General features: G+C 71.9%; 56 protein-coding genes and 1 other RNA gene (2 of these 57 only partly in view). 37 read left to right on the plus strand and 20 right to left on the minus strand.

The features are described from left to right. Together FHR82_RS37680 and FHR82_RS37685 are read right to left on the minus strand one after the other, a co-directional pair. Positions 1-196: the beginning of an Rv3212 family protein gene (locus FHR82_RS37680; RefSeq protein ID WP_184815398.1), read on the minus strand. 1,184 nt of this gene lie to the left of the window's left edge; only the first 196 of its 1,380 coding nucleotides appear in the window; its start codon is at positions 194-196; its stop codon lies off the left edge, out of view. 155 nt (positions 197-351) lie between these two features. Continuing rightward, entirely contained in the window at positions 352-2,010 is a 1,659-nt protein-coding gene (locus tag FHR82_RS37685; protein ID WP_376706473.1) for a DEAD/DEAH box helicase, read from the minus strand. 237 nt (positions 2,011-2,247) lie between these two features. Between FHR82_RS37685 and FHR82_RS37690 the strand changes: the two genes are divergently transcribed. After that, positions 2,248-2,907: a ferritin-like fold-containing protein gene (locus FHR82_RS37690; protein ID WP_184815400.1), complete on the plus strand. Its 660-nt coding sequence runs from the start codon at positions 2,248-2,250 to the stop codon at positions 2,905-2,907. A 71-nt stretch (positions 2,908-2,978) separates the two neighbouring features. Next, the gene (locus tag FHR82_RS37695; RefSeq protein ID WP_184815401.1) at positions 2,979-3,206 is read left to right on the plus strand and encodes a DUF3107 domain-containing protein; all 228 of its coding nucleotides are present in this window, start codon (positions 2,979-2,981) and stop codon (positions 3,204-3,206) included. A gap of 64 nt (positions 3,207-3,270) precedes the next feature. Here FHR82_RS37695 and FHR82_RS37700 read toward each other — a convergent pair whose 3' ends face one another. Next, on the minus strand, positions 3,271-3,987 hold the full coding sequence (locus tag FHR82_RS37700; protein WP_184815402.1) for a TetR/AcrR family transcriptional regulator: 717 nt from the start codon (positions 3,985-3,987) through the stop codon (positions 3,271-3,273). Between the two features lie 25 nt (positions 3,988-4,012). Then, positions 4,013-4,654 (minus strand): TetR/AcrR family transcriptional regulator, encoded by a 642-nt coding sequence (locus FHR82_RS37705; protein ID WP_184815403.1) that lies wholly within the window; start codon positions 4,652-4,654, stop codon positions 4,013-4,015. Positions 4,655-4,738: 84 nt separating this feature from the next. Here FHR82_RS37705 and FHR82_RS37710 point away from each other — a divergent pair, with 84 nt between their 5' ends. The 4 genes from FHR82_RS37710 to FHR82_RS37725 all read left to right on the plus strand — a co-directional run bounded on the left by FHR82_RS37710 (position 4,739) and on the right by FHR82_RS37725 (position 9,013). After that, entirely contained in the window at positions 4,739-5,737 is a 999-nt protein-coding gene (locus tag FHR82_RS37710) for an alpha/beta fold hydrolase (RefSeq protein WP_184815404.1), read from the plus strand. An 82-nt stretch (positions 5,738-5,819) separates the two neighbouring features. Beyond that, the gene (locus FHR82_RS46855) at positions 5,820-6,818 is read left to right on the plus strand and encodes a DUF3152 domain-containing protein (RefSeq protein WP_311771463.1); all 999 of its coding nucleotides are present in this window, start codon (positions 5,820-5,822) and stop codon (positions 6,816-6,818) included. Between the two features lie 132 nt (positions 6,819-6,950). Then, positions 6,951-8,129 carry an adenylyltransferase/sulfurtransferase MoeZ gene (moeZ, locus tag FHR82_RS37720; RefSeq protein ID WP_184815405.1) on the plus strand — a complete coding sequence of 393 codons (1,179 nt, stop codon included), beginning with the start codon at positions 6,951-6,953 and terminating at the stop codon, positions 8,127-8,129. Between the two features lie 86 nt (positions 8,130-8,215). Then, positions 8,216-9,013 carry a TIGR02569 family protein gene (locus tag FHR82_RS37725; protein ID WP_311771464.1) on the plus strand — a complete coding sequence of 266 codons (798 nt, stop codon included), beginning with the start codon at positions 8,216-8,218 and terminating at the stop codon, positions 9,011-9,013. Here FHR82_RS37725 and FHR82_RS37730 read toward each other — a convergent pair. Beyond that, positions 9,000-9,527, minus strand: a complete 528-nt coding sequence (locus FHR82_RS37730) for a hypothetical protein (RefSeq protein WP_184815406.1) — start codon at positions 9,525-9,527, stop codon at positions 9,000-9,002. The two genes, FHR82_RS37725 and FHR82_RS37730, sit on opposite strands and share 14 nt — an antisense overlap. An 81-nt stretch (positions 9,528-9,608) precedes the next feature. On the opposite strand from FHR82_RS37730, the gene FHR82_RS37735 reads away from it, so the two are divergent. From FHR82_RS37735 to FHR82_RS37755, 5 genes are all read left to right on the plus strand, one after another. After that, positions 9,609-10,595 (plus strand): pirin family protein, encoded by a 987-nt coding sequence (locus tag FHR82_RS37735; protein ID WP_184815407.1) that lies wholly within the window; start codon positions 9,609-9,611, stop codon positions 10,593-10,595. Positions 10,596-11,111: 516 nt separating this feature from the next. Further along, positions 11,112-11,441: a YciI family protein gene (locus FHR82_RS37740; RefSeq protein WP_221464813.1), complete on the plus strand. Its 330-nt coding sequence runs from the start codon at positions 11,112-11,114 to the stop codon at positions 11,439-11,441. Positions 11,442-11,444: 3 nt separating this feature from the next. Beyond that, positions 11,445-11,753: a YciI family protein gene (locus tag FHR82_RS37745; RefSeq protein ID WP_184815409.1), complete on the plus strand. Its 309-nt coding sequence runs from the start codon at positions 11,445-11,447 to the stop codon at positions 11,751-11,753. Further along, the gene (locus FHR82_RS37750) at positions 11,744-12,940 is read left to right on the plus strand and encodes an RNA polymerase sigma factor (protein ID WP_184815410.1); all 1,197 of its coding nucleotides are present in this window, start codon (positions 11,744-11,746) and stop codon (positions 12,938-12,940) included. Before FHR82_RS37745 ends, FHR82_RS37750 begins: the two co-directional genes overlap by 10 nt. Positions 12,941-13,025: 85 nt before the next feature. Next, a complete protein-coding gene (locus FHR82_RS37755) occupies positions 13,026-13,628 on the plus strand; it encodes a class I SAM-dependent methyltransferase (RefSeq protein WP_184815411.1) in 603 nt (200 codons plus the stop codon). On the opposite strand, the gene FHR82_RS37760 is transcribed toward FHR82_RS37755, so the two are convergent. Continuing rightward, on the minus strand, positions 13,625-13,912 hold the full coding sequence (locus FHR82_RS37760) for an MGMT family protein (RefSeq protein WP_184815502.1): 288 nt from the start codon (positions 13,910-13,912) through the stop codon (positions 13,625-13,627). The two genes, FHR82_RS37755 and FHR82_RS37760, sit on opposite strands and share 4 nt — an antisense overlap. An 80-nt stretch (positions 13,913-13,992) precedes the next feature. Between FHR82_RS37760 and FHR82_RS37765 the strand changes: the two genes are divergently transcribed. Together FHR82_RS37765 and FHR82_RS37770 are read left to right on the plus strand one after the other, a co-directional pair. Next, positions 13,993-17,205 (plus strand): ATP-dependent helicase, encoded by a 3,213-nt coding sequence (locus tag FHR82_RS37765; protein WP_184815503.1) that lies wholly within the window; start codon positions 13,993-13,995, stop codon positions 17,203-17,205. After that, positions 17,202-20,435, plus strand: coding sequence for an ATP-dependent helicase (locus FHR82_RS37770; RefSeq protein WP_184815412.1), 3,234 nt, complete (start codon positions 17,202-17,204; stop codon positions 20,433-20,435). The genes FHR82_RS37765 and FHR82_RS37770 overlap by 4 nt, the downstream gene beginning before the upstream one ends. Positions 20,436-20,786: 351 nt before the next feature. On the opposite strand, the gene FHR82_RS37775 is transcribed toward FHR82_RS37770, so the two are convergent. Beyond that, complete coding sequence (locus FHR82_RS37775; protein WP_184815413.1) at positions 20,787-23,264, minus strand: RCC1 domain-containing protein; 2,478 nt, start codon at positions 23,262-23,264, stop codon at positions 20,787-20,789. Positions 23,265-23,438: 174 nt separating this feature from the next. Between FHR82_RS37775 and FHR82_RS37780 the strand changes: the two genes are divergently transcribed. The 4 genes from FHR82_RS37780 (at position 23,439) to FHR82_RS37795 (ending at position 26,487) form a co-directional block, all read left to right on the plus strand. Next, the gene (locus tag FHR82_RS37780; RefSeq protein ID WP_184815414.1) at positions 23,439-23,897 is read left to right on the plus strand and encodes a hypothetical protein; all 459 of its coding nucleotides are present in this window, start codon (positions 23,439-23,441) and stop codon (positions 23,895-23,897) included. A gap of 94 nt (positions 23,898-23,991) precedes the next feature. Further along, positions 23,992-25,059 carry a potassium channel family protein gene (locus FHR82_RS37785; RefSeq protein WP_184815504.1) on the plus strand — a complete coding sequence of 356 codons (1,068 nt, stop codon included), beginning with the start codon at positions 23,992-23,994 and terminating at the stop codon, positions 25,057-25,059. Positions 25,060-25,097: 38 nt separating this feature from the next. After that, complete coding sequence (locus FHR82_RS37790) at positions 25,098-25,577, plus strand: hypothetical protein (RefSeq protein WP_184815415.1); 480 nt, start codon at positions 25,098-25,100, stop codon at positions 25,575-25,577. Positions 25,578-25,620: 43 nt separating this feature from the next. Next, positions 25,621-26,487 carry a GNAT family N-acetyltransferase gene (locus FHR82_RS37795; RefSeq protein WP_184815416.1) on the plus strand — a complete coding sequence of 289 codons (867 nt, stop codon included), beginning with the start codon at positions 25,621-25,623 and terminating at the stop codon, positions 26,485-26,487. Here FHR82_RS37795 and FHR82_RS37800 read toward each other — a convergent pair. Beyond that, entirely contained in the window at positions 26,484-27,791 is a 1,308-nt protein-coding gene (locus tag FHR82_RS37800; RefSeq protein ID WP_184815417.1) for a neutral zinc metallopeptidase, read from the minus strand. The genes FHR82_RS37795 and FHR82_RS37800 overlap by 4 nt on opposite strands. A 68-nt stretch (positions 27,792-27,859) precedes the next feature. On the opposite strand from FHR82_RS37800, the gene FHR82_RS37805 reads away from it, so the two are divergent. The 7 genes from FHR82_RS37805 to nudC are packed head-to-tail and all read left to right on the plus strand — an operon-like array spanning position 27,860 to position 35,695. Beyond that, positions 27,860-29,620: a DUF2207 domain-containing protein gene (locus tag FHR82_RS37805; protein ID WP_184815418.1), complete on the plus strand. Its 1,761-nt coding sequence runs from the start codon at positions 27,860-27,862 to the stop codon at positions 29,618-29,620. Positions 29,621-29,660: 40 nt separating this feature from the next. Beyond that, positions 29,661-30,071, plus strand: coding sequence for a YbaB/EbfC family nucleoid-associated protein (locus FHR82_RS37810; protein WP_184815419.1), 411 nt, complete (start codon positions 29,661-29,663; stop codon positions 30,069-30,071). Next, positions 30,068-31,393, plus strand: a complete 1,326-nt coding sequence (locus tag FHR82_RS37815; protein ID WP_184815420.1) for a WXG100 family type VII secretion target — start codon at positions 30,068-30,070, stop codon at positions 31,391-31,393. The genes FHR82_RS37810 and FHR82_RS37815 overlap by 4 nt, the downstream gene beginning before the upstream one ends. After that, the gene (locus tag FHR82_RS37820) at positions 31,380-32,048 is read left to right on the plus strand and encodes a hypothetical protein (protein ID WP_184815421.1); all 669 of its coding nucleotides are present in this window, start codon (positions 31,380-31,382) and stop codon (positions 32,046-32,048) included. The genes FHR82_RS37815 and FHR82_RS37820 overlap by 14 nt, the downstream gene beginning before the upstream one ends. Before the next feature lie 55 nt (positions 32,049-32,103). Continuing rightward, positions 32,104-33,387: a M16 family metallopeptidase gene (locus tag FHR82_RS37825; RefSeq protein ID WP_184815422.1), complete on the plus strand. Its 1,284-nt coding sequence runs from the start codon at positions 32,104-32,106 to the stop codon at positions 33,385-33,387. Further along, positions 33,384-34,739 (plus strand): M16 family metallopeptidase, encoded by a 1,356-nt coding sequence (locus FHR82_RS37830; protein WP_184815424.1) that lies wholly within the window; start codon positions 33,384-33,386, stop codon positions 34,737-34,739. Before FHR82_RS37825 ends, FHR82_RS37830 begins: the two co-directional genes overlap by 4 nt. Further along, the gene (nudC, locus tag FHR82_RS37835) at positions 34,736-35,695 is read left to right on the plus strand and encodes an NAD(+) diphosphatase (protein WP_184815425.1); all 960 of its coding nucleotides are present in this window, start codon (positions 34,736-34,738) and stop codon (positions 35,693-35,695) included. The genes FHR82_RS37830 and nudC overlap by 4 nt, the downstream gene beginning before the upstream one ends. On the opposite strand, the gene FHR82_RS37840 is transcribed toward nudC, so the two are convergent. Then, positions 35,692-36,123, minus strand: a complete 432-nt coding sequence (locus FHR82_RS37840) for a hypothetical protein (RefSeq protein WP_184815426.1) — start codon at positions 36,121-36,123, stop codon at positions 35,692-35,694. The two genes, nudC and FHR82_RS37840, sit on opposite strands and share 4 nt — an antisense overlap. 17 nt (positions 36,124-36,140) lie before the next feature. Beyond that, positions 36,141-36,593, minus strand: coding sequence for a hypothetical protein (locus tag FHR82_RS37845; protein ID WP_184815427.1), 453 nt, complete (start codon positions 36,591-36,593; stop codon positions 36,141-36,143). Here FHR82_RS37845 and FHR82_RS37850 point away from each other — a divergent pair. Continuing rightward, the gene (locus FHR82_RS37850) at positions 36,592-37,599 is read left to right on the plus strand and encodes a cobalamin biosynthesis protein (protein ID WP_184815428.1); all 1,008 of its coding nucleotides are present in this window, start codon (positions 36,592-36,594) and stop codon (positions 37,597-37,599) included. The two genes, FHR82_RS37845 and FHR82_RS37850, sit on opposite strands and share 2 nt — an antisense overlap. Before the next feature lie 226 nt (positions 37,600-37,825). Here the strand turns inward: FHR82_RS37850 and FHR82_RS37855 are convergent, their stop codons facing one another. From FHR82_RS37855 to FHR82_RS37895, 9 genes are read right to left on the minus strand one after another with little or no spacing between them, the layout of a single operon-like run. Continuing rightward, on the minus strand, positions 37,826-38,209 hold the full coding sequence (locus FHR82_RS37855) for a TIGR03618 family F420-dependent PPOX class oxidoreductase (protein WP_184815430.1): 384 nt from the start codon (positions 38,207-38,209) through the stop codon (positions 37,826-37,828). A gap of 10 nt (positions 38,210-38,219) precedes the next feature. Further along, complete coding sequence (locus tag FHR82_RS37860; RefSeq protein ID WP_184815431.1) at positions 38,220-39,110, minus strand: NAD-dependent epimerase/dehydratase family protein; 891 nt, start codon at positions 39,108-39,110, stop codon at positions 38,220-38,222. Beyond that, positions 39,107-39,256, minus strand: a complete 150-nt coding sequence (locus tag FHR82_RS37865; RefSeq protein WP_184815432.1) for a hypothetical protein — start codon at positions 39,254-39,256, stop codon at positions 39,107-39,109. The genes FHR82_RS37860 and FHR82_RS37865 overlap by 4 nt, the downstream gene beginning before the upstream one ends. 9 nt (positions 39,257-39,265) lie before the next feature. Beyond that, positions 39,266-40,549, minus strand: a complete 1,284-nt coding sequence (locus FHR82_RS37870) for an FAD-binding oxidoreductase (protein ID WP_184815433.1) — start codon at positions 40,547-40,549, stop codon at positions 39,266-39,268. 54 nt (positions 40,550-40,603) lie between these two features. Next, complete coding sequence (locus FHR82_RS37875; protein ID WP_184815435.1) at positions 40,604-41,437, minus strand: helix-turn-helix domain-containing protein; 834 nt, start codon at positions 41,435-41,437, stop codon at positions 40,604-40,606. Positions 41,438-41,447: 10 nt separating this feature from the next. Then, positions 41,448-42,278 carry an SURF1 family cytochrome oxidase biogenesis protein gene (locus FHR82_RS37880; protein WP_184815436.1) on the minus strand — a complete coding sequence of 277 codons (831 nt, stop codon included), beginning with the start codon at positions 42,276-42,278 and terminating at the stop codon, positions 41,448-41,450. A gap of 9 nt (positions 42,279-42,287) precedes the next feature. Beyond that, on the minus strand, positions 42,288-43,154 hold the full coding sequence (locus FHR82_RS37885; protein ID WP_311771465.1) for a fructosamine kinase family protein: 867 nt from the start codon (positions 43,152-43,154) through the stop codon (positions 42,288-42,290). Then, positions 43,130-43,600 carry a low molecular weight protein-tyrosine-phosphatase gene (locus FHR82_RS37890; protein WP_184815437.1) on the minus strand — a complete coding sequence of 157 codons (471 nt, stop codon included), beginning with the start codon at positions 43,598-43,600 and terminating at the stop codon, positions 43,130-43,132. The genes FHR82_RS37885 and FHR82_RS37890 overlap by 25 nt, the downstream gene beginning before the upstream one ends. Positions 43,601-43,618: 18 nt before the next feature. Beyond that, positions 43,619-44,179 (minus strand): TetR/AcrR family transcriptional regulator, encoded by a 561-nt coding sequence (locus FHR82_RS37895; RefSeq protein WP_184815438.1) that lies wholly within the window; start codon positions 44,177-44,179, stop codon positions 43,619-43,621. A 54-nt stretch (positions 44,180-44,233) separates the two neighbouring features. Here FHR82_RS37895 and FHR82_RS37900 point away from each other — a divergent pair, with 54 nt between their 5' ends. Together FHR82_RS37900 and FHR82_RS37905 are read left to right on the plus strand one after the other, a co-directional pair. Further along, on the plus strand, positions 44,234-44,956 hold the full coding sequence (locus tag FHR82_RS37900) for an SDR family NAD(P)-dependent oxidoreductase (RefSeq protein WP_184815439.1): 723 nt from the start codon (positions 44,234-44,236) through the stop codon (positions 44,954-44,956). 79 nt (positions 44,957-45,035) lie between these two features. Further along, on the plus strand, positions 45,036-45,773 hold the full coding sequence (locus FHR82_RS37905; protein ID WP_184815440.1) for a carbonic anhydrase: 738 nt from the start codon (positions 45,036-45,038) through the stop codon (positions 45,771-45,773). On the opposite strand, the gene FHR82_RS37910 is transcribed toward FHR82_RS37905, so the two are convergent. Continuing rightward, positions 45,770-46,180 (minus strand): DUF2000 domain-containing protein, encoded by a 411-nt coding sequence (locus tag FHR82_RS37910; RefSeq protein ID WP_184815441.1) that lies wholly within the window; start codon positions 46,178-46,180, stop codon positions 45,770-45,772. The two genes, FHR82_RS37905 and FHR82_RS37910, sit on opposite strands and share 4 nt — an antisense overlap. A 50-nt stretch (positions 46,181-46,230) precedes the next feature. On the opposite strand from FHR82_RS37910, the gene FHR82_RS37915 reads away from it, so the two are divergent. The 10 genes from FHR82_RS37915 to FHR82_RS37960 all read left to right on the plus strand — a co-directional run. Then, on the plus strand, positions 46,231-47,040 hold the full coding sequence (locus tag FHR82_RS37915; RefSeq protein WP_184815442.1) for a helix-turn-helix transcriptional regulator: 810 nt from the start codon (positions 46,231-46,233) through the stop codon (positions 47,038-47,040). Between the two features lie 100 nt (positions 47,041-47,140). After that, the gene (gene cobC / locus FHR82_RS37920) at positions 47,141-48,190 is read left to right on the plus strand and encodes an Rv2231c family histidinol phosphate aminotransferase CobC (RefSeq protein WP_184815443.1); all 1,050 of its coding nucleotides are present in this window, start codon (positions 47,141-47,143) and stop codon (positions 48,188-48,190) included. Further along, complete coding sequence (locus FHR82_RS37925; RefSeq protein ID WP_184815444.1) at positions 48,187-48,996, plus strand: Nif3-like dinuclear metal center hexameric protein; 810 nt, start codon at positions 48,187-48,189, stop codon at positions 48,994-48,996. Before cobC ends, FHR82_RS37925 begins: the two co-directional genes overlap by 4 nt. A gap of 18 nt (positions 48,997-49,014) precedes the next feature. Beyond that, entirely contained in the window at positions 49,015-49,752 is a 738-nt protein-coding gene (locus FHR82_RS37930; RefSeq protein WP_184815445.1) for a zinc ribbon domain-containing protein, read from the plus strand. Positions 49,753-49,759: 7 nt separating this feature from the next. Continuing rightward, positions 49,760-50,824, plus strand: coding sequence for a bifunctional RNase H/acid phosphatase (locus tag FHR82_RS37935; RefSeq protein ID WP_184815446.1), 1,065 nt, complete (start codon positions 49,760-49,762; stop codon positions 50,822-50,824). Between the two features lie 58 nt (positions 50,825-50,882). Beyond that, an RNA gene (gene rnpB, locus FHR82_RS37940) (RNase P RNA component class A) lies at positions 50,883-51,296 on the plus strand. Between the two features lie 474 nt (positions 51,297-51,770). Further along, entirely contained in the window at positions 51,771-52,043 is a 273-nt protein-coding gene (locus FHR82_RS37945; protein WP_184815447.1) for a hypothetical protein, read from the plus strand. Between the two features lie 13 nt (positions 52,044-52,056). Beyond that, the gene (locus FHR82_RS37950) at positions 52,057-52,629 is read left to right on the plus strand and encodes a hypothetical protein (RefSeq protein ID WP_184815448.1); all 573 of its coding nucleotides are present in this window, start codon (positions 52,057-52,059) and stop codon (positions 52,627-52,629) included. Positions 52,630-52,783: 154 nt separating this feature from the next. Next, the gene (locus tag FHR82_RS37955; protein ID WP_311771467.1) at positions 52,784-55,657 is read left to right on the plus strand and encodes an ATP-binding protein; all 2,874 of its coding nucleotides are present in this window, start codon (positions 52,784-52,786) and stop codon (positions 55,655-55,657) included. A 70-nt stretch (positions 55,658-55,727) separates the two neighbouring features. Further along, a protein-coding gene (locus FHR82_RS37960) for a magnesium transporter (protein WP_225944063.1) crosses the window boundary here: on the plus strand, positions 55,728-56,855 show its 5' portion. It continues 954 nt past the right edge of the window; only the first 1,128 of its 2,082 coding nucleotides appear in the window; its start codon is at positions 55,728-55,730; its stop codon lies off the right edge, out of view.

The following is a 56,855-nucleotide window of genomic DNA, read 5'->3' on the forward strand; positions in this document are numbered from 1 at the left end:
AGGTCATCGGCGAGCCGGCAGTCTCGGACGTGGTCGCGCGGATGTCGCTGGACTGCCACAGGAGCAGCCCGCCGACCAGTGCGGCCACCGCGATGACCGCCGCGACGAGGACGTCGCGCTTGCGGTGGAACCTGGTCCGTTCCCAGCGCTCGACGGGATTGTCCGTCCCGTCGAGCACGTCCTCGTCGCCAATCATGGTGACCTAGTGTTCCACGCCTTGATGGCAGGAAGGAGCTAGGTAGCGTGTGGAGTAGTCCTCACGCTCGTCAGCAGAGCCTCAGGGGAACGTGGCGGTACTTGGCCACCAACCGCCTGCGGTCCGCGAGTGACGCTGGGTCGGGACCAACACTTCTAATCGCGGGGAGGCGGGTTGGCACCGCCTGTTTCGCTGGTGTTCGGCGTCTCGCCCGTGGACACCCCGGCCCGGCTGCGGCGCCGCCGCGTGCGGGCCGGACGCTCCGACTTCGGCGACGACGTGGCGGCCGTGGCCTCCTGCGTCTCCGCGGGCTGCTCACCGCCCTCGCCACCACCGCGGCGGCGCCGACGGCGCTGCCGCGGCTCGCCACTGGTCTCGGTCGACTCGGTCTTGCGCGGCGAGTCGGCGGCCGGACCGGCCGGGCGGCGCGAACGACGCCGGTTGCGGCCCTTCTTCGTGCCGCCCAGGTCCTCCTCCGGCTCCGCGTCCAGCCCAACGCGGGTCCGCTTGGCCAGCGGCAGCCTGCCGGTCGAACCCTCGGGGATGCCCAGGTCGGAGAACAGGTGCTCGGACGTCGAGTACGTCTCCACCGGCACCGGCATGTCCAGGCCGAGTGTGTCGCTGATCAGCTTCCAGCGCGGTTCGTCGTCCCAGTCGACGAGCGTGATCGCCACACCTTCGCGGCCCGCGCGGCCGGTGCGGCCGATGCGGTGCACGTAGGTGCCGTCGTCCTCGGGGCACTGGAAGTTGATGACGTGCGTGACGTCGTCGATGTCGATGCCGCGGGCCGCCACGTCCGTGGAGATCAGGACGTCGACCTTGCCGGAGCGGAACGCGCGCAGCGCCTGCTCGCGGGCGCCCTGGCCCAGGTCCCCGTGCACCGCGGCGACCGCGAAGCCGCGCTCCTCGAGGTCGTCGGCGACCTTCTGGGCGGTCCGCTTGGTGCGGCTGAAGATCATCGTCAGACCGCGGCTGTCCGCCTGCAGCGCACGCGCGACGACCTCGATCTTGTCCAGCGAGTGCGCCCGGTAGACGAACTGGCGGGTGCGCTCGTGGATGGCGCCCGCGTCGTTCTCCTCGGCCCGGATGTGCGTCGGCTGGTGCAGGAACGTGCGGGCCAGCGTGATGATCGGGCCCGGCATGGTCGCGGAGAACAGCATGGTCTGCCGCTCGTCGGGCACCATGCGCAGGATCCGCTCGATGTCGGGCAGGAAGCCGAGGTCGAGCATGCGGTCGGCCTCGTCGAGCACCAGCGCGCGGACCTTGCCCAGCACCAGGTGGCGCTGTTCGGCGAGATCCAGCAGGCGGCCCGGCGTGCCGACGACGACGTCGACGCCCTTGCGCAGCGCCGCGATCTGCGGCTCGTACGGGCGGCCGCCGTAGATGGCCTCGACGCGGATGCCGAGGTGCTTGCCCGCGTCGGACAGGTCGTGGTTGACCTGCAGGCACAGCTCGCGGGTCGGCACCACGATCAGCACCTGCGGGGTGCCGTCACCCGGCAGGTCGATGCGGTTCAGCAGCGGCACACCGAAGCCCAGCGTCTTGCCGGTGCCGGTGCGGGCCTGACCGATGACGTCCTCGCCGGCGAGTGCCAGCGGCAGCGTCAGTTCCTGGATGGCGAAGGTCCGCTCGATGCCGGCCTCGGAGAGGGCCTTGACGATCTCCGCCTTCACGCCGAACTCGGCGAACGTGGGGGAGTCGGAGCGGACGGGCGCATCGGCCTTCAGCGGATGCGACGTGTCGGTGTCGGGGACCCCTGCCTCGCTGTGTTCCAGCGTGACCGGGTCCAGGTCCTGTGTGTTCTGTTCAGTGATGTGATCTCTCCCTTGTCCAGCGCGCTCGCCCTGGACGGGCCGCTCGACCACGCCTTCTGACGAGGCGCGGGAGGGCCGGCGAGGCGCGCACACCCTCTTTACGCAGCTCATTTGACAAGGCCGCGTCAGTGTCAGTCTACCTGCGAGGGTCGACGGATAGGCTGCACCCCGTGAGCGGAGCTTGCGGAGCGAACCATCGGACACGGACAGGCCGCTCGGAGCCTGCGAGGAGCGGCTGTGAGTGAGCCGCGCGACGCTGTCATCGATCCCGGTGTTGTTGACCTGCTCGGAGTGCTCGCGTACGGCGAGCTGTCGGCTTTCGACCGGCTCGCCGAGGACGCGCGCACGGCGCCGTCGATCGCGGGCCGGGCGGCGCTGTCGGCCATGGCCTCGGCCGAGATGGGCCACTACCAGCGGATCGAGCGGTACCTCGCCGAGCACGACATCGACGTGCAGGACGCGATGCGCCCGTTCATCGGGCACTTCGACACCTGGCACGCGTCCACCGCGCCGCGCTCGTGGCTGGAGTCGCTGGTCAAGGCGTACGTCGGCGACGGGCTCGCGGCCGACCTGTACCGCGAGATCGCGTCCTGGCTGGACGAGGAGACCTCGTCGCTGGTGCTCGAGGTGCTGGGTGACACGGGTCACTCGGCGTTCGCCCAGCGCGAAGTGAAGGCGGCCATCGAACGGGACCGCACGGTGCGCGACCGGCTCACGCTGTGGGGGCGCCGCCTGCTGGGTGAGGCACTCACGCAGGCCCAGTACGTGGTGGCCGAGCGGGACGGGCTCGCCGAGCTGATCGTCACCGGCACCGGAGACCTCGCCGGAATCGCCGCGCTCTTCCGGCGGTTGCAACAGCAACATGGCAAGCGGATGACCGCGCTCGGTCTCGGCTAGCCTTGCAGGGTCGCGAAGCTCGTAGCTCGCCGAGCGACGATTGATTCAGCCGGGGTTTATGGAGGTTCAGCGTGGAGGTCAAGATCGGAGTCGCGGACACCGCGCGGGAGCTGCTGATCAACAGCTCGCAGACTCCGGAAGAGGTGGAGTCGCTGGTGACCGACGCGTTGAAGGACTCGTCGGGAACCTTGGCGCTCACCGACGACAAGGGCCGCCTATACCTGGTGCCGTCCGTGCGCGTCGCGTACGTGGAGATCGGCACGGCCGACTCTCGGAAGGTCGGTTTCGTCACCAACTGAGTGAGCTTCGACGAAGGGCAGGGCCGTCCGGTCCTGCCCTTCTGCGTCTCGTCCCCGGCAGTGCTCAGCCCGCGTTCGGGTGCGCCTCGGAGAGCTTCACGACCCGGTTCAGCTCCAGCGGCTTGTTCGGGTCGAGCGTGACGCCGTTCGCCCTGGTGAAGCCGTCGATCGCGGCCCAGATGATCTGGGTCAGGTACTCGACCACCGCGTCGCGGCTCATGGTGCGGCGCTCCAGCCACCACTCGCTGACGTTCTGGACCATCCCGACGATGCCGTGCGCCCACGGCTCCGCCGCGCCGGAGTCCATGTTCATCGCACGCAGGTAGTCGCCGAGCAGGGCGGACAGGGCCTGCGCGATCAGCTCCTTGTCCTCCGCGACGATGTCCTGCTCGACCGGCCGGTTCGCGAGCGAGCGGCGGACCAGCAGGCGGTACAGGTGCGGGTACTCCTCGACGGTGGAGAAGAACGCGTCGAGGCTCTTGCGGATGCGCGGGACCGGGGCTTCCTCGTTGTTGAGCGCCGGGATGAGCCGGTCGAAGAGGATCTCGGTGCCGCGGTGCCCCAGTGCGACGAACAGGTCGGCCTTGTCGGCGAAGTGGCGGTACAGGACGGGTTTCGTGACACCCGCCTCGGCGGCGATGTGGTCCATGCCGACGTCCGGGCCGTGTTCCGCCAGCGCCCGCATGGCCGCCTCGACGAACTCCGCTCGCCGTGCTGCCCGGTGGGAGCGCCAGCGGTCCCGTCTCGCGTCACCTGTCGCGTTGCCGGTTGCTTCTGGCATTTGGCCGAATCTACTCCTCAGAGCACTAAGGCTGCTGCAGCGGGAAGCCGCCGCCGATGCCCTTCCAGGCCAGGGTGCTGATCAGCGCCACGGCTTCTTCCTTGGCCATCGTCCTGCCGTCGGCGAGCCACGAACGGGCCGCCACCTGGCTGATGCCGACGAGTCCGACCGCGAGCAGCCGCGCGGGCTCCTCGTCCAGGCCGGCGTCGGCGGTGATGGTCCTCGTGATGGCCTGCACGCACGCGTCGGTGCCGCGGTCGATCGCGGCCTGCACCACCGGCTCGCCGCGCAGGTCGGACTCGAAGACCAGCCGGTACGCCTGGCTCTCGCCGTCCACGAAGTCGAAGTACGCGGTCACCGCGTTCTGCACCCGGACCTTGTTGTCCGTGGTCGACTCCATCGCGTCGGTCACCCGCATGATCAGCTCGTCGACGTGGATCTCGAGCAGCGCGAGGTACAGCTCCAGCTTGCCGGGGAAGTGCTGGTAGAGCACCGGCTTGGAGACACCGGCGCGCTCGGCGATCTCGTCCATGGCGGCTGCGTGGTACCCGTTCGCCGCGAAGACGTCCTGGGCGGCGGCCAGCAGCTGGGCGCGCCGAGCGGTGCGCGGCAGCCGCGCGGCCCGGTTCGCCTGCCCGGCCAGTCCGTGCTGAATCGTCTCCGACATTCGCCCCTCCACGTCCGTCGCGGGCCAGGGTTGCCGACCCGTGGCCACGACCTTACTCGCCGGTAATGCGACTTCGGGAGAGTCATGGACACTGGACGGGTGAGCACCGGCACCGAATCACGCCCTCCCGTCACCTACGTCCCGCTGTCCGACGCGGTCCTGCCGGCCGTCGACATGTCGATCCCGCCGTGGCCGGGAGAGGACCGGACCTCGGGCGGGGTGCGCATGCACATCCGCGTCACCCCCGGCCCCGAGGACGCCCCCACCGCCGTCTACGTGCACGGACTGGGTGGCTCGGCCACGAACTGGACCGACCTCGCCGCCCAGCTCTCCTCCCGGGTACCCGGGATCTCGGTGGATCTACCGGGGTTCGGCAGGTCGGAGCCGCAGCCGGGCTTCGACTACTCGATCGCGGCGCACGCGGACGCGGTCGCGCGGTTCATCCGGGGGCTCGGTGTCGGCCCGGTGCACCTGCTCGGCAACTCGATGGGCGGTGCGATCTCGATGAACGTCGCCGCCGACCACCCCGACCTGATCCGCACCCTCACGCTGGTGTCGCCCGCGGTGCCCGACCTGCGGCCGCGCTTCTCGCGGATGTCCGACCCGCGCCTGGCCATCGCCTACCTGCCGCTGATCGGCGCGTCCGTGCGGCGCAGGCTCGCGGCGGTGCCCGTGGAACAGCGCGTGCTGCAGCTGTTGCGGCTGGTGTTCGCGGACGTGGCGCGGGTGCCGCAGTCCCGCAAGGACGAGGCGGCGGCCGAGTTCGCGGAGCGGGCGCGGCAGGTGTGGGCCAACCCGGCGCTCGCCCGCAGCACGATCGGGTTGTTCCGGTCGTGGCTGGTGCCGAGGTCGAGGTCGATGTGGACCCTCGCGCCGCGGATCACGGCGCCGACTCTGGTCGTGTGGGGCACGGACGACAAGCTGGTGACCGTCCGCAAGGCGCCGAGGACCGCCCGGCTCATCCCGAGGGCGCGGCTGCTGGTGCTGCCGAGGACCGGGCACGTCGCGCAGATGGAGCGGCCTGCCACGGTCGCGCGGGCGGTGCTGGGCATGTGGGAACAGGTCGACACGGGCAACTGGTGAGCTGGGTTCACCCCGGTGTGAAACGTCACTCCGACGCGCCGTGCGAATCGGTGTCGTTTCCGGAGTGTGGCACCCTGGGCCCGTGACGAAGCGGGTACAGGACCGGTACCGCGCAGGTGAACGCCGCACGTCGAGCGAGCCTCTCGCGGCCTCGTGGCGACCCGAGACGCGGCCGAGGAAAAAGGCGCCGAAGAAGAAGCAGGGCGTGCTCGCGACGTATGGCTGGCGCGTGTACGCGGTCCCGGTGCTGGTGGCGATCACCGCGCTCGTGGTGGTCCAGACCGCCGGTGAGGACAGCACTGACACGCGGGCCGCGCAGGACCAGGTGGCCGCCGACGACCCGCAGAACACCGGTGACGTGCAGGAAGGCCCCGGGGTCAGCGAGAAGCCCGCGAAGCCGCAGGACCTGAAGATCCCGACCGCCGACCTGCCGCCCGGCGCGGCTTTCCCGCAGGCGGGACAGGGCGAGTGGGACGTCGTTCCCGGCACCACGCCGCGCGTGGGCAACGCGGGCGAGCTCTACACGTACACGATCGAGATCGAGAAGGGGATCGACCTCGCGCCCTACGGCGGGATCGACTCGTTCGGGCGGCTCGTCGACACGACGCTCGCCGACCCGCGTGGGTGGACGTCGACCGGGCAGGTGTCGGTGCAGCGTGTCGACGGGGACGCCGACCCGGACATCCGGATCAGCCTCTCCACGCCAGAGACCGTGCACCGGCCGGACTTCTGCGGGTACTCGATCACGTACGAGTCGTCGTGCTGGCGGCGCAGCGAGAAGCGCGTGATGATCAACCTGGCCCGGTGGGTGCGTGGGGCGCTGGCCTTCAGCGGCGACATCGGGTCGTACCGCGAGTACGCCATCAACCACGAGATCGGGCACGCGTTCGGCAACGGGCACGTCGGTTGTGCCGAGGAGGGCGGGCTCGCGCCCGTGATGATGCAGCAGACCTTCGGCGTGAACAACGACTTCGTGGCCCGCCTGAACGACCAGGTCGGCAACTCGGACCCGGTGCGGGCCGACGGCAAGACGTGCCGCGTCAACCAGTGGCCCAACCCCCAGGCCCAGCCACCGGCCTGACGGACCGATGCCCGGAAAGCGTCTTTCATGGCGTGCTTCCCGCGATGTGGGACTCGCGGAAGAGCGGGTGGGACGATCGCGTTGTACGCGGGGAGACTTGGAGTCATCCAGTCACGCGTCGAGGAGGAACCCATGGCAAGCGGTTTGCCACCACTGGTGGAACCGGCCGCCGAGCTGACCAAGGACGAGGTCGCGCGCTACAGCCGGCACCTGATCATCCCGGACGTCGGGGTCGACGGGCAGAAACGGCTGAAGAACGCGAAGGTCCTGGTCGTCGGGGCGGGTGGGCTCGGCAGCCCCGCGCTGCTGTACCTGGCCGCGGCCGGGGTCGGCACGCTCGGCGTGATCGACTTCGACGTGGTGGACGAGTCGAACCTGCAGCGCCAGGTCATCCACGGCGTCTCGGACGTCGGGAAGCCCAAGGCGCTGTCGGCGAAGGAGTCGATCGCCGAGATCAACCCGCTGGTCGACGTCATCCTCCACCAGGAGCAGCTGACCAGCGACAACGCGCTGGACATCTTCCGCCCGTACGACCTGATCCTGGACGGGACGGACAACTTCGCGACCCGCTACCTGGTCAACGACGCGGCGGTGCTGCTCGGGAAGCCGTACGTGTGGGGCTCGATCTTCCGGTTCGAGGGCCAGGTCAGCGTGTTCTGGGAGGACGCGCCGAACGGTCAGGGCCTGAACTACCGCGACCTCTACCCCGAGCCGCCGCCGCCCGGCATGGTGCCGTCGTGCGCCGAAGGTGGCGTGCTGGGCGTGCTGTGCGCGTCGATCGGGTCGGTCATGGTCACCGAGGCGATCAAGCTGCTCACCGGGATCGGTGAACCTCTGCTCGGACGGCTGATGGTGTACGACGCGCTGGAGATGTCGTACCGGACCATCAAGATCCGCAAGGACCCCGAGACCAAGCCGATCGAGGGCCTCATCGACTACGACGCCTTCTGCGGTGTCGTCTCCGACGACGCGCAGCAGGCCGCCGCGGGCAGCACGATCACGCCCCGTGAGCTCAAGGAGAAGTTCGACCGGGGCGACAACTTCGCGCTGATCGACGTCCGCGAGCCGCACGAGTACGAGATCGTGAAGATCCCCGGCGCGGTACTGATCCCGAAGGACGAGATTCTGTCCGGCGCCGCGCTCGCGACGCTGCCGCAGGACAAGCCGATCGTCCTGCACTGCAAGTCCGGCGCCCGGTCCGCGGAGGCGCTCGCCGCGCTGCACAAGGCCGGATTCAAGGACGCGGTGCACGTCGGTGGCGGTGTGCTCGGCTGGGCGCGGGACGTCGACTCGAGCCTGCCGACCTACTGACCTCGCTCGTCCATTCGGGTCAGCGACGCGCACGGCGGCGTGACCTGCACGACGTGTAGTGGTGCGGCGGGGTAGCGTGCCTGGACGTGACTGCGTCCCCACCTGCCCCGCCGCCCCAGCACGTGCGTGCTGCCTTCGGCGCGAAGGACAGCGTGCCGGAACTGGTCGGCAACGGTCCGCTGTGGCGCTGTGGCGACACCGCGCTGCGGCCGGTGACGAACCCGGCCGAGGCGTCGTGGGTCGCGCAGACGTTGACCGAGCTGCACGTGCCCGATCTGCGCATCGGCCGCCCGCTGCGGGCGAGCGACGGCCGGTACGTGGTCGGCGGGTGGATCGCGTTCCGCCACCTCGATGGGCGTCCCGAACCGCGCTACGACGAGGTTGTGGCCGCGTCCTTGCGGCTGCACAAGGCGACCGCCGACCTGCCCCCGCCGCGTTTCCTCACGCTGCGGGCCGACGTGTTCGCGATGGCCGACCGCGCCGCGGCCGGGGAGGAAGAGGCGCCGCTGACCCCCGGGCTGGGCGGGCGGCTGTTCGACGTGATCTCCGGAGCCCGCAAGCCGCTGAACCTGCGCGCGCAGGTGGTGCACGGGGACCTGTTCGGCAACGTGCTGTTCGCCGGGGACGCCGCGCCCGGCATCGTGGACTTCACCGCGTTCCACCGCCCGCCCGAGTGGGCCGCGGGGGTCGTGGTCGTGGACGCGCTCGCGTGGGGCGGCGCGGACGAGGGCCTGCCGAAGCGGTGGTCGCACCTGGCGGAGTGGCCACAGGCGTTGTTGCACGCGCTGCTGTTCCGGCTCGCGGTGCACGCGCTGCACCCGCGTTCGACGGAACAGTCGATGCGCGGCCTGGAGCGGGCCGCGCGGCACATCACCACGTTGTAGCGAGCGGCCCGAACATCATCTGCAGGTAGAGGATCAGGATCGAGGGCCTGCCCTCGAGCAGTACGAACCCGATCAACAGCGCGACGGCGGTGAGGAACGCGGCCGCCATGTTCATGCGCTTGGGCTTCGCCAGCAGACCCGCGACCAGCGCGAACGGCAGCCCGCCGCAGGTGTAGGCCAGGACGAGCTGCGCGGTGGGCGCGAACTCGGCGTAGAAGGTGACCGCGGCCGCGTATCCCCAGCCCGCGAGCCCGCCGCCCGCGACGAGGATCGTCCAGAGCAGCACACCGCGGCCGCCGTTCGGGAGCCAGCTCGCGTGCTGGGTGCGCCAGCCGATCGCGAGCGTGGCGACGCCGAGCGCGAACAGCAGCACGGCGAGCGTGAACAGCGACCCCGGCGACAACATCTCGAGCGGCCGGAACGGAAACCCGTCGGTGTCGTGGGTGAACAGCACCGCCAGGGTGCCGGTGATCGCGGAGCCGACGAGCCACGTCAGCCCGAGCTGTCGCCACATGGCTGCGCACTGTATCGAGGCGGAATAATTGAGGACGCAACTACCTTGTGGTGGGTACCGTTTCGTCCCAGGAGGCGCGACATGCCGGCGATCACCGCGGACACGCTGACCCTGCCCCGTCTTTCCGTGCCTGCCGACCCGGCCTGGCGCGAGCCGTACAAGGTGGTGACGGCGCAGAAGTTCCTGGAGGGCGAGGGTTTCCAGGTGCGCCGCCCGTTCCCCGGCGTCGACCTGGCGCTGGCGGACCCGTTCCTGCTGCTGGACCACATGGGTGCCGTCGAGTACGGCCCCGGTGAGGCGAAGGGTGCCCCGTGGCACCCGCACCGCGGCTTCGAGACGGTGACCTACATGATCGACGGCGCCTTCCAGCACACCGACTCGATCGGCGGCGGCGGTCTCATCACCGACGGCGCCACGCAGTGGATGACCGCCGGGGCCGGGATCCTGCACAACGAGGTGCCCCCGCAGGAGATGGTCGCCCGCGGCGGCCTCTTCCACGGTGTGCAGCTGTGGGTCAACCTGCCGCGCGCGCTGAAGATGACCACGCCCCGCTACCAGGACATCCAGGCGACCGACGCCGCGCTGCTGTCGAGCGAGGACGGCGGCGCGCTAGTCCGCGTCATCGCGGGCTCGCTGGACGGCCACGACGGTCCCGGTGCGACGCACTCGCCGATCACGTACCTGCACGCGACGGTCAGTGCGGGTGCCCGGCTCGCGATGCCATGGCCCGCGGACTACAACGCGCTCGTGTACGTGCTGTCCGGCCGCGGCACGGTGGGTGCCGGCAGGCCCCTTGAGGAAGGTCAGCTGGCCGTCTTCGGCCTGGGCGACGCGTTGTCGGTGCGGGCGGCGGACACGCAACCGGCGAACTCGCCGACGGGGTGGGAGATCCTCGTGCTGGGCGGTGCGCCGATCAACGAGCCGGTGGCCAGGTACGGCCCGTTCGTGATGAACACCCGCGAGGAGATCGTCCAGGCTTTCGAGGACTTCCAGGCCGGGCGGCTGGACCAGATCCCGGCGGAACACCTGGCACACCGCACGACCGCGGACGACAAGCTGGTGGAGTGAGGGGCCGGCCTCCGGCCCCCGGTCACCACGCTACGGCACCCCACCGACAACGTGACCTGCGAGGACGTCGGTTATCCACAGCAGGGTGAGTTATCCACAATCGGGCTCGCGTGCGTGACATCGCCGCCCTCCACTGATAGACTGGCATGGCGGGACGCCCCCGGGTCAGGGTGGGGGTTGCGTTCCGGCTGGTTTGCGGGATTTCGGCCATCGGAGTTTGTGTGGGCCGGGCTTTCGTGAGGTCTCTCGGCTCCTCGGTTCGCCATGCGCCGGTGCCTCGTTCTTCGGTCTGCTGGACCAGCGGGCCGCCAGCTTTCCCAGCTCGGTCTCCGTTTCCCGGGTCGGGGGCTGCGTCAGCACGGTCGGGACGTACATCGTGTCTCCTCTCCTTTCCACCCCGACGCCGCCACCCCGCGGAATCGACAACCGTCGCGGTGTCGATTTCCGCGGGGTGCTGCGTCGAGGGGGTGAGAGGCTGCACAGCGGCAGCCGTTCCTGGAGGTACACGTGCGGTACATGTTGATGATCACCGACGACGGGGCCGAGCTTGCGAGCCCGGCCGAGATCGACGCCCAGCCCGCGTTCCTGTCCTGGCTGGTCGACGTCGAGGCGCGGGGCGGTCGGCGGGCCGGCACGCTCCTGCGGCCACCGGACGAAGCGGTCACCGTGCGGGTGCGGGACGGGCGTGTGCTGCGGTCCGACGGGCCGTTCGCCGAGACCAAGGAGTGGATCGCCGGGGTCGAGGTGCTCGAGTGCGCCGACCTGGACGACGCCATCGCCCTCGCCGCCACCCACCCTGAGGCCGGGCGGTTTCCCATCGAGATCCGGCCGTTCTGGGAGGACTGACCCATGCGTTTCCTGATGTTCGTGTGCGCCGACCCCGACCTGACCGGCGACGGCAGTCCCGACACCTGGCTCGCCGAGACCGGGGAGCGGCGACTGGAAGGCAGCAGGCTGCGACCCCTCAGCGACGCGACCACCCTGTGGCCCAAGGAGGGCGGCACCTTCGTGTCCGACGGGCCGTTCGCCGAGACGAAGGAGTTCATCGCCGGGTACGACATCATCGAGTGCGCCGACCTCGACGAGGCCGTGGACATCGCAGCCAAGCACCCCGTCGCGAAGTTCGGTGCGATCGAGCTGCGTCCCGTATGGGAGTGACGGACGCCGTCGACGAGGCCTTCCGCACCGAGTGGGGGCAGGTCGTCGCCACCCTGATCCGCGTCACCGGGGACTGGGACCTCGCCGAGGAATGCGCGTCCGACGCCTTCGCGAGCGCGTTGGCCACCTGGCCCCGGGACGGCGTGCCGCGCCGTCCCGGGGCGTGGCTCACCACGACCGCACGCAACCGGGCGCTGGACCGCCTCCGCCGGGGCGCCGCCGAGTCCGGGCGGCTGCGGCGGCTCGCGCCCGTCCTCGAGGACGACTCCCCACCAGCCGAGGAGGACGCCGTGCCCGACGACCGGCTGCGGCTGATGTTCACCTGCTGCCATCCCGCGCTGCCGCTGGAGGCGCAGGTCGCGTTGACGTTGCGCACGCTCGCCGGGCTGACGACACCGGAGATCGCGCGGGCGTTCCTCGTGCCGGAGGCGACGATGGCGCAACGGCTCGTCCGCGCGAAACGCAAGATCCGCAACGCCCGCATCCCGTACCGGGTGCCGCCTGCCGAGCTGCTGCCGGAACGCATGGCCGGGGTGCTCGGCGTCCTGTACCTGCTGTTCAACGAGGGCTACTCGACCGAGCGGCGGGAGCTGGCCACCGAGGCGATCCGGCTCGCGCGGGTGCTGGTCTCGTTGCTGCCCTCCTCGGAGGCGGGTGGGCTGCTCGCGTTGATGCTGTTCCAGGAGTCTCGCCGCGCCACCCGCACCGAGCACGGCGACCTGGTGACACTCGCCGAGCAGGACCGCACCCGGTGGGACCGCGCGATGATCGACGAGGGCCTCGCGGTGCTCGACGAGATGTTCGCGGACCCGGGTCCCTACCAGCTGCAGGCGGCGATCGCGGCCTGTCATGCCATGGCACGGCACGCGGAGGACACCGACTGGCGGCGCATCGCGGACCTGTACGAGCTGGTGGCGGAGCTCAACCCGTCTCCGGTGGTCGAGCTGAACCGGGCGGTCGCGGTCGCGGAGGTCGACGGTCCCGCCGCCGGGCTCGCGCTCGTGGACGACCTGCGTGCGGAGCTGCCGGGCTACCACCTGCTCGCCGCGACCCGCGCGGACCTGCTGCGCCGCCTGTCCCGGCACCAGGAGGCACGCGAGGCCTACGAGGAAGCCCTCAACCAGGCGCCGACCGACGCGGAACGTCGTTTCCTCGCCCGCCGCCTCGTCGAGCTCACGACCTCCTGACCCGGACGGGGCGTGTTGCCGGAACGGCAAGATCGCGTGCCGTCCGGGCGCGGAGTGGGCACGATGGGCCGGGAGGTGATCGGCGATGACGGATCCTGGTGCCGCGGCGTTCTGGGAGGAGCGCTGGTCGGGTGTACTGCGCGAGCACGCGGACGTGGTCGCCCAGCGGCCGCCCAGCGCCTACCTGACCTCGATGGACCTGCTGCCAGGTAAGGCACTCGACGCCGGGTGCGGGCACGGGGCCGAGACGCTCTGGCTCGCCGAACGGGGGTGGCACGTCACCGCCGTCGACTTCTCTGCTGCCGCGCTCACGCACGCCAGTGCGGCCGCCGAGGCCGCCGGGCTCGCCGACCGGGTCGACTGGGTCGAAGGAGACCTCGGCGTCTGGGCACCGGAACAGAACCACTACGACCTCGTCGTCTGCCTCTACGTCCACGTCGCCGGGTCGGTCACCGAGATGGTGCGGCGGATGGCATCCGGGGTCGCGCCTGGCGGAACACTGCTCCTCGCCGGGCACCAGCCCGTCGACCCGGCCACCGGAGCGGCGACGGCCGCGGCCGGGCAGGTGCAGGTGTCCGTCGACGACGCCGTCGGCGCGCTCGGTGGCTGGACGTTCCTCGTCGCCGAGGAGCGGCCGCGCGTCGCTGGCGGCGGCGTCGACGCCGTGGTCCTCGCCCAGCGGCCCTAAGGCCGCCAGCGGTACTCGCGCATGCTGACCTTCTCGCCGTCCGCCAGCACACCCTCCGCGCGCAACAGCTCCAGCTGGCGCCGCGCCAGGCCCGGCGCGGGTGTGCCGTTGGCACGCAGCACCCGGTGCCACGGCAGGTCGTGGCCGTCCTCGGACAGGATGCGCCCCACCAGGCGCGGTGTGGGGGCCGAGGCCAGCGCCGCGATGTCACCGTACGACGCGACCCGGCCACGCGGAATCGACCTGATGATCTCCCGCACGCGCTCGTGCAGCTCCTCGGACACCACGGTCCAAGTATGACGGCGTGCCGCCCGCGACCCCGCGCGCCCGGCGTGGTTCCATCGTCGTCGTGGTCGCCACGAACATGCCGGCTCCCCGGCTCGTTCGCCGGCCGGTTGCCCCCCGCGTCGAGACCCGGTGGGAACCGGCCGTCCGGCGCGTGCTCGACGGCGCCGACGGGTTCGTCCGCGTCCTCGGCGGGCCCGGCACCGGCAAGACGACCCTGATCACCGAGATCGCGGCCGACCGCATCCTGCGTGGTGGCGTGGATCCCGAACAGCTGCTCATCATCACCGCGAACCGGCGGGCCGCGACCGAGGTGCGCGCCGCGGTCGCGCGGATGGTCACCGAGCACGACGAGACCGACGACGTGCCCCGCACGGTCCGCGAGCCGCTCGTCCGCACCGTCCACTCGTACGCGTTCTCCGTGCTGCGGCTGCACGCACACCTGCGGGACGTGCCGGGACCGCGGCTGCTGTCCGGGCCGGAGCAGGACGCCGTCGTCCGCGAGCTGCTCGCCGGGGACGTCGAGGACGGGGTCGGCTACTGGCCGGAACGGCTCCGGGCCGCGCTCACCGTGCCCGGGTTCGCCGAGGAGCTCCGCGACCTCATGCTGCGGGCCGCGGAGCGCGGGCTCGGGCCAGAGGACCTGGTCAAGCTCGGCCGCGAAGCCAAACAGCCGGAATGGGTCGCCGTCGGCCGGTTCGCGCTGCAGTACGAGCAGGTCAACCTCCTCGCGTCGGCCGCGGACAGCGCGGTGGCCCAGGAGTCGGCGCCCGCGCTGGACGCCGCCGAGCTGGTGGCGAGCGCGGTGCTCGCGTTCGACACCGACCCCGCGCTGCTCGCCGCCGAACGGGACCGGGTGCGGTACCTGCTCGTCGACGACGCGCAGCACCTCGACCCGCTCCAGTACCGGCTGCTCGCCCGGCTCGGCCTGGCCGCCAAGGAGTTCGTCCTCGTCGGCGACCCCGACCAGGCCGTGTTCTCCTTCCGTGGCGCCGATCCCCGGCTGCTCGCCGACACCGACCCGCAGGGCGGCACCGTCGTGCTGCGCGAGCCGCACCGGATGGCACCCGCGGTCCGCGAGGCCGTCGCCCGGCTCGCCGCGCGGCTGCCCGGCGCGGCGCCGCAGCGACCCGCGCCGCGTGCGGAGGTCGAGAACTCCCGCGCAGGCGGCAGCGTCGACGTGCACCTCCACACGACGGAGGCGGCGGAGGCGGCGTGGATCGCCGACCAGTTCCGCCGCGCGCACCTCATCGACGGGGTGCCGTGGTCGGAGATGGCCGTGCTGTGCCGGTCCGTCACCCGTTCCGCGCCCGTGCTGTACCGCGCGCTCACCGCCGCGGGCGTACCGGTCGCGACCGACGCCGACGAGCTGCCGCTGGCGCGACAGCCCGCGGTGCGGCCGTTCCTCGAGCTGCTGCGCGTCGCCACCTACCCGCGACTGCTCGACCCCGAACGCGCGGAGATGCTGCTGACCAGCCAGTTCGGCGGCGCCGACCCGCTCGCCGTGCGCAGGCTGCGCCGCGGGCTGCGCAGGCTCGACCTCGCCGCCGGGCAGGATCGGCCCTCCGACGAGCTGCTCGTCGAGGTCCTGAAGTCCGAGGACCTCCTGACCGCGCTCGACGACGCCGAGGCCGCCAGCGTCCGCCGCGTCGCCGGGCTGCTCGCCACCGCACGCCAGGCGATCGCCGAGAACGTCGGCATCGAGCAGGTGCTCTGGCTGGTGTGGCAGCAGAGCAACCTCGAGCCGCGCTGGGTCGCGCAGTCGCACCGCGGCGGAACCCTTGGCGCGCAGGCGGACCGCGACCTCGACGCGATCGTCGGCCTGTTCCACGCCGCCGCGAGGTACGCCGACCGCCTCCCCGGCGCCGGCGTCACCGGCTTCGCGGACTTCCTCGCCGCACAACGGATCGTCGGCGACACGCTCGCCCCGTCCGCGCAGCGCGACAACGTCGTCTCCGTGCTCACCGCCCACGGCGCCGTCGGTCGCGAGTGGACGGTCGTGGCCGTGCTCGGCGTGCAGGAGGGCACCTGGCCGGACCTGCGGCTGCGTGGCTCGCTGCTCGGCGTCGAACGGCTCGTGGACCGCCTGGCCGGGTTCGACGACACCGCGGAGTCGCAGATGTCCGCGACCGCGCCGCTGCTCGCCGAGGAACGCAGGCTCCTGCTCGTCGCCGCGAGCCGCGCCCGCCGCAGGCTGCTCGTGTCCGCCATCCGCGGCGAGGACGAGCAGCCGTCCCGGTTCCTCGCCGAACTGTCCGGTGTGGACATCGAGGAACTGGCGGACGCGGGCAGGCCCACCTCGCTCGGTGGCACCCGCCGTGCGCTCGTGCTCGCGGACCTCGTCGGCGACCTGCGCCGCGCGGTCTGCGACCCCGACGCACCCGAGGACCGCAGGCGCGCCGCCGCACGCCAGCTCGCGCGTCTCGCCGATGCGGGCGTGCCCGGCGCCAACCCCGGCACCTGGTACGGGCTCGCCGAACTGTCCACCACCGATCCCTTGCGCGCCAAGGAAGACCGCGTCACCGTGTCGCCGTCCAACGTCGAGACACTCGCCAAGTGCCCGCTGCGCTGGGTGGTCGAGCGGCACGGCGGCACCGACCCCGCGGAGCTGGCGTCGATCACCGGTGTGCTCGTGCACGCGCTCGCGCAGGCCGCCGCGTCCGGCGCCGACGAGGTGCACCTGCGGGCCGAGCTGGACCGCGCGTGGGACGCCGTCGACGCGGGTGCGCCCTGGTTCTCCCGCCGGGAGCGGGCACGGGTTCACGCCATGCTTGACACCTTCCTCTCCTGGGTCGCGGCGACCCGAGGTGAGTTGACACAGGTCGCGGTCGAACACGACTTCACCGTCGACATCCCGGAGACCGAACCGCCGGTGCGGGTCCGCGGCCGCGTCGACCGGCTGGAGGCCGACAACGGGGGCCACCCCGTGGTGGTCGACGTGAAGACCGGCAAGAACGCGGTCACCGAGGCCGACGCCCGCGAGCACCCGCAGCTCGCGGTGTACCAGCTCGCCGCAGCGTACGGCGCGTTCGTGAAGCTCGGCCTGGACAGCGAACCCGGTGGTGCGCGGCTGTTGTACGTCGCCAAGGCCAACCGCAAGAAGGCCGCCACCGAACGCAACCAGGACCCGGTCGGCGAGGACGGCGTGAAGCACTGGACCGGCGTGGTCGCCGACGCGGCCGCCGCCAGCACCGGGCCCGAGTACCGGGCCAAGCAGAACCCGGACTGCCCGCGCTGCCCGGTCCGGGTCAGCTGCCCCATGCACGCCAGCGGGCGGCAGGTCACCGAGTGATCTCGCCGAGAGAACTGGCGAAGGAACTCGGACTGCCCGCACCGACCGCCGAGCAGGCCGAGGTGATCGCCGCGCCCACCGACCCCGCGCTGGTCGTCGCGGGTGCGGGCGCGGGCAAGACCGAGACCATGGCCGCGCGCGTCGTGTGGCTGGTCGCCAACGGCATCGTCACCCCGGACCGCGTGCTGGGCCTCACGTTCACCCGCAAGGCCGCCCGCCAGCTCGCCGACCGGGTCCGCTCGCGCCTGCGCAGGCTCGCCGGTTCGCGGCTGCCGTACCGGCTCGACCCCAGCGGGCAGCTGCTCGCCGAGCTGTACGCGGGCGAGCCGACCGTGCTGACCTACCACGCCTACGCGGGCCGCCTGGTCGCCGAACACGGGTTGCGGCTGCCGGTGGAGCCCGGCGCGCGGCTGTTGACCGAGACCGCGTGCTGGCAGCTCGCGCACCGCGTCGTGTCGACGTGGACCCAGGACCTGGAGACCGAACGGGTGCCGGTCACGGTCACCCGGTACCTCCTCGAACTCGCGGGCGATCTGGCCGAGCACCTCGTCGACCTCGACCGGCTGCGTGAGTACGGCGAGGATCTCGCCACCACCATCGAGAACGCGCCGCGCGGCCCCCGCCAGCGTGCCGAGCTGTCGCAGGACCTCAAGGAAGTCGTTGCCACACAACGGTTCCGGATCGCGATGCTGCCGCTCGTGGCTGCCTACGGCGACGCGAAGCGCAAGGAGGGCGCGCTCGACTTCGCCGAGCAGATGGCCCTGGCCGCGCAGCTCGCGGACACCCAACCCGAAGTGGCGGAAGGGGAACGCGCCCGCTACGGCACCGCGCTGCTCGACGAGTACCAGGACACCGGCCACTCGCAACGGATCCTGCTGCGGTCGCTGTTCGGCGGCAAGAAACCGATGCCCGTCACCGCGGTGGGCGACCCGGTGCAGGCGATCTACGGCTGGCGCGGCGCGAGTGCCGCGAACCTGCCCCGGTTCGCGACCGACTTTCCCAAGCTGGACAACAAGAAGCTCGTACCCGCCACCCGCTACGGCCTGCTGACGAGTTTCCGCAACCCACCCGAGGTGCTGGCGCTCGCCAACGCGATCTCCGGTTCGCTGCGGCGCGCCGGGCTGGACGTCGACGAGCTGCGGGCACCCGAGGGCCGAGGGCCGGCGGACGTCCGCGCCGGGTTGTTCCCCGACGCGGTGACGGAGGTCGAGTGGCTGGCCGACGAGATCGCCCAGCGGTGGCGGTTCATCTCGGACGAACGGGACCGGCCGCCGACCGCCGCGGTGCTGGTGCGGCGCCGTGCCGACATGAGCGACATCGCGACCGCGCTGCGCGCCAGGGGGTTGCCGGTCGAGGTGGTCGGTCTCGGTGGCCTGCTCGACGAACCAGAGGTGCGCGACCTGACCTCGGCGCTGCGCGTGCTGATCGACCCGCTCGCCGGTGCCGCCGCCGCCCGGCTGCTGACCGGCGCGCGGTGGCGGCTCGGCGCGGCCGACCTCGCCGCACTGTGGAAGCGTGCCGCCGAGCTGGGGCAGGACTACCGGCCCGACGGCGAAGGTCGACTTGTCGACATGGTGCCGCCGGAGGGTGCCGAGCAGGCCGGTCTGGTCGACGCGATCGACGACCCCGGCGAGGCGGGGCGGTACTCGCCGGAGGGGTACCGGCGGATCCGGTCGCTCGGCGGTGAGCTGCGGATGCTGCGGCGGCGGCTCGACCAGCCGCTGCCCGAGCTGGTCGCGGACGTCGAACGCGCCATGCTGCTCGACGTCGAGGCGACCGCCAGGGTCGGCGGCGCGCGGCGGGCCCACCTGAACAAGTTCGCCGACGTGGTGTCCGACTACGCGCAGGCCAGCCCGTCCGCCAGCCTCGGAGCCCTCCTGGACTACCTCATCGCCGCCGAGAGCGCGGAGGACGGCCTCGAGCCGGGTGAGGTGGAGGTTGCCGAGGACCGCGTGCAGATCCTGACCGTGCACAGCGCGAAGGGTCTCGAGTGGGAGATCGTCGCGGTGCCGCACCTGGTCAACGACGTGTTCCCCAGCCGGAAGCGGACGTCGTGCTGGCTGCGCGCCGTGACCGAGCTGCCCGCCGCGCTGCGCGGCGACGCGGTGGACCTGCCGACACTGGACCTCTCGAACGCGGGCAACCGCAAGGAGATCGAGGTCGAGCTGACCAACCACGCGGAGGCGTTCGCCGTGCGTGACCTCGTCGAGGAGCGGCGGCTCTGCTACGTCGCGCTCACCAGGTCGGAGCGGACGTTGCTGGTGTCCGCGCACTGGTGGGGTCGGACCGGCAGCAAACCGAAGGGGCCGTCGGACTTCTTCACCGAGGTCGCGAACGCGGTGGCCACGATGGACGAACGGGTCGCGTCGGTCGAGCACATGGCGGCCGAGCCGCCGGAGCACGAGGAGAACCCGCTCGCCACCGCGGAACGCACCGCGCTGTGGCCCGCCGACCCGCTGTCGCCGGCGCGCCGCCACGTCGAGGACGCGGCGGAGCTGGTCCGCGCCGAGCTGGCGGCGCTGCGGTCGGGGGAGCAGCTGGCGCTCGAAGCGGACCCGGACGGTTGGGTGGCGGACACGGACGTGCTCCTCGCCGAGCGCGCGGCGGCCGCGAACCGGCGCGAGGACGTGACGCTGCCCGACTCGATCTCCGTGAGCCAGCTCGTGGAACTGGCGCGGGACCCGGAGGCCCTCGCGCGCAGGCTGCGCCGTCCGCTGCCGTTCCCGCCGAACCCCGTGGCGAGGCGGGGGACGGCGTTCCACTCGTGGCTGGAGAAGCGGTTCGGCTCGCGCGCCCTGCTCGACCTGGACGAACTGCCCGGCTCGGCCGACGAGGCCGCCGCGCCGGATGCCGACCTGGAGGCGCTGCAGGAGGCGTTCGACGCGTCGGACTGGGCGGAACGCTCGCCATCGGCGGTCGAGGTGTCCTTCACCTGCGACGTCGACGGGATGACGTTGCGCGGCAGGCTGGACGCCGTGTTCGCCGACCGGGAGGGCGGGTGGACCGTCGTCGACTGGAAGACCGGCGCGGTGCCGTCGGAGGAGGAACTGCCCGCGTTGTCGGTGCAGCTCGCCGCGTACCGGCTGGCGTGGGCCAGCCTCAACGGGGTGCCGGTGTCGCAGGTGCGCGCGGCGTTCCACTACGTCCGGTCCAACGTGACGCTGCGGCCGGTGGACCTGATGGACGCGCCCGCGCTGCGGACGTTGCTGCGGGGCATCCCGCACAGCTGATCGCGGTTCGTTCATGGGGACATGCCAACAGACGACCCCGACAGCGACCGGCTCGCGAAGCCGAGTTGTCCACAGCCGATGCGGTTGTCCACAGGCAAGATCGACAACGCCCGCACTGTCGGGGGGTACCGGTAAGCTGGCAAGGCGGGACGCCCCCGGGACAGGGTGGGGGTTGCTTTCCGGCCGGGTTCGGCGGTTTTGGCGGTTTCCGCAGGTCAACGACGCAGCTTCGGCGCCCTGGTTGTCCTTGAGCACGCCCGCTTCGCGGGCTGTGGCTGGTGTCGCGACGGGGTGCGGACAGGGACATTCATGGTCCCTGTCCGCACCCTCACGACCGTCGAGAATGGTCGGTCAGTAGATCGCGTACGCGGTGGTGAGACCGGTGCCGACCGCCGTCACGCTGCTCACTCCGGGGACCTGCGCCGGCACATCTCTCGGGGACCACGTGCCGCCGAGCTGGCCCTGGGAGTTCTGGCCCCACGTCCACAGCGTCCCGTCGGCGCGGCGGGCCATCGCGAACGAGCCGCCCGCCGCCACGTCCACGACGTCGGTCAGGCCGGTGACCGGGCCCGGTGTGGTTCGCACGCAGTTCGGGACCGTCTCGTCGGCGCACTCGCCGCCGGTGGTGCCGTTGCCGAGCTGGCCTGCCGCGTTGTAGCCCCACGACTGGACGGTGCCGTCGGTCATCAGCGCGTAGGTCGCCGAGGTGCCGCCGGTGACGATCTTGCTCACGCCCGCCAGACCCGGGATCCGCACCGGCGACAGCGCCATGCAGTCGGTGCGGAGCGGGTTGGCGTAGCAGCCCGGGCCGCCCGCGGTGCCGATGCCGAGCTCGCCTTCCGCGTTGAAGCCCCACGCCCAGACCGAGCCGTCCGACTTCACGGCGAACGCCGCGTTGTAGGACGCGGCGATCGAGACGACCCCGGTCAGGCCGGGCACCTGGATGGGCGTCGCCGCGCGGCAGCCGGGGCCGACGGGGGTGGTGTCGCAGCCGGTGCCGTAGGTGCCGTTGCCGAAGGAACCGCCGTTCGCGCCCCACACCCACACGGTCCCGTTCGACCGCAGCGCGAACGTGGTGAGGTGCCCGGCCGCGATCTGCTGGACGTCGTTCGGCAGGGCCACCGGGACCGGGGTGTTCACCTGTGTCACCGAGCCGTTGCCCAGCTCGCCGTCACCCGCGTATCCCCACGACCAGGCCCTGTTGTCCTGGTCGAGCGCGTAGCCGTTGTAGGCGCCGATCGCGATCTGCCGGACATTCGTGAGCCCGTTGATCCGCACCGGCTTGACCGCCACGCCGTATCCGACGCCGTTGGCGAGGCCCGAGGCGCCGTTGGTGCCCCACGCCCAGACCGTGCCGTCGTCGCGCAGCCCGTAGCCGTTGCTGATGCCGCCCGCGACCGAGGTGAACTGGCTGTTGCCGTCGACGCGGCCCGGCTCGCCTGAGTAGCCGCCCAGGGTGCCCACGCCGAGCTGGGCGTTGTTGTTCGCGCCCCACGAGTGCACGCAGTTCGCGGCGCAGACGACGGGCGGCGGCGCGAAGTAGCCTGCCACGTCGATGATCACGTGCACGGACCCGGCGTTGTTGAAGATGTCGAGCCGCTTCTGCGTCCCGAACGCCACGGTCGCCATGTTCGCCGCCGTCTGGCCGCGCACCAGGTTGAGGTTCGACGCCGTCGGCTGTGCCGTGTCCGATGGCCACGCGGTGACGTAGGTCGAGGCCGTCGGGGCGGTGCCGGTCAGGTTGAACACGAGCGACGACGCCGAGGCGGGCACGACCTCCGAGAACCCGAACCACCAGGTCTCGCCAGAGCCCACCGGCACGTCGAACCGCGTGTCGAACCAGCGGAACGGCGACATCTGGTAGAACGCGTCGCCCCGGTCGGTGGCGTAGTAGCCCGCGAGGTCGGCCACCAGGTGCGTGCTGCCGGAGTTGTTGTGCAGCGTGACGCTGCGGTTGGTGCCGAGCGCGACGGTCACGAGGTTCGGCGTGACCTGGCCGGGCACCATGTTCAGGCTCGACGCGAGCGGCCGCGCCTGGCCCGCCGGGTACGCGGTGACGAACGTGCTCAGCGTCGCGCTCGCGCCGGTCAGGTTGAAGGTGACCGCCGTGGCCGTGGCAGGCACGCGGGACGACAGGTTGATGGTCCGGGTGGCACCCGGGCCGAGCGCCCCACCCGAGTCGCGGGTGTCGAGCACGCGCGCGGGCGACAGCGACGTGAACTTCGCGGCCGCGGCCGGTGCGTAGTAGCCCGCGAGGTCGGCGACGACATGGGTGGTGCCGGAGTTGTTGCGGAACGCCAGGGCCCGCTCCGGGCCGAGCGCGACCGTGGCCGCGTTCGCGCGGATCTCCCCGGCGCGCAGGTTGAGCGTCGACGCCTCCGGCCGTTCCTCACCAGCCGGCCACACGGTGATGACGGTGCTCAGCGTCGGCGACACGCCGGTCACGTTGAGCACGACCGCGGTCGCGTTCGCGGGCACGCGGGACGACAGGTCGACGGCCCGGGTGCCGCCAGGGCCGAGTGCCCCGCCGGAGTTGCGGGTGTCGAGCACGCGGGTCGGCGTCATCGACGTGAACGCCGAGCCACCCGACCCGGCCGCGGCGGCGGACACGGCGCCCGAACCGGTGGCAGCGCGGGCGTTCAGCCCACTCGCTCCCGTGCCGAACCCGGCGCGGGCGCGGGCGTCCCCAATGGACACGACGCCGGTGTCGGCCGGTACCGCGTCGGCCGCACCCGGTGGCGCGGCCGACGCGGTGCCCGGCGCACCGACCAGCGCGGCGGCGGTCACCGCCACCAGCAGCGCGGTTCTCGTGCGAGCAGGACGTGTCATGAAACCCCCAGAGAAAGAACGGCGAGATCCGTTGTCGTGCCCCGTATCGCCCCACCGGGTGTTGACGTTTCACATGTGTGCAGCGTGGTTTGCCGATCGTGCACATGTCGTCCTCTCCTCCGCCGGGCGGTGCGACGTTGCCCGCGCAAGGGCAGCAAACCGAGGAGGACACACATGGTTCGCAAGGCACTGGGTGTGCTGGTGGTGGCGCTGTGCATGGCGGTCGCCGTGGCGTCGCCCGCTTCGGCGGGTGGCAAGGAGCTGAGCCACAAGGCCGCGGCCGCCAAGCTGAAGGCGGCCGGCATCGGCTGGACGTCGAGCGGGCACTGCAGCAACCGCAACAAGCCGACCTGCACCTCGTTCAGCGGCATCAAGTCCGGCACCATCAGCGGGATCGTCACGTTCAAGAAGTCCAGCCGCTGCAAGGTGACCGTCACCGGGGGCACCGAGACCGGGCACGCGTCCGGGACCTACAGCCACTGGAACGGCTACAAGGTCGACATCGCGATCACGTCCTGCGTGAACGGGTACATCAAGCGGAACTTCAGCTACATCGGCGGCAGCAAGTGGCGCTCGGCCGCCGGGAACGTCTACTACAACGAAGGCAACCACTGGGACATCACCTACTACTGAGCCCCGCTGATCCGTGGGGCCGTCACGCGCGTGGCGGCCCCTAGCGGCTAACCTCCCCACCGTGACCAGCCCAGACGAGGCCCCACAGCGGCGCCTGCGCAAGCTGCGCTTCGCCGACCGGCTCACCGACCGGCCGGACCACTCGCTGGTCGGCGTCATCCGCATGCCGGAGAGCACGGTCAGCCCGATCACGGCGATCGTGCGCCGGGTCGTCTGGGCGGTCGTCGCCCTGTTCGCGGCCGTGCTGATCGTGTACCTGGACCGGGACGGCTACCGCGACGGCAACGGGGACGGGCTGTCGTTCCTCGACTGCGTGTACTACGCGACGGTGTCGCTCTCGACCACCGGCTACGGCGACATCACGCCGGTCACCTCGTCGGCGCGGCTGGTCAACGTCCTGGTCATCACCCCGCTGCGGGTCCTCTTCCTGATCGTCCTGGTCGGTACCACCCTCGCGGTGCTCACCGAACGGTCCCGCCAGGCGTTCAAGCTGCAACGATGGAGGTCGAAGGTGCGCGATCACGTGGTGGTCGTCGGGTACGGCACCAAGGGCCGCTCCGCGGTGCGGTCCGTGCTGTCCGACGGCGTGGAGCCCGAGCAGATCGTGGTGGTCGACACCGACCACGCGATGCTGGAGGCGGCGTCCGCGCTCGGCCTCGTCACCGTGCACGGGTCCGGCACCCGCTCCGACGTGCTGCGCGTCGCCGGGGTGCCGCGTGCGCGGGCGGTCGTCGTGGCCGCGAACCGCGACGACTCCGCGGTGCTGGTCACGCTCACGGCCCGCGAGCTGGCGCCCAAGGCGCAGATCGTGGCCGCGGTGCGGGAGGCGGAGAACGTGCACCTGCTGCGCCAGTCCGGCGCCAACCAGGTCGTGGTGTCCAGCGAGACCGCGGGCCGGCTGCTCGGCATGGCGACGCACACGCCGACGGTCGTCGACATGGTCGAGGACCTGATCACGCCGGAGTCCGGGCTCGCGATCGCCGAGCGGGACGTCGAGGAGAGCGAGATCGGCGGGTCGCCGAGGCACCTGCCGGACATCGTGCTCGGGGTGGTGCGGGCCGGGAAGCTGTACCGCGTCGACCACCCGGAGGCCGACGCGGTGGAGGTCGGCGACCGGCTGCTCTACGTCAAGAAAGTCACGCGGGCACAAGAAGACGACTGACCTGTCGGATCGCGGTGGGTGTCTGGGACCATCACCGCGTGCGGATCTGGGGCGTGCTCATCCCACCCGGCTACCTGAGGTGGGCGGCGGCGGGCACCGGGGTCGTCGTGCTCGGAACACTGATCGCCGTGCTGGTCAGCGCCGTCGGCCTGTTCGGCGAGTCCCAGGAGGACGTGGGCACCCCGACCCTCGCGACCGTGGTGGCGGGGGTGTCCTGCGACCGGGTCGGCGCGCCGGAGACGGTGGCGTTCACGGCAGCGGGCAAGGTCCACCGCGCGAAGTTCGACGGCTGCGGCCACGCCAAGGGTGAGCCGGTCGACGTCACCGTCCCGGACGGACCGCTGACCGAGGACCTGATCGTCCACGCGGCCGACGCGGCGGTGGGCGACAGCAGGGACGGCGAAGGTCTCGGGCTCCTGCTGATCGTGGTCAGCGGCATGGCGGGCGCGGGCTACGCGTTCCTCCTGCGCCGGGGCCCGCGCACCACCCGCCTCCCCACGGCTCTGCGCCTGGCCTGAAACCACGTGCCCGCGGCCGGTGCGGTGGTGTGTGATCGCGGGTATGGCGATCGTGTTGGGCACACCGGGGGTCGACGGTCTCGGCGAGGCGGTGGGCGCGCTGCGGGAGTGGCAGCACGACGGGGCACCGATGCAGCTGCACCCGGGGGACGTGGGCTGGTTCTGGCGGTTCGGTGCGGCGGCGACGGCCGCGGCCGTCCGCACCTGGAGCCGGGACGGGCGGGTTCTCGCCGTCGGGATGCTCGACGGGCCCGAGCTGTTGCGGATGACGATCGCGCCGGACGCGTACCAGGACGAGGAGCTGGCGCGGCGGCTGGTCGAGGACCTCACCGAACCCGGCCGCGGCGTGCTGCCCGCCGGGAAGGTGAACGTCGAGGCACCCACGGGCGTGCTGGTCCAGGACCTGCTTGGTGAGCACGGCTGGCAGGCCGACGAGCCGTGGACGCCGCTGCGCCGCGACCTCACCGAGCCGGTGCGGGCCCCGGCCGTGCGGATCGAGGTGGCCGGACCGGAGCTGGCGCACGTGCAGGCCGCCGTGGTGCGGGCCTCGTTCGACCGGTCGACGTTCACCGGCGAACGCAGGCACGCGATGGCGGCCGGACTGCCGTACGCCGACGCCCGGTCCCTGGTCGCGTACGACGACCGGGACAACGCGGTGGCGACGGTGACGGTGTGGTCGGCAGGTCCGGGGAAGCCCGGCCTGCTGGAGCCGATGGGCGTGCACCGGGACCACCGCGGTCATGGCCACGGCAGGGCCATCTCCGCCGCCGCGGCGGCCGCGCTGCGGGAGATGGGGTCGTCGAGCGCACTCGTCTGCACGCCGAGTAGCAACGTCGGCGCCGTCGCCACCTACCGCTCAGCCGGGTTCCGGCCGCTCCCCGAGGTCCGGGACCTGTACCGGACCGCCTAGGACACGTCCTCCGGCGGTGACAGCCACGTGTTGCACTGGTAGGTGCGGTTCAGCTGTGCGCCCTGCTCCCACCAGGCGATGGCGTGTTCGTCGCTGCCGTGGTCGCGGGGCATGCCCGGGTTGTGGTCGCCGCGGTCCTGGGTGGTGCGGGCCTCGGTGAGGATGTTGTCGTCCACCGAGCCTCGGCCGTACGTCGCCGCCAGGAACATGCCCGAGAGGCACTGCGCCTGCAGCTCGAACCGGCGGGACAGCTCCAGCCCTGGCTCGGTGTCCGCGCCCGCGTTGTACCTGGCGTCCCAGTAGGTGTCCATGACACCGCTCATCGCCTGCACGTGGTGCCCGTACTCGTGTGCGAGCACCGCCAGGTACACGCCGGGCCGTGCGCCGTACATCTCCGTCTGCAACCCGGCGAACGGCATGTACAGCGTGTTGTCGTAGCTGCAGTAGAAGGCCGCGACCGCGCCACCGCCCGCGGACACGTCACCGCACGGGCTCGACCACTCCGTGCCCTCCGGGAACGCGAGACCCGGCGTGAAGAACGGCAGGCCCTGGTACTCCATGACCGGCTGCCACGCCGCGTCCAGGCACGGCAGCGCGCTCTGGAAGAACGCCGCCGCACCGGCCGGGCTGGTCTCCCACCGGGTCAGGTTGCACGTCACCGCCGGGGTGCCGACGTCGCCCGCGAACAGCGGGTTGTCCGCCAGCGCGTACACCGGCCGCGGGCCGGCTTGCGTGGTCTCCGTGGGGGTGTCGTCCGTGGTCTGCTCGTCGGTGGTTGTTGTCGTCGTCGGCGGCGTTGTCGTTGTCTCGGACGAGGTGGAGTACGAGTCGGAGGAGGTGGTCGTCGTGGTGGCCGAGTCGTCGTAGCCGGTGTCGGCGACGCTGTCACCCTTGTCGTTCATGGCGAGCACGCCGACCATCGCGACCGCGCCGAGCAGCACCACCACGAGCAGCGTGCCGACAAGAGCGGCCGTGTTCGACTTCCTGCGGGGCGCCAGCAGGTGCTGGTGGCCCGGGTACTGCAGCCACGGCGGCCGGGCAGGCGGCGGGTACGTGCCGGGCGGCGGGAACTGACCAGGGGGCGGGAACTGACGGGGTGGCGGGTACTGGCCCTGCGGTGGGTGCTGGCCGGGCGGTGGCCCCGGCGGCATGCCGGGCGGGATCGGGTACGGCCGGGTCGGTGGGCGCTGCAGGTGCTGGCCGGGCGGCGGGCCGTACCCGCCGGGACGGGGTGGCAGCGGCGTCGCCCGCGGTGGCGGCAGCGGTCCGTTCGGACGCCACGGACCCTGCGGCGGCTGCGTCATTCCCCGTCTCCCCCTGCTTGTGTCAGACAGCGGGTGAGCATATGGGCACTCGGCTAGGCTCCGCAGGCGTGTTGGCGAAGTGGGGGATTCCCGCGGCGGCGTTGGCCGCGTGCGCGCTGGTAGGACTGGCTTCGGGGGCAGGGGCGGAGGAACAGCCGACCCTGCCGTCGGTGCCCGCGCCGCCGTCGGCCGTGCCCACGCTCAAGTGGCCGAGCGGGAACCCGCCGCCGTCCGGCGACCTCGGGGATCTCAAACCCACCAAGCCGAGCGAACCGACCAGTGCCGGCAACCGGCCGCCGATCGGCAGGCCGCTGCTGCCGGAGAGCATCAACATCGCGCTGAAGGTGGAGCGCGACGGGAGCCTGTCGGTCACCGAGCAGGTGTTCGTGCAGGCCCGCAAGACGATGACGCGGCACGCGCCGCTGCGCATCCAGGCCGGTGACGACCGCGACCGCGTGTTCTCGATCCGGGACGTGCGGGTCGACGGCAACGGCTCGACCGAGGTGACCGGCGACCAGTTCGTCATGACGCTCGGGGAGGGCGCCACCACCGTCACGTACACAGTGGACGGTGCGGTCACCGACGTCGCCGGGCACCAGGAGGTGCGCTGGCAGGTGGCGAGCGGCTGGGACACGAAGGTGCGCCTGCTGCGTGCCTCGTTCATCGCGCCGGACCAGCCGGAGTCGGTGGTGTGCCTGGCGGGGGCGTTCGGGTCCGACTCGCCGTGCCGGTCCGCGCTCACCGACTCCTCACAGGTGCTGCGGGTCGTCCAGGAAGGACTGCCCGCCGGGGAACGCGTCGACCTGACCGTGACCCTGCCAGCGGGGACGGTCGGGGCGAACGCCCGGTTCGACGACATCGGCACCGCGAGCGCGTTCGCCCTCACCACCACGAGCGGTGTGGGGCTCGGCGCGCTCGTGCTGTTGCTGATCGGCGGGTTCGTGCTGCTGTGGCTGGCCAGGGGGCGGGACGCGCGGGCACTCGCCGGTGACGTCGGGTCCGTGGAGCTGTTGATGACCGGCGACGGTGGCCGGGTCGCGTTCGCCTCGCCGGACGGGGTGCTGCCCGGGCAGGTCGGCACGGTCGTCGACGAGCGCGTGGACGTCGCGGACGTGACGGCCACCGTGGTCGACCTCGCCGTGCGGAACTACCTGTCGGTGCGGGAGACCGGGCCGACCCCTGGCACCGAGTGGGTGCTGGTGCGCCGCAACCCGCCGGACGCCGCGCTCACCGACTACGAGCGGGCGGTCTACCAGCAGGTGCTGGGCGACGCGGCCGAGGTGCCGCTCACCGCGCTGCGCGTCGACCTGACCGTGATCCGGGAAGCGCTGTACACGGATGTCGTGAAGCGGCAGTGGTTCGTGCGGCGGCCCGACCACGACCGGTCACTGTGGTCACTCGTCGGCGTGCTGCTCGCGGTCGTCGGGGTGGCCGCCACGGTGGTGCTGGCGTTGACCGTGGGGCACGCGCTGCTGGGGCTCGCGCTCGTGGTCGGCGGGCTGGGCCTCGCGCTCGGCGCGCGGTTGATGCCCGCCAGGACCAAGCGTGGTTCCGTTCTGGTGCAACAGGTTCGCGGTCTGCTGAACTACCTGCGCACCACCGACGCCGCCACGATCCCGGCCGCCGACCGGGAGATGGTGCTGTCGCGGTCGCTGCCGTACGCGGTGGTGCTCGGCGAGGTCGACGGGTGGGTCCGCGGGTTCACCGACCTCGACTCGGGCGCCGACGGCACACCCGGCATCTACTGGTACGAGTCCGGCGATTCTTCCGAATTCCCTGCGCGGTTCGCGGCTTTTCTGTTGGCTTTGGACAGTGCCCTGGCTCGGTGAGCCGCGGGGATTTCTGTTCGGGGCCAGCGGGAGGGAAATCGTGTCGAGCGCTGATGAGTGGCTGCGCGGTGCGGAGGAGCAGAACGAGCGCGCCCTGGAAGAGGCCGCCGACCTGCGGACCGTCGTGAGCACCACGCGAGGGAGCGCGCGCAGCGCGGACGGTCTGGTGTCGGCCGTGGTCGCGCCAGGCGGGGCGCTGGTGTCGCTCGAGCTGGACGAGCGGGTGATGACCGGGACCGCACTGCAGCTGCAGCAGTCCGTTGTGGACACCATCCGGCGGGCCAGTGCGGACGCCGCGGCACAGCTGACGGCCGCGGTGCGGCCGATCGTGGGGGACCGGTACGACGAGGCGCTGGCCGCGGCCCAGTCGGAGATGCCGGACATCCCAGGGCTGCCCGAACGCGCGGATGACGACGAGGACGCCGGCGACGTGTTCGGCAGGCAGCCATGAGTGGTGACTTCTCCGTCCACCCGAGCGCGCTGCGGCAGAAGGCCGGTTACGACGAGCAGCGTGCCGAGGTGATCAGGGGCCTCGAGGAACAGATCGCGCAGGCGAAGGCGACCGAGGACTGCTTCGGCCTGATCGGCGTGAACGCCGGGTTCTTCTCCGGCTACGACGACATGGTCACGGGAGTGCGGGAGAACGTCGGGAACGCCGCCGACTACCTGAGCAACGCCGGTGAGCGGCTCGCCGCGTCCGCCGAGCAGTACGGCGTGATCGAGGTCGACATCGTCGACGGGTTCGGCCAGCTCGAACAGGCGCTGCCGAAGGGCGACTTCACGTCCGTGGGCCCGCTCGACGCCGCGACCCCGAAGGTGGACGCCGCCGCGTCCGCGCAGAAGCTGGGCGACTCGGTCGGCGACTTCCAGAACGCGCAGTCGCTGCCCCAGGTGTTCGTGGCAGGCGTTTCTGCGAAGCGGGACGTCGACCAGCTGCTGCAGCACCCCATGCAGGGGCTGTGGGACAACGGTCTCGGCTTCCTGGTCGAGTGGTGCATGTACCCGCTGCGGCCGCTGTTCGAGCAGGTCACCGGCGACCCCGACCAGATGCGGGCCACCGCGGCCGGGTGGGAGCGGATGTCCGGGTTCGTCCGGTCGCTCGCCGACGCGGACGCGTCCGAGCAGGAGTCGCTCGCCACGTACTGGGAGGGCCCGGCGCAGGCCGCGCACAACAAGCAGAAGACCGAGTTCCAGGACGGCCTGCGCGCGCTCGCCGACTCGTGCCTGCAGCTCAAGGAGCACCTGAACCAGGTCGTGGACTTCTTCGAGGGCCTGTGGGACATCCTCGTCGACATCGTCCGCGAGCTGGTCGAGAGCCTGATCATCACGTGGCTCGCGGCACTGGCGACGTCGGCGATCTCGTTCGGCTCCTCGGTCGCGGCCGCGTGGTCGGTGACGGTCGCGCGGTTCTCGGTGACGCTGTCGCGGATCCTCATGCAGATCAGCAAGGCGCTGCAGTGGCTGGTGCGTGCGCTGCAGGCGCTGAAGCGGATCAAGACGGCCATCGAGCAGGCGTTGAAGACGCAGAGCCTGCTGGTGCGGACCGGTGCGCGGGCTCTGGGCGTCAACCGCGCGCTGCGGTTCCTCGACCCGGCGTCGATGCTGGTCCGGGGCGCCACCGGCCTGACGGGCACCACACCGGGCATGACGGCGTTGAACAGCGGGACCGAGCTGGCCACCGACACCGCGCTGCAGGAGGCGGGCGAGGAGGCCACCGGCGAGAACCAGCGGAACGAGGACAACAGAGAAGCGATGGACCGTGGATTCAGCTGAGACCGCGCTCGTCCGCGCCCGCGCCACGAACGAGTGGCTGCGGGGCGACGTCATCCAGGCCCTGGTGGTCGCGACCGAGCTGGACCGCGAGGTGTACCGGGTGCGCGGGCTGGACGAGAACGGGCACCCGACCGGGCGCGTGGAGAAGGCGTTCGACGCGTTGTTCAGCGAGTCGGCGGGGGAGTACGTCGCGGTGCGCGGTGACCACCCGGCGTGTGCGGCGGTGGGGCTGTACCAGGCCCTGTCGACCGAACACACGTGGCTGGTGGTCACCTCGCACCGGCTCGCCGTGCTGCGGCTGCGGGACCGCGCGAAGGGCACGGCGTCCGAGGACGCGTTCAACGCGGTGAAAGAGGAGCGGTCGGTCGGCGGCGCGCTGCGCGGGCTGGGGAAGTTCGTCTCGGCGTCGGCGGCCGAGTTCGCCAAGAGCGTACGGCGGCCGCCGCTGCACGAACGGCCCGGCGACGCGGTGCTGGAGAGCCCCTACGAGGCGCCGCGCGCGGTGCTCGCGCGGGTCGAGAAGTGGAAGCAGCCCCTGGTTCCGCAGTTCCGCGGCGGACCCCGCTGGCTGGCCGTTCACTTCGCCGACGGGTCGTGGGCGCGGGTGAAGACCGACGAGTCCGGGCAGGCGGCGCTGACCGGTTCCGCCGGCTGATCAAGTCGGGACGAGTCGGGCGCCGAGTGTCGGTGGGGCCACGTAGGCTGCGGACATGCCAGGAAACGAGCTGACCCGGTTCACGCTTCCCAACGGTCTGCGCGTGGTGCTCGCCCCCGATCCGACGGCACCGGTCGTGGGCGTCAGCGTGCACTACGACGTGGGGTTCCGCTCCGAGCCGGAGGGCCGAACGGGCTTCGCGCACCTCTTCGAGCACCTCATGTTCCAGGGCAGCGAGAGCCTCGAGAAGCTCGCCCACTTCCGGCACGTCCAGTCCTCCGGCGGCACGTTCAACGGCTCGACGCACCCCGACTACACCGACTACTTCGAGGTGCTGCCGTCCGCCGGGCTAGAGCGGGCGCTGTTCCTCGAGGCCGACCGCATGCGGGCGCCGAAGATCACCGCGGAGAACCTGGCGAACCAGATCGACGTGGTCAAGGAAGAGATCCGGCTGAACGTGCTGAACCGGCCGTACGGCGGGTTCCCGTGGATCCTGCTGCCGCCGGTGCTGTACCAGACGTTCCCCAACGCCCACAACGGTTACGGCGACTTCACCGAGCTGGAGTCGGCGAACCTGGACGACTGCGCGCAGTTCTTCGACACCTACTACGCGCCCGCCAACGCGGTGCTGACGGTCGCCGGGGACCTCGACGTCGAGCGGACCAGGGACCTGATCGACAGGCACTTCGGCGACGTGCCCGCGCGCTCCGCGCCGGACCGCCCGTCGTTCGGTGAGCCGAGGCCCGCCGGTCAGCTGGAGTCCGAGCACGTCGACCCGCACGCGCCGCTGCCCGCGCTCGCGATCGGCTACCGCATGCCGGACCCGATCGCCGAACTGGACGGCTACCTCGCGAACCTGGTGCTCGCGTCGGTGCTCACGGAAGGTGACGCGTCCCGGCTGCAGCAGCGCCTGGTGCTGCGCGAGCCGCTGGTCACCGACGTCAACGCGGCCTGCGGCCTGTTCGGCCCGTTCGAGGCACGCGACCCGGACACGTTCACGATCACGGCCGTGCACTCACCGGACGTCACCCAGGACCGGGTGCTCGCCGCGGTCGACGACGAGCTGGAGAAGCTCGCCACGACCGCGCCGTCCGACCAGGAGCTGGCGAAGGTGGTCGCACGCTGGGTCGCGGGCCTGCACCGCGAGCACGACCGGTTGGTGTCCCGCACGCTCGCACTCGGCTCGTTCGAGCTGCTCTACGGCGACCCCGGTCTCGTGTACCAGCTCACCGACCGGCTGTCGGCGGTCACGCCGGACGCCGTGTCCGCCGCCGCCAAGGGATTGCGCCCCGACTCGCGCGCGGTCCTGATCGTGTCGCCCGCAGGAGGAGAGAAGTGACTTTTCGTACTGCTGCCGAGATCGGCCGCACCGAGAAGGGCCCTCGGCCGCTCCCCGAGCTCGGTGACCAGCGCTCCGCCACCGGCCTGACGTCCGTCGACACGGTGCTGGACAACGGATTGCGGGTCATCGCGGTGCACCAGCCGACCGTGCCGATGGCCGAGGTGCGGTTGCGGATCCCGTTCGCGGGCACCGACCGGCGGCACTCGGCGATCGCCGAGGTGCTGGCCGCCACGATCCTCACCGGCACGCAGCGCCGCGACCGCGTCGCCATGGACACCGACCTCGCGCTGGTCGGCGGCGAGCTGGGTGCGGGGGTCGACCCGGAGCGGCTCGCGATGGGCGGCAACGCGCTCGCGAGCGGCCTGGACACGTTGCTGGACGTGCTGGCCGACGCGCTGACCGGTGCCGCGTACCGCGACGAGGAGGTCGAGGGCGAGCGGGCGCGGCTCGTGGAGCGGATCGCCGTCGCCCGGTCGCAGCCGAGCGTGATCGCGCGCGAGGCGCTGCAGCGGCACCGCTACGGCGACCACCCGTTCACGCGCGAGACGCCGGAAGCAGCGGACGTCGCGACCGTCACCGCCGACGAGGTGCGGGCCATGCACCGCGAGTCGGTGCTGCCACGTGGTTCCGTGCTGGTGTTCGTCGGCGACATCGCGCCGGACACGGTGATCGCGAAGATCGGCGCCGCGCTGGCCGGCTGGTCGTCCGACAAGAGCGCCGTCGAGCTGCCGGACCTGCCGGACGTGGTGGGCGGCGACGTGCTGTTCGTGCCGCGGCCCGGTGCGGTGCAGTCGCAGCTGCGACTGTCGGCGCAGGCCATCCGGCGCACCGACCCGCGCTACCCGGCGCTGCAGCTCGCGAACCTGACCTACGGCGGGTTCTTCTCGTCGCGGCTGGTGGAGAACATCCGCGAGGACAAGGGCTACACCTACCACGCGCGGTCGTCGCTGGAGTTCACCGTGCGCGGCGCGACGCTGCTGGTGGACGCGGACACGGCGAGCGAGGTCACCGCGCCCGCGCTGCTGGAGATGCGGTACGAGCTGGGCAGGCTCGGCGCGGTGCCGCCGACGGCCGAGGAGGTCGACACCGTCCGCCAGTACGCGATCGGGTCGCTGTTGATCTCGACCGCGTCGCAGACCGGGCTCGCGTCGCAGCTCGCCGCGCTGGCGCCGCTGGGGCTGGGCACCGACTGGCTGGTCGAGCACCCGGACCGGCTCGCGCAGGTCACGGCCGAGCAGATCGCCGAGGCGGCGCGGGAGTTCTTCTCGCCCACCAGGTTCACCGGTGTGGTCGTCGGCGACGGGGCACAACTGCCCGCACTGCGATCCCTGGGTGGCGTCGTCGAGTGACGGAGCCCTTTCAGCTCGCGGAGGTGCCCCGGCTCTCACGGTCCACTGTGGACCGTGATGAGCCGGTGCGCACCGACCCGGACCGCCTGGCGAAGCTGTGGGAGACCGGGCTGGTGATCCTCGTCGACCGCAAGGGCCGCACGCCGGTCCGCGCTGGCGCGACCGAGCTGGCGCCGCGGCCGACCACGGGCGAGCTGCCACCGGACGCGGCGCTGCTCGGCGAAGCCGACGGCGTCGGCTACTGGGCGGTGCGTTTCGAGGAGGAGCTGCAGGAGGGCGTGCCGTCGCCCGACTCGGCGTGGGGGCTGTGGAGCGGCGCGTCGAAGGACGGCGAGGAGTGGCACGACCTACGCACGACCGGCGCACTGCTGTCGGACACGGCGGCGGGCCTGTTCACGACGGCGGTCGCGCTGGTGAGCTGGCACGCGCGGGCGAAGTTCTGCGCGAACTGCGGCACGGCGGTCGAGCGCCGCAACGCGGGCTGGGCGACGCACTGCCCGCACTGCGGCCGTGAGGAGTACCCGCGCACCGACCCGGCGGTGATCTGCCTGGTCCACGACGGCGTGGGCGTCAACGGTTCGCACGTCCTCCTTGCCCGCCAACCGATCTGGCCGCCGGCGCGGTACTCGGTGCTGGCGGGTTTCGTGGAGGCCGGCGAGTCCCTGGAGGCGTGCGTCGCGCGGGAGATCGCGGAGGAGGTCGGCGTCGCGGTGTCGGACATCCGCTACCTCGGCAGCCAGCCGTGGCCGTTCCCGCGTTCGATCATGGTCGGCTTCACGGCCGTCACCGACGGCACGGCGCCACTGCACCCGGCGGACGGCGAGATCGAGGAAGCTCGCTGGGTGTCCCGCGCGACGGTGCGGGAGGCGCTGGTCACGGAGCTGCCCGACCTCAAGCTCCCCGGCCCGACGTCGATCGCGTACCAGATGATCAAGGGCTGGGCGCTGGCCGACTAGGCCCAGATCGCGAGCCCGCCCTCGATCGTCTGCGTCGCGATCACGACGTAGAAGGCGAACACGCGCAGCGGCAGGGGCAGGTGCGCGGGCAGGTCGCTTTCGCCGCTGAACGTGGTGGAGCGGCAGGAACCGACGACCTGCTCGCCTTCGTGCAGCTCCCAGCGCCGCGAGAACCGGCCCGTGCGCCGCAGGTACAGCTCGTGCGGGTGGCAGCTGATCAGCAGTTCGCCGCGTCCGGCGCGGTGCGCGACGCCGACGGTCCCGGTCGGCCCTTCGAGCCAGAACCGTTCCCGGCCTTCGCGCGTCAGCCAGTAGGCGATTCCGTCGATGTCGCACGGCGTCTGCGCGAAGTGGGTGAACGAGGTGACCTCACGGCTGCCTTCGGAGATCAGGAAAGTGACCGCACCCTGCCGTTCCATGACAAGCACGGGTGGATCCAACCACGTCAGACCCCGGCCGCGGCGTTCGCTTCGCGTTCGTAGTTGACGAGCACCACGTACAGCGCGAACACGCGCACCGGCAGCGGCACGTCCGACGGCAGGTCCGCGGCGAAGGACCGGCTGAACACCCCGTCGTGGCGAATGGTGCCGCGCGCCGAGCCGCGCTGGTGGATCTCCCACCCCGACCGCCACATCGACGGCTTCACGAGCTGCACGTTGCCGGTCTGCGCCCGGACCGCCCACTCGCGACGCGTCATGCGCTCGGCGGTGGCCACGCGGCCGCCCGGACCGTGCAGGACGAACCGTTTCCGGCCGTCGCGTTCGACGCGGTACTCGGCGCTGTCGAGGGCGTAGGCGCAGCCTTCGCGGCGCGCGCCCGCCAGTGTCGTGACGGGTCCACCGTCCGACTCGATCTCGTAGTCGCGCCGGAACACACCCCGCCTGCGTGCTCGCAACATGCCTCTCATCGAACCAGTGCGGCTGCGCTACGGTGTCGTCCGCACGGAGGGGGTGGCTCGTTTGGTCAGCGTGGCGCGCGCGGTCGGACTTCTGCTGGGGGTGGCCGCGGACGGGACGTTCGGCGACCCGCGCAGACGGCATCCGGTGGCCGGGTTCGGTCAGGTCGCGCAGCGGGTGGAGCAGGTCCTGTACCGCGACGACCGGCTCGCGGGCGTCGTGCACGCGGCGGTGCTGAGCGGCGGCGTGGTGGCACTGGGCGTGGCGATCGAACGCGCAGGCAGGCGCAACCGGGTACTGCAGACCCTGACCACCGCCGCCGCGACGTGGCTGGTCCTGGGCGGCCGCTCACTGGCGGTGCAGGGCGCCGCGATCGGCCGCGAACTCGACGCGGGCGACCTCCCGTCGGCCCGTGACCGCCTTCCCCACCTGTGCGGCCGCGACCCGAGCACCCTCGACGCGGAAGGCCTGGCGAGGGCGGCGGTCGAGTCGGTCGCGGAGAACACGTCCGACGCGGTGGTGGCGCCGCTGTTCTGGGGTGCCGTCGGCGGCGTCCCGGCCCTGCTGGGCTACCGAGCGGTGAACACGCTGGACGCGATGGTCGGTTACCGGTCGCCGAGGTACCGCAAGTTCGGCTGGGCCAGCGCGCGCCTCGACGACCTGCTGAACCTGGCCCCGGCGCGCCTGGCGGCCGCGCTGACGGTGGCGGGCGCCCCGGTGGTGGGCGGCTCGTGGCGCGGCGCGTGGCAGTCGTGGCACCGAGACGCCCCGGCCCACCCGAGCCCGAACGCGGGTCGCGTGGAGGCGGCGTTCGCGGGTGCGCTGGAAGTCCGCCTCGGCGGCCGCACGGTCTACCGCCACGGCGTGGAAGAACGCCCCATCCTGGGCGAAGGCCGCACCCCGGACTCCGGCCACGTGACCCGAGCGGTGGAACTGTCCCGGGTGGTTGGCAGCCTGACCGCGGCGCTCACGGCACTACTGGCTCTGCTCCGAGGCCGCCGCCGCTGACTCTGCCCAACCCCTCTCTGCCAACCCCGTCGAAGAGTCCAGGAAGTTATCCACAGCTGGACCCATGGGGCTGGCTTCGAAAGCCACCCACTGATAGACTGGCAAGGCGGGACGCCCCCGGGACAGGGTGGGGGTTGGCATCCGGCCGATTCACAAGGGGGACGCACCTGCCCGTCCGGCGAGGACATCCTTGGAATCACCCCGAGACCGACCAGCAGGCGAGGACTCAGCCGATGCCGACCGTCTGGCGTTCGGGTTCGATCACGCCCACCACGCGTTCCAGGTCCCGCGGGTAGGACATCCCGGTGTACTTCATCGCCAGCCCGTCGATGATGTCCCACGCCTCGTCGCCGTCCAGCCACTCGACGACCCGGCCCCGGACGGCGACGGGCTCGAACGGGTTGTCCGCCGGTGCGATGGATAAGGCCAGCCGCGGGTCGCGGCGGAGGTTGCGGGCTTTGCGGGTGTCCGGGCCCGTCATGAAGACGATCCGGTCGCCGTGCGTGCCGACGTACACCGGCACGTTGTGCGGCGCGCCGTCCGGCAGGACCGTGGCCAGGTGCGCGATCGAGGCGCCGTCCACTACGCGGCGCACGTCGGGGTTCAGCATGTCTGCTCCTTCAGCGAGGGTTGTCGGCGCGCCAGGCGACGTAGTCGGCGACCGCCGCCGGTACGTCGAACGCCGGGGTGAAGCCGGTGTCCTCGGTCAGCCTGGTGATGTCGAGGTGGGGGCCCTGCTGCCCGCCGGGCAGCAGGTCGCTCGCGTTCAGGGCGGTCGCGAACTCGCGGTTCGTGAACGGGCGGCCGCTGGACACGTTGTACGTGTCGTGCCGCAGGGTCGGCGTCGTCGTCAGCAGCGCGATCGCGCGCCCGGCGTCCGGGGCGTAGCAGACGTCGCCGCCGTCGTCGGCGTGCAGCGGCGGCGGCTCGTCGCCGCGGAGGACCGCGCTGAGGTACGGCGGGATGGGGAAGAACGGCGACTCCGGATCCACCAGCGGACCCCAGATCGTCCCGATCCGCAGCACCACCGGCTGGACACCGCTGCCCGCCAGGCTGTGCGTGGTCAGCGGCTCGACCGCCTTCTTGAACGCGATGATCAGGTGCGGCAGGTCCGCCGTCGGCAGCGCGAGGTCCTCGTGCCACGGCACCTCGGACTGTCCGATGTAGACGCCGAGGCTGCTGGCCACCGCGAACCGGCGCACACCCCACGCGCGAGCGGCGTCCAGCGCGTTCAGCAGGCCGGTCAGGTCCGTGCGGAAGAACCCGACCGGGTCCTCGCCGGGGATGCTGCCCGCCAGGTGGACGATGTCGCTGATCTCGTGCCGGCCGGCCAGCGCCAGGAAGGCGTCCCGGTCCGTGACGTCCAACGACTCCACGGTCACCCGGCCCGCGAGGAACGACGGGACCTCGGTCCTGCGGTGCCCGGTCACGACCACCTCGTGCCCCAGGTCCACGAGCGCGCGGGCGGTGTGGGCGCCGATCATGCCCAGCCCACCGGTCACGAGGATCATCGGACCGCCTCGTGGTGGGACACGCCCGGCACGGCGGCGTCCTCGTTCCCGGCGGCCTGGCGTGCCGCCGCGGTGCCCGTGGTGACGAACGTCTTCTTCGCGCTGATCTCGGGTGCCTGCCGGTGTGCGGCGATGACCTTGCTCATGTCGCTCCTTCAGATGGCCTGGGGGAAGTCGAAGAACCGGTGCGGGTCGTAGACGCGCTTGACCGCGGTCAGCCTCGGGTGGTTGGCCCCGTGGTACGCCGTGGCCCAGTCGTCGAGGCAGGCGTCGGGGAAGTTCGGGTAGACCCACCCCGACCCGTTGGTGTGGGCGGTCGCCCAGGACCGGTCGACCCACGGGTCGGCCGCCTCGCCTGCGTGCTCGAGCAGGAAGCGTGCGCCGCGGTGCGCGAACGCGGTGGCGTCCTCGGCGACCCGGTTGTAGGCGCCGCCCATCGCGGTGAACGTGAGCTGCCTGCGGCCGGCGTTCCTCGGCTCGCCGAGCTGGGTCAGCAGCGACGCCAGGGTGCGGCCGGACAGCGCGCGGGAGAAGAACTCCGACCGCATCCGCCCGGTCGTCGCCGGCAGGTCGTCGAAGCCGCGCTTCAGTTCGTGGACGGGCAGGCCGCCGCGCAGTTCGACCGGGCGACCGGTGAACTCCCGCAGCAGCGTCCTGGTCGGGTCCTCGCCGAGGGTGGCTGCGCTGAACAGGACGGCCCGGACCGGTGCGCCAGGCTCGGAGACGAGCGTGAGGTTGACGGTGAGGCCGTCCGGTGCGTCCGGTGCCCAGGCCTGCCAGGCGCCGACCACGTCGTCGAGCGGGACGTGCGCCTCGATCCGGGTGGTCACCGGCTCGGGGACGGTGGCGAACCGCAGCGACGTGACCACCCCGAACTGGCCGCCGCCCGCACCGCGCAGCGCCCACAGCAGCTCCGGTTCGTGGTCGGTGTCCACGACGGTCCCGGAGGCGAGCACGACCTGTGCGCCGACGAGGCGGTCGCAGGTCAGCCCGTGTTCGCGCCCGAGCAGGCCGATCCCGCCGCCGAGGGTGAGCCCGGTGATGCCGACGGTGGGACCGCACCCGGCGGGCAGGGTCCGGCCGAGGGGGTGGAGCGCCGCGTACACCTGCCCGAGCCGGGCACCCGCGCCGATCGTGGCGACGCCGTCCTCGGCCACGGAGATGGCGTCGAGGCCCGACAGGTCGAGCACGATCCCGTCCGTCGACGACCGGCCCGCGAAGCAGTGCCCGCCGCCCCGCGGGGCGACGCGGTCCCCGGTGGCCGTCGCGAACCGCACGACCGCGACGACGTCGGAGACCGAGCGGCACCGCACCACGAGCCGGGGCGACACCCGCGGGCAGGCGGCGTGGGCCGGGCGGCGGACCGTGTCGTAACCGGGCGAGCCGGGGGTGCACACGTCGCCGTCGATGGCGTCGCGGAGCGCGGTCAGGTCGGGCACGCCACGGACAGTACGAGCGAGGCGGCGCCGGGTTCTTGAACGAATCGCGCAGGGTCAGACCCGCAGTGGTGGCCTGCCGCGGGTGACGAGGAACGGCTGGTAGGACGCGGCGTGGTCGTGGCCGCAGGCGCAGCGGTCGAGGTCGCCGCCGAGGAGTCCGCGCGGGGTGAGGCCGGTCAGCCGGAGACATTCCCGGCTGAGGTGGGCCTGGTCGGCGTACCCGGCGTCGATCGCCAGGCCTGCCGTGCCGTCCGCGCCCCGCCGACCGGACGCGGTGGCGCCTGCCTGGGCCAGCGCGAGGAAACCCTGGAACCGCAACGTCCGCTGCAGGACCTTGGGGCTCATCCCGACCGCGTGCAGGCAGCGGCGGCGCAGCTGGCTCGCGGAGAGCGCCAGGTGCCCGGCGAGGGCGTCGATGTTGACCGGGTGCCACGGCATCAGCGCCCGCACGGCCTCGACCACCACCGGATCCGTGCGGGTGGGGCCTCGGAACTCCCGCCGGAGGTGGGCCTGCAGCAACATGAGTGCCCGCTCGGGGGTCAGGGCCGTGGCCATCGCCGCCACGAGGCGGTCCACCGCGCGTCCCCACAGGTCGGCCAGGCCGAGGCGCTGGTCCACCAGGTCGTCGAGCACCGCAGGGAGGGGTGGCGCGGTCCCCGGCCGGAAGCGCACGCCCACGATGGTGGCGTGCGCCGGGATGACCTCGATCTCCGGGCCGGTCAGCGGGCCGACCAGCTGGGGCGGGCCGCCGATCGGGAAGTGGATCTCGACGCCGCCCGTCGGCAGGTGCCGCTGCACGTACGCCGTCACGCCGGTGCGCTGGATCCAGACGGTCCGCACCGCGCGGGCCAGCTCCGGCACCGGCGGGCGCTCGACGTAGGACTCCATCGCGGTCCCGTCAGCTCAGCGCGCGTTCACGCGCTTCTTCCTCCGCGATCTGCTGGGCCACCGACACGCGACGGGGCCGGTCGGGCCTCGGCGCGGCCAGCACGCCGCCCGGTTTGATCTCCCGCCACGTGAAGTACAGCCACGCCAGGATGGCCATCGTGCCGAACGCGATCCACTGCAGCGCGTACGACAGGAAGGGACCCGCCTCGAGGCTCGGCAGCGGCAGCGGTCCGAGCACGCCCGGGGCACCGTCGTCGAGCTGCAGGTAGCCCGGCCGCAGGTCCAGCCCGGTCGCGTAGGCGACCACCCCGGACCCGACCGCGTACACCTGCGGGCGCCCGCCCTCGGACTCCGCGCGCCGGTCGCGCGGGTCGCGTTCGTCGGCGCGGACGCGGGCGGTCAGGGTCACCGTGCCGGCAGGCGGGGCGGCGTAGTCGGGGACGGTCACCGACTTGTCGCCCTGCACCGGGCGGACGAAGCCGCGGTCCACCACCACCGTCGACCCGTCGGCCAGCCGGAACGGGGTCAGGACCTCGAACGCGGGCTCACCGAGCACGGTGCGCAGTCGCGCCACGACTTCCTTGTCGGCCAGGTACTCGCCGGTGACCTGCACGGTCCGCCACTCGGTGGTCGCGTCGGGGCGCTGGTCACCGGGCAGCAGCGTCGTGAGGTCGGCCGGGTTGGCGTTCGCGGCGTGGGTGATGGCGTCGTTCGTGGTGGCGCGTTCGGTGTGGCGGGTGAACTGCCACGGCGCGAGGAGTGTGAAGCACACACCGGCGAAGATCAGCACCAACGCCGTCAGCGCCAACCATCCCGGGCGAAGCAACAACCGCAACCGCACGCCCCCATGCTAGAGACCGCTCAGCGCCGCCGTGGCCGCCGCCACCGCCTGGGCCCCGTACCCGCCGCCGAACAGCACGGTGTGCACGAGCAGCGGGAACAGCTGGTGCAGGGGAATCCGGGCCCGCCACCCGTCGGCGAGCGGGTCGGCCTCGTCGTAGGCGGCGACGATCCGGTCCAGGTGGGGGCACCCGAACAGGTGCAGCATGGCGAGGTCGGTCTCGCGGTGACCGCCGTGCGCGGCCGGGTCGATCAGCCAGGCCTGGCCGTCGGCACCCCACAGGACGTTGCCGCTCCACAGGTCGCCGTGCAGCCGGGCGGGCGGTGCCGTGGGGCCTGCCAGGTCGGCGAGCCGCTCGCACACGGTGTCGATGGGCCCGTGGTCGTGGAGCGCGCCCCGGTCGACGGCGGTCCGCAGGTAGGGCTGGACGCGGTGTGCGACGTACCACTCCGCCCAGCTCGTGCCGGTCTCGTTGCGCATGGGCGCGAGCCCGATCCACGCGTCGACGGGCCCACCGGGCGGCGGCGTCCCGAACGCGCCGGCCCCGGCCCGGTGCAGCCCGGCGAGCCCCCGCCCGAACGTCTCGGCGGCGTCGGTCGTGGCCGGCCCGGTCGGCACGGCCTCGATGACCAGCCATTCCCCGTCGTGCGCGACCACCTGTGGGCAACGGAACCCCGGGTCGCCGGTCGAAGCGGCCATGCCGGTCAGCCACCGCAGGCCCGCGGCCTCGGCCAGCACGCCGCTCTCGTGGTCGTGCCGCTTGGCCACCACGTCGGTGCCGTCCGCGAGCCGCAGCCGGTAGGCCCCACCGAGCGGCGTCGCCCCGGTGACGTCCTGCCCCAGCAGGCCGCTCAGTCGAGGTGCGCGCGGATCCACTCGACCAGCCCCGGCATCGCGGCCTCCGCCAGCCCGAGCACCTCGACGAAGCCCGTGAAGTCGCCGTAGTACGGGTCCGGCACGTCCGGCTCGGTGGCGTGCGGGTCGAACGAGCGGAACATCACGAGCCGCTCGTCGGTGTCGCCCTGGTGTTTGAGGAGGTCCCGCAGCGCGCCTTCGTGCCCGGCGTCCATGGCGAGCAGCAGGTCGGCCGACAGGTGGTCCTCGTTCACCTGCGCGGCGACGTGGTTCGTCGGGTAGCCGTGCTCGGACAGCACCCGCTGCGCTCTCGGGTCGGCGGGCTCACCGACATGCCACGGGCCGATGCCCGCGCTCGTGACCCGCACCCGGTCGCCGAGCCCCGCGCGGCGCAGGTGCTCGGTCAGGACCAGCGCCGCGATCGGCGAGCGGCAGATGTTGCCGGAGCAGACGAAACACACGTGCACACGGACGAGTCTGCCCGATCAGCACCACGCCGTGATCGCCACGTCCGCGACCGCGGTCAGTTCTTCCTCCGTCGCGCCGTCGCGGGCCTGCACGGACATGCCCTGGATGACCGCGCCGAAGAAGCGGGCGAGCGTCGGCGGGTCGGCCGCGCCCGCGCGGCGCAGGTAGTCCTCGATCAGCGACATCGTCGCGGCGCGGCGGGTGGCGGTGGCGTCGCCGATCGACGCCAGGTCCGGGGAGAGGTTCAGCCCCGCCGTGGAGATCATGCAGCCGCGGGGCCTGCCGTCGCGGGTGAACTCGTGGGCGGCGGCCAGCAGGAAACCGCGGATGCCGTCCTTGGACGCCGGTTCGGTCAACTCGGTGGCGGGGCGTGCGCCGGGGCCCGCGCGGTAGTGGTCGAGGCACGCCTCGTACAGACCCTCCTTGGACCCGAACGCGTTGTAGATGCTCGGCGGTGTCAGCCCGGTCGCCGACTGCAGCCTGCCGAGGCTCGCGCCCTCGTAGCCGTGGCGCCAGAACACGGTCATCGCCTTGTCGAGCACGTCGCCGAGTTCGAAGGACCGGGGCCGACCTTTCATAGCGACCACTATAGTATCCACTTCGATAGTGATCACTATAAAAAGGAGCTGGTCATGAAGGCGCTGGTCACTGGGGCTTCCAGAGGGATCGGGCGGGCCATCGCGGTCGGTCTCGCCGAGGACGGGGCGGAGGTCGTCGGCATCCACTACGCCGCCAACCGCGAGGCCGCGTCGGCGACCGCGGCCCTGGTCGCGGCGGCGGGCGCGAAGCCGGTGCTGATCGAGGCGCCGCTGGACGTCGACGGTGTCGCGGGCGCGCGCCGGGTGGCCGCAGCCTGGGAGGGCGACCTCGACGTGCTCGTCAACAACGCGGGCATCAACGGGCAGCAGGCGTTCGGCGAGGTCGACGAGGACACCTACCGGCGGGTCGTCGAGATCAACCTGACCGCGCCGCTGTTCCTCATCCAGGAACTGGCGCCGCGGCTGAACGACGGCGGCCGCATCGTCAACATCACCACCGGCTACACCCGGGTCGCCGCGCCGACGCATCCCGCGTACGCGGCGGCCAAGGCCGGGCTGAACAACCTCGGCCTGGCGCTGGCGCCGGTGTTCGGGCCGCGCGGGATCACGGTCAACGCGGTCATGCCGGGCATCATCGACACCGACATGAACGCCGACTGGCTGCCGGAAGGCCGCGCGCAGGCGGCCGCGATCTCGGTGTTCGACCGGGTGGGCACGGCCGAGGACGTCGCGCTCGTGGTCCGGTACCTCGCCTCGGACGCGGGCCGCTGGGTGACGGGTCAGGTCATCGACGCGACCGGTGGCTCCGCGCTGTGAACGGGTTCACATTCCGGTATGCGTACTAGCTGCTTTCTCGTCCGGGTTTCACGCAAAGGAGCGGTAATAGTCTCGCTGTGTGATCAACACTGACGGCGCCGGAGTCTCCCGGCGCACCTTGTTCGGCGTCACCGCGGGGGCGGCGGCAGCGGCCGCCCTCGTCACCGGCGCCGCTCCGGCGGCCGCGACCCCCGGCCGCCGCACCAACGATCCCAAGGCCACTCCGCTCACCGCCGACCAGGCGTGGCGGAAGCTGGTGGCAGGCAACGACCGGTTCGTCGCAGGCAGGCAGAAACACCCGCACGAGTCACTGGCGTGGCGGGAGTCGCTCGTGCGGGGACAGCATCCGTTCGCGGTAATCCTGAGCTGTGCCGACTCCCGTGTGTCACCGGAGCTGGTGTTCGACGAGGGCCTCGGGGACCTGTTCGTCATCCGCGCCGCGGGTGAGGTGCTCGACACCGCCGTCGTCGGCAGCATCGAGTACGCCGTCGAGCACCTGTCGGTGCCGCTCGTGGTGGTCATCGGCCACCAGAGCTGCGGCGCGGTCGGCGCGGCCGTCGACCTCGTCCAGCACGACGCCGAACTGTCGGGAGACATCGCCACGCTCGTCCGCGCGATCGAGCCCGCGGTCCGCGCCACGCCGGCGAACCCGGACCCGGCAGCGTTCCTCGCGGCGTGTGTCGCCGAGCAGGCCCGGCGCGCGGCGACCTACCTGCTGGAGCGGTCCAACATCATCAGTGACGCCGTCGCGCACCACGGCGTCAAGGTCGTCTCGGCGGCCTACGAGCTGGAGACCGGCAAGGTCAATCGTGTCTAAGGGTGCATCCGCGCGCCCTTGACCACCTTGTCGACGGCGTTGCGGGGTCCGTGCACGGCCAGTCCCACGAGGTCGAGCCGGTCTCGTGGGACGGCACGGACCGCCGCCCGGTTGTCCTCGTCGTTGCCGGTCGCGAACAACCCGGCCGTGAACACCGACATCGGCAGCCCGCGGGCGACGGCCTTGCCGTGCGCGGCCGTCAGCACGTCCGCCGAGGCCTCGAACACGAGCACGGGCTGGCCGAACATCGCGAGGTATTTGGTGCCGTCCGCGTCCTCGTAGGGTTCGCCGATCAGCTCGGGCACGGCGGCCGCGACGCCGCTGACCAGGAACGCGCACACGTTCAGCCGCTGCCACGTCGGCAGGTCGTCGCGCACGACCACGGCGATCTTGGTGGGGAAGCTCACCGGGTCACGATCCGCCGCCGGACGCCCCTGGGTCTTGTACGTTCCTAACCATGGGCCCCGAGATCACGGCGTGGCGCCCGGACGTGCCCGGCATCCACGAGGTGTTCCACGCGCGGTTCACCACCCACGCGTACCCGTCGCACACCCACGACGCCTGGACGTTGCTGATCGTCGACGACGGCGTGGTGCGCTACGACCTGGACCGCCACGAGCACGGCGCGCTCCGCGAGCAGGTCACGCTCCTGCCTCCGGGCGTCCCGCACGACGGCCGGTCCGTGCGGCCGGAGGGCTTCCGCAAACGGGTCCTGTACCTGGCGAGCGACACCCTGACCGGGGTCGGCGCCGCCGTGGACCACCCGTCGCTCGCCGACCCCGTGCTGCGGCAGCGGGTCCACCAGCTGCACCAGTCGCTGCGCACCGAGGACCTGGAGGCGCAGAGCCGGTTCGCGCTGATCCGCGACCGGCTGCGGCAGCACCTGAACGGCACCGACGTCCCGCCACCGGAGAAGGCCACGACGGCGCACCGGTTGCGGGAACTGCTCGACGCGCACCTGCCGGACACGCCGACGCTGGACGAGGCCGCCGCGGTCCTGGACGCGCACCCGGTGTCGCTGGTGCGGGCGTTCAGCCGCGAGTTCGGCATCCCGCCGCACAGGTATGTCACCGGCAGGCGCCTCGAGCTGGCTCGCCGCCACCTGCTCGCCGGGCACCCGCCCGCGACGGCGGCCACGATGGCCGGCTTCTACGACCAGGCACACCTGACCCGCCACTTCACGAAGCTCCTCGGCGTGGGTCCCGGGCGGTACCGCCTAGGATCCAGCTCGGGAGCGGAGCGAAGGAGCGGTCGTCGTCTGGACTGACGAGCAGCGCAGGGAGCTCGGCCACGAGCGAGTGAGCAGCGCAGGAGGGAAGACGGCGACCGAGCGGAGCTCGCGGAGCGAGACATCGAACACTGAGCGGATGAGCGAAGCGACCCCATCGAACACAGCGACTGACCTGCGGCATCACGGCGACGTGGACGCGGAGCCGGGCCTGCAGGACTTCGCGGTGAACGTCCGGGGCACGGCCCCGCCCGCGTGGCTGCGCGAGCGCCTCGTGCACGCCGTGGACCGGCTCGGCACCTACCCGTCGGCCGCCGACGACCGCCGCGCCCGCGAGGCCGTCGGGGAGCGCCACGGCCGCGACCCCGGCGAGGTGCTGGTCCTCAACGGCGCCGCGGAGGGCTTCGCGCTGCTCCCCGCCCTGCGGCCGAGGCTGGCGGCGCTGCTGCACCCGTCGTTCACCGAGCCCGAGGTGTCGCTGCGGGACGCGGATGTCCCGGTCCACCACGTCTTCGACATGGCCGTGCCCGACGACGCGGACCTGGTCGTCGTGGGCAACCCGAACAACCCGACCTCGGAGCTGCGGCCCGCCGCCGAGATCGCGCGGATGGCGCGGCCCGGCCGGGTGCTGGTGGTCGACGAGGCGTTCATGGACGCCGTGCCCGGCGAACGCGAGTCCCTGGCGAGCGCCGACCTCCCCGGCCTGGTGGTACTGCGCAGCCTCACCAAGACGTGGGCGCTCCCCGGCCTGCGTGCCGGGTACGCGCTCGGCGCCCCGGACCTGCTGCGGCGGCTGGGCAGGCACCGCCCGCACTGGCCCGTCGGCACGCTCGCGCTCGAAGCGGTGACCGCCTGCGCCGAGCCGCACGCGGTCGCCGAGGCCGAGCGGGCCGCCCGTGAGCTGGCCGCGCACCGCGAGTGGTTGACCGCCGAGCTGAACCGTTTGCCAGGGGTGCACGTATTACTGCCGGCTGCCGCGCCATACCTACTGCTACGGGTGCGCGACGGCGAACGGGTCCGCGCCGGGCTGCGAGATCGGGGGATCGCAGTCCGGCGCGGCGATACCTTTCCCGGGCTGACCGCCGACCACCTGCGCGTGGCGGTGCGCGAACCGGCCCGGTGCGCCGGCCTGCTGACCGCGCTCGCGGAACTCACCGCTGGACTGACCCCGGAGGTACTGACAACGTGACGACCGTCGGCGACGTCGTCGAGGTGCTCGAGGCCGCCTACCCGCCCGCGCTGGCCGAGCCGTGGGACGCGGTCGGGCTCGTGTGCGGTGACCCGGCCGAACGCGTGGACCGGGTGCTGGTCTGCGTCGACCCCGTCGAGTCCACAGTGGACGAAGCGCTCGCGATGGAGGCCGGGCTGGTGCTCGCGCACCACCCGCTGCTCCTGCGGGGTGTGCACGGGGTGCCCGCGAGCACGCCGAAGGGCAGCCTCGTCCACCGGCTGATCCGCGGCGGCGCCGGGCTGTACTGCGCGCACACCAACGCGGACTCGGCGAGCCCCGGGGTGTCCGACGCGCTCGCCGACGCGCTGGGGCTCACGGTCGTCGGCCCGCTCGTCCCCGGCGAGGACGGGGTGACCGGCATCGGCCGGATCTGTGAGCTGCCCGAGCCGGAACCGTTTCGCGTGTTCGTCGAGCGGGTCGCGGCGGCGCTCCCGGCGACCGCGGCCGGGGTGCGCGGCGCGGGCGACCCGGATCGTCCAGTTAGGACAGTCGCGGTGTCCGGCGGTGCGGGCGACTCCTACCTCGGTGCCGTCGCACGGCTCGGCGTCGACGCCTACGTGACCGCTGACCTGCGGCATCACCCCGCGAGCGAGCACGCGGCGCTGCCTGGTGCGCCCGCGCTCGTCGACGTGGCGCACTGGGCCAGCGAGTGGCCGTGGTGTGAACAGGCGGCGGCGATCCTGCGTGACGCCTTCGGCGGTAACGTCGACATCACCGTTTCCACGCTTCGCACCGACCCCTGGACCGTCGCGGCGGCCAGGTAGTACCCGGAGGTTCCCAGGTTGAAAGCCGATCCCGCCGTGCAGCGCAGGCTGCTCGAGCTGGCCGATGTCGACGCCGAGCTCGCCAGGGTCGACCACCGGCGCAGGACCCTGCCCGAGCTCGCGGAGATCGCCGAGGCGGAGAAGGTCGTGCAGGCGCGCAAGGACGCGAAGGTCGCGAACGAGACCGCGCTCGGCGACCTGGACCGCGAGGTGAAGCGGCAGGAGAAGGAGATCGACGCGGTGCGGGCCCGTGAGGACCGCGACCGCGCGCTGCTGGCGGGCGGCACCGTGAACCCCAAGCAGATGACCGATCTCGAGCACGAGCTGACCACGCTGGAGCGCAGGCAGGCCACCCTCGAGGACGAGCTGCTCGAACTGATGGAGCGGCGCGAGGCGGTCGAGGGCGACGGGCAGCACGCCGGGGTCGAGCTGGCAAAGGCCGAGGAGGCGCTGGCGGACGCGGCGAACCGGCGCGACCACGCCCTCGCCGATCTGGAGACCGCGTGGGTGCGCCGCACCGACGACCGGGAGAAGCTGGTGCCGCAGTTCCCGGAGCCGTTGCTCGGCCTGTACGAGCAGGTGCGCAAGAACAAGGGGATCGGTGCGGCGCTGCTGCGGGCGCGGCGGTGCGGCGCGTGCCGGATCGAGCTGGACCGCAGCGCCATCTCCCGCATCTCGGGCACCGCGGCCGACGAGGTCGTGACCTGTGACGAGTGCGGCGCGATCATGGTCCGCACCGCGGAAAGCGGCCTGTGAGGGTCATGTGGACGTCGTAGTCGAGGCCGACGGCGGCTCGCGCGGCAACCCCGGCCCTGCCGGTTACGGCGCGGTCGTGTTCGACGCGGCCGGGGTCGTGCTGGCCGAACGGGCCGAGAGCATCGGGATCGCGACCAACAACGTCGCCGAGTACCAGGGCCTCATCGCCGGTCTCACGGCGGCACGGGAGCTGGGCGCCACCGACGTCGCGGTCCGCATGGACTCGAAGCTGGTCGTCGAGCAGATGTCCGGCCGCTGGCAGGTCAAGCACCCGGCGATGAAACCGCTGGCCGCGGCCGCGCACGAGGTGGCGGCGGCGTTCGACTCGGTGAGCTACACGTGGATCCCGCGCGCCAAGAACGCGCACGCGGACCGGCTCGCGAACGAGGCGATGGACGGCACCCCGTCCCGCTCCGAGCAGCCGGCTCCGGTGGACATGACGGCCCCGGCCCGGTGGACCGGCGCGACCGGCACACCGACGAGGTTCCTGCTGCTGCGGCACGGGCAGACAGAACTGTCGGGGGAGCGGCGCTACTCGGGCCGCGGCGACGTGGAGCTGACCAGGGTGGGGCAGCAGCAGGCCAAGGCCGCGGCCGCCCGCCTGTCAGGCATGGACTTCACGGCGGTGGTGTCGTCCCCGCTGGCGAGGGCCAGGCAGACGGCCGCGGCGATCACCGACCACGTGACGGTCCACGACGGCCTGATCGAGACCGACTTCGGCGACTGGGAACGGCTCACGTTCGCCGAGGCCGCCGCCCGCGACCCCGAGCTGCACGGCCGCTGGATCCGCGACCCGGGCGTGGCCGCGCCGAACGGGGAGAGCTTCGACGCCGTGCTCACCCGCGTGCGGGCAACCCGCGACGAACTGCTCCAGCGGTACGCGGGGGAGACGATCGTGGTGGTCAGCCACGTCACCCCGATCAAGTCGCTGCTGCGGCTGGGGCTGGACACGGGTCCGTCGCTGCTGTTCCGCCTGCACCTGGACCTGGCGTCGCTTTCGGTTGTGGAGTGGTATCCGGACGGTAACGCTTCGGTACGCCTGGTGAACGACACCTCCCACCTGACCGTGTGACAGGTGCCGGACCACCGGCAGCCATGATCCACTTCGGCGTTACCCTGGTGGACGCGGACGAGTCGGCAGGGCGGTCGCGGCGGGTGAGAACTCGTCGAGGAAAGTCCGGACTCCGAAGGGCAGGGTGGTTGCTAACGGCAACCCGGGGCGACCCGCGGGACAGTGCCACAGAAAGCAAACCGCCTGACAGCTCCGTTGGTGCCTCCGGCACCGGCGGGCGCGGCCAGGTAAGGGTGAAACGGTGGTGTAAGAGACCACCAGCACCCCGGGTGACCGGGGTGGCTAGGTAAACCCCACCCGGAGCAAGGTCAAGAGGGAGTCCTCCGGGACTCCTGCGCAGGCGATCGAGGGCTGCCCGCCCGAGCCTGCGGGTAGGCCGCTAGAGCCTGCCGGCGACGGCAGGCCCAGATGGATGACCGCCCCCCGGCCGCGAGGCCGGGGACAGGATCCGGCTTACATGCCGGCTCGTCCGCCCAAGGAAGTGGCCGCAGCACTGTGTGTGCGGCTTTTGGATCACGATCGATCGCCTCGGCGAAGGATGGCCGATTGTGCATGAGTGACACATGTTGCGCCGAACGGGGCAATGCGCAAGGCGGTGTGGCGAACACGCCTCTGCCAGTTCCGCTAGGCCGAACGAGTTAACGCCGGCTGGTGGCAGCGGGTTGACCAGACCCGTCCCGCACCTACAGTTATGGGTCTCCGCCGCAGGCGGGTGAAGATCCGCGCAGATTGGTCCGGATGAGTGGTCGATGCGACTTACCGGCCATTTGAGCCGCATCATGTGTGTGGTCAGATGGCACGTCCGAAGGCGCCGAGGAGAATGCGAGTGCACCAGATGTGGATCTACGGAGCGCGGCCCCGCCACTACACATCGTGATCCGGGCGTGCTCTACTCGACTTCGAACGCACAACAGCGGCCCGCTCCGCGCATACGGGAGTTAAGAACATGATCGCCATGACCACCCTCGAGTTTGCCCAGGAAACCGGTGGTTTGGGCACGAACAACGTCCGCGACTGGATCCTCAACAACATCATCCCGTTGCTGCTGCTCGTGGTGGCCATCCTGCTCCTGTGGCTCGGTGGCGGGAAAGGTGACAACGCGGGCGTCATGCGCCGCCTGGGCGGAGTGATCGTCGCGCTGGCCATCATCGGGTTGGCGGTGACCACGGACGCAGGCAAGAACATCGGCACGTGGATCGCCGGCCTCTTCACGGGCTGAGCAGAGGGCACCAGTGCGTATACGTACCGACGACGAGGTTTACCGCGTCGACGCCGTTTGGCTCGGGCCCCCGCGGGCGACGATGCCGTGGCGGGCCCGCTACGTGGCGTGGGGCGTCGGGGTCTTCGTCTTCCTCATCGTGCTCACCGTCGAACGCCGTCTCGGCATCGACCTGTTCTGGTCGATCGCGTGGGGCATCGTCGTCACGATCCTCCTGACCAGGATGATCACGTCGAAGATCAGCCACGAACGGCCGCTGTCCGCGGTGTCGGCGATGTGGCTGCGTGAACTCACCGCCCCGCGTGAGGCAACCGCGGGAGAGGGTGGCGCCGTCAGCGCTACGAGGGTACGGGTGAGCACGGTCCGGCCGACGAAGCAGGCGAAGCAGACCCGGCCGAAGCAGCGGAAGCAGCAGGAGCAGCGGCAGCAGCGGCAGAAGTCCAAGGCCGAACGGAACCGGGCGCGGGCAGAGCGGGCCAGGGCCAAGTCCCGGCAGCGGAACCAGCAGCGGAACCGGCCCGGGAGGCAGGAGACCAAACGCGGGAGGGGTGGCGGTGTTCGCACGCCGAGGCAAGCGCGCTCCTGAAGCGCACGCTCCGTTCCCGCCGGCAACCCAACACGCCGGCACCACGGGCATTCCCCCGGCCCCGCGCCAACAACAGCAACGCAGGCAACAACCACAGCTCGACCGGGGCAGGCACGCGGCTCCGGAGCACGACCTGCCCGACCCGGCGAGACGGGTGAGACAGCCGGCGCAGTACCGACCCGCCGCCGACAACAAGCGCAACCGTCGTCTCCCAGGGGAGCAGTCCATTCCTAGCTACACCCCGTCGATCGCCGCGAGGAGCATCGACGGTCACCTGTTGCGCAACGGCACCGACGTGTTCGCGTGGTACCGGCTCGCGCCCCAGCGCTGGTCGTTCCGCTCGGACTCGCAGCGCCAGGACCTGATCGCGGCCATCGCGGGCCAGTACGCCGAGCTGCACGGCCGGTGGATGCACCTGCGCGTCACGACCCGGCCGTACCCGATCCGCATGTGGGCCGAGGCGCACGTGCACAACGCGGTCAACCGCCTGCCCGACGCGCCCGGCGCGCTGTCCTTCGACGACTACCTGATCGGTGAGCAGCAGCAGCTGCTGGGCCGGTCGATGGCGGAGAAGGAGGTGTACCTGGGGGTCCAGGTGCAGACCCGCAACATGGTGGACCGCGCCGTCGAGCGCGCCGCGCCGCTGCTGCGCAAGATCTTCCCGGCCGCGGTGGACGCCGAGCTGCTCGCGATCGACTCCGAGGTGGAGCACCTGGACCAGGTCATCGGCTCCGCAGGGCTCGAGGGCAGGCCGGTGACGGCCGAGGAGATGTCCTGGCTGATGCACCGGTCGTGCTCGCTGGGTCTGCCCGCGCCCCGCAACCTGCCCGCGGTGCCGGGCGCGGCGTGGGAGCCGGAGGACCTGGCGTCGTTCACCGACGCCGCGGACTTCCACCAGGAGCCGTACTCGCCGACCGTCACCGTGCGCGGCCGCACCGGCTCGAACGCCGGCATGACACGGCACGTCGCCGTCCTGACCGTCGGGCAGATGCACGGGCTGCAGATCCCGGAGATCGACGACCCGTGGGTGCAGCACTCCGACCGCCTCGCCGCCTCGGTGGAGTGGTCCGCCCGCATCTACGTGCGGCGCCCGGAAGAGGTGTCGGGTGAGCTGCAGCGGCAGATGAACAAGGTCCGCTCGCAGGTCCGGCACTACACCGACGAACACGAGCTGGAACCACCGCAGTCGCTGGCCAGGCAGGCGTCGCGGGTGCTGGAGATCGACGACGAGATGACGTCGGGCTTCACCGCGCTCGCCACCCGCGTGCGGTCGTGGTGGCGGCTCGCGGTGTCCGGCCCGACCGAGCGGGACGCGCTGCGGCTCGCGCAGCAGGTGCTGGAGCTGTACAAGCCGAAGGTCGCGATCGAGCACCCGGAGGCGCAGTACGCGCTGGCCCGCGAGTTCATCCCCGGCGAGTCCCTCGCGTCGTCCGCGTACATGCGGCGCGGCTCGGTGGTGTGGGCCGCGGCGTCCGTGCCGACGGCGACCGCCGAGGTGGGCGACCGGCGGGGCATCCTCCTCGGCGAGACGTGCACGGCGACCCGGCGCCCGGTGGCGTGGGACCCGTGGATGGCGCAGGAGATCCGCGACGGGTCCGGTCTGACCGCGATGGTCGCCGGGCTCGGTGGCGGCAAGTCGTTCCTCGGTGGCGGCGTCGTCTACAAGACGCTGCGCGCCGGGGCGCACTGGACGATCCTGGACCCGTCCGGTCCGTTGACGAAGCTGTGCGACCTGCCGGAGCTGCGGCCCTACGCGCGGCCGATCAACCTGCTGAACGCGCAGCCGGGCATCCTCAACCCGTACCGGGTGGTGGCGGAGCCGCAGTACGAGCACTTCGTCGAGGAGGACGACCCGGAGCGGGCGTGGCGCCGGGAGAAGGCACTCGCCGCCGCGACCCGCCGCCGGCTCGCGCTGGACGTGCTGACCGGCCTCCTGCCCTACGACATCGCACGCATGCCGCAGACCAGGATCGTGCTGCTGCGCGCGGTCCGCATGGTCGGCGGCCGCGCGGACGCCGACCCGAGCCTGGTGTTCGAGGCGCTGCGCCGCGACGCGTCGGAGCACCACGAGCACGCGGTGGTGGTGGCGGACTTCCTGGACGAGATGCGGGAGCGGATGTCGCTGCTCATCCCGGAGAAGGACGCCGACCCGTACCTCGAACAGCGCGACGACCGCCTGACCGTCATGACGATGGCGGGCCTGACGCTGCCGAAGGACGGCGTGGGCCGCGAACACTGGACCGACGCCGAGTCGCTCGGTGTCGAGATGCTGAACCTGGCGGCGTGGCTGACGCAGCGGTCGATCTACGAGCGGCCGAAGGACACCCGCAAGGGCGTGTGGATCGACGAGGCGTTCTTCCTGTCCGAGGTGCCGACCGGTCGCGTCCTGATGAACCGGTTCGCCCGTGACTCCCGCAAGTGGAACGTCCGTGTGCTGCTGTCGTCCCAGATCCCGGCCGACTTCCTCCGCATCCAGGGCTTCGTGGCGCTGCTGGACTCGGTGTTCGTCGGCAGGCTCGACGACGACCAGGCACAGGAGGACGCGCTCCGCCTGCTGAAGGTGCCGATGGGTGCCGGGTACGAACAGGTGGTGGCCTCCCTGGGCCGCCGCCCTGGCGGCCACCGCGACGCGGTCCGCGACACCGCGCCCCGCCAGTTCATCTTCGCCGACGGCGCCGGTGGTGTGGAACGCATCCGCATCGACCTGTCCGGCCCGCACCTGGACCACCTGCGCGCGGTCATGGACACCACCCCGGACGCCATGCGCGACGCGACCCCCGGCGCGGTCCTGCCGCCCGAGTCGCACGCCCCGGAGATCCCGTCGGACGACGACGACCAGGAACCCCCGCGCGACGGCACGGTCGACGACGAGAGCCGTTACTCCGACGACGAGTTCGAACTCGAGGCGGAGTTCGAACTGGGCCTGACCGACGACGACCCGAACACGGACGTGGATCCGGCAGGTCCCCCGGACGGCTCCGGCAACGGAAAGAAGGCAGGTAAACGCGGTCGGGTAGACGCGGCATGACCGAAGGCGACAAACCCGTGAGCATTCACCCACCCCGGGGCTCGGCCGGGGCCGGCGAAGGCGGCGCAGCATGATCACTTCCCTGGCGGTGATCGCCGCCGTGCTGTTCTTCACGGCGCGGCGGCGAAAAAAACGCGGCACAACGAACCCGGCCAGGCGTAGGGGCCGGGTTACTTCACTCGCCCTGGTAGCGGCGATCGTCGGGATGCAGGCGATCTTCGGCTCGCCCGCGATGGCGCAGCAGCAGGACACGAGCTGCGCCCCGTTCCCGGAACGCCCTGGCGCGGGCATGGTCGGGGCCGTGGACCCTCCGCAGGGCAACGGCCTGCGCGGGGGCCCGGACAGCGGTGTCCCGTACACCGACGACAAGTTCCCGAACAGCCCGTACCGCGACCACGGCTACGCGGGGACGGTCTGGCACGTCTACGACCCGAACTGCAACCAGCCGATCTCGATCACCGATCCCAGCATCACGATCGACACCTGGCTGGGCAACGAGCTGTTCAACCTCGGCAAGAACATCGTCGGGGCCACCAACTCGCTGCACTACACGCTGTACCAAGGTGGCGTGCTCGGCGGCCTCAATCAGCAGATCGGGGCTGCGGCCAACGCGATCTTCGACAACATCTACACGCAGCTGTTCAGCGTGTTCATGCTGATCCTGGCTGTGATGATGTTCCGCCAGATCTGGCGCGGAGACCTCGCTGCCGTGAGCAAGAAGGGATTGTTCGCGCTGGGCGGGATGTGGCTCGCCGCCTCGACCCTCGTCCTCGTCAACAACTACGACGCGATCGACAAGGTCATCGTCGACACGACGACAGGGATCCAGAACGGCTTCGAGGATCCGGACCGGGACGACGTGCGTCAGCACATCCTGCCGAACGAGCTGCACACGCGCGTGGTGTACGAGAACTGGTTGCGGGGTGAGTTCGGTCAGCCCGACGATCCCAAGGCACTCGAGTTCGGCAGGCCGTTGCTGGCGGCCCAGGCCTGGACCCGTGACGACCTCGTTTCCGGGGGCGATGCCAACGACCAGGCCGAGGCAGCGAAGCGGGCCGAGTACCAGCGGATCTACAACGAGCTGGGTTCGGCACAGGGCTACTTCGACGGCAGCGAGGGCAGTCGCACGGGATCGGGGTTCCTGGCGTTCTTCCAGTCGCTGGTCTACTCGCTGTTCCAGTTCCTGGCGAAACTCGCC

Origin of the sequence: Actinophytocola algeriensis (assembly GCF_014203735.1) — a bacterium.
GTDB lineage: Bacteria > Actinomycetota > Actinomycetes > Mycobacteriales > Pseudonocardiaceae > Actinophytocola > Actinophytocola algeriensis.

Bases quoted from the DNA above. Each gene is read 5' to 3' on its own strand.
- FHR82_RS37700 (WP_184815402.1), bottom strand. From the start codon at position 3,987: ATGCCAGAAGCAACCGGCAACGCGACAGGTGACGCGAGACGGGACCGC.
- FHR82_RS37705 (WP_184815403.1), bottom strand. From the start codon at position 4,654: ATGTCGGAGACGATTCAGCACGGACTGGCCGGGCAGGCGAACCGGGCC.
- FHR82_RS37710 (WP_184815404.1), top strand. From the start codon at position 4,739: ATGGACACTGGACGGGTGAGCACCGGCACCGAATCACGCCCTCCCGTC.
- moeZ (WP_184815405.1), top strand. From the start codon at position 6,951: ATGGCAAGCGGTTTGCCACCACTGGTGGAACCGGCCGCCGAGCTGACC.
- FHR82_RS37730 (WP_184815406.1), bottom strand. From the start codon at position 9,527: ATGTGGCGACAGCTCGGGCTGACGTGGCTCGTCGGCTCCGCGATCACC.
- FHR82_RS37735 (WP_184815407.1), top strand. From the start codon at position 9,609: ATGCCGGCGATCACCGCGGACACGCTGACCCTGCCCCGTCTTTCCGTG.
- FHR82_RS37740 (WP_221464813.1), top strand. From the start codon at position 11,112: ATGTTGATGATCACCGACGACGGGGCCGAGCTTGCGAGCCCGGCCGAG.
- FHR82_RS37745 (WP_184815409.1), top strand. From the start codon at position 11,445: ATGCGTTTCCTGATGTTCGTGTGCGCCGACCCCGACCTGACCGGCGAC.
- FHR82_RS37750 (WP_184815410.1), top strand. From the start codon at position 11,744: ATGGGAGTGACGGACGCCGTCGACGAGGCCTTCCGCACCGAGTGGGGG.
- FHR82_RS37755 (WP_184815411.1), top strand. From the start codon at position 13,026: ATGACGGATCCTGGTGCCGCGGCGTTCTGGGAGGAGCGCTGGTCGGGT.
- FHR82_RS37765 (WP_184815503.1), top strand. From the start codon at position 13,993: ATGCCGGCTCCCCGGCTCGTTCGCCGGCCGGTTGCCCCCCGCGTCGAG.
- FHR82_RS37775 (WP_184815413.1), bottom strand. From the start codon at position 23,264: ATGACACGTCCTGCTCGCACGAGAACCGCGCTGCTGGTGGCGGTGACC.
- FHR82_RS37780 (WP_184815414.1), top strand. From the start codon at position 23,439: ATGGTTCGCAAGGCACTGGGTGTGCTGGTGGTGGCGCTGTGCATGGCG.
- FHR82_RS37795 (WP_184815416.1), top strand. From the start codon at position 25,621: ATGGCGATCGTGTTGGGCACACCGGGGGTCGACGGTCTCGGCGAGGCG.
- FHR82_RS37800 (WP_184815417.1), bottom strand. From the start codon at position 27,791: ATGACGCAGCCGCCGCAGGGTCCGTGGCGTCCGAACGGACCGCTGCCG.
- FHR82_RS37815 (WP_184815420.1), top strand. From the start codon at position 30,068: ATGAGTGGTGACTTCTCCGTCCACCCGAGCGCGCTGCGGCAGAAGGCC.
- FHR82_RS37825 (WP_184815422.1), top strand. From the start codon at position 32,104: ATGCCAGGAAACGAGCTGACCCGGTTCACGCTTCCCAACGGTCTGCGC.
- FHR82_RS37850 (WP_184815428.1), top strand. From the start codon at position 36,592: ATGCCTCTCATCGAACCAGTGCGGCTGCGCTACGGTGTCGTCCGCACG.
- FHR82_RS37845 (WP_184815427.1), bottom strand. From the start codon at position 36,593: ATGTTGCGAGCACGCAGGCGGGGTGTGTTCCGGCGCGACTACGAGATC.
- FHR82_RS37855 (WP_184815430.1), bottom strand. From the start codon at position 38,209: ATGCTGAACCCCGACGTGCGCCGCGTAGTGGACGGCGCCTCGATCGCG.
- FHR82_RS37860 (WP_184815431.1), bottom strand. From the start codon at position 39,110: ATGATCCTCGTGACCGGTGGGCTGGGCATGATCGGCGCCCACACCGCC.
- FHR82_RS37865 (WP_184815432.1), bottom strand. From the start codon at position 39,256: ATGAGCAAGGTCATCGCCGCACACCGGCAGGCACCCGAGATCAGCGCG.
- FHR82_RS37875 (WP_184815435.1), bottom strand. From the start codon at position 41,437: ATGGAGTCCTACGTCGAGCGCCCGCCGGTGCCGGAGCTGGCCCGCGCG.
- FHR82_RS37895 (WP_184815438.1), bottom strand. From the start codon at position 44,179: ATGAAAGGTCGGCCCCGGTCCTTCGAACTCGGCGACGTGCTCGACAAG.
- FHR82_RS37900 (WP_184815439.1), top strand. From the start codon at position 44,234: ATGAAGGCGCTGGTCACTGGGGCTTCCAGAGGGATCGGGCGGGCCATC.
- FHR82_RS37915 (WP_184815442.1), top strand. From the start codon at position 46,231: ATGGGCCCCGAGATCACGGCGTGGCGCCCGGACGTGCCCGGCATCCAC.
- cobC (WP_184815443.1), top strand. From the start codon at position 47,141: ATGAGCGAAGCGACCCCATCGAACACAGCGACTGACCTGCGGCATCAC.
- FHR82_RS37945 (WP_184815447.1), top strand. From the start codon at position 51,771: ATGATCGCCATGACCACCCTCGAGTTTGCCCAGGAAACCGGTGGTTTG.